Source organism: Pontibacter qinzhouensis (assembly GCF_008017455.1).
GTDB classification, from domain to species: Bacteria; Bacteroidota; Bacteroidia; order Cytophagales; family Hymenobacteraceae; genus Pontibacter; species Pontibacter qinzhouensis.
The window spans coordinates 1-47,083 of record NZ_VRTY01000044.1 but is presented as its reverse complement, the minus strand read 5'-3'; the positions used below and the strand labels follow the sequence as shown (position 1 = coordinate 47,083).

Below are 47,083 nucleotides of genomic sequence, written 5' to 3'. Positions count from 1 at the left end.
TCGTTTTTGCTGTCGAAATGGATATAGCTGGTACGTGCATCTGGGGCAGTGGGAACTTCGTGGTCGCCAAAGGAGAGTAGCATCCAATCGGTATCCTGAAGTGAGTTTTGTTCACCTGCCACGGTTGTGTTTCGGATGGTGCAGGCAGTTAAGAGTAAAATACCGTAGAACAATGCCAGTTTAGGTAAAGATAAAAGTAGTTTCATGGTGTTTGGTAAGTTGAATGAACTGGGTTTGTAACGCTCCCATACGCAAAACAATGTAAATTGTAGCTATAATTTTCTTCTTCAGCAAAAAAGGGCCTGCTTTTTAAAGACAGGCCCTTTCATTTACATGCAGGAAAACTTAGCCTCTTAAATCGCCGGGGCTATAATCGCTGGCTGCTGAATCGGCTGACCAGTCTGGCCCGGATTTGTGTTTGTTACCATGCCGGCTGGTGGAGGGATAATTGTTGCTGGTGTTATCGAACAGGTCCTCGTCTTGGCTTTGCCCCTGCCGCCTGCTGCTTCCGGAGCCGTAACGGTTGTTCTGGTTCGAGAAGTTAGGTCTGTCGGCATTGTAGCCACTAGGGTCATAGCTTCCACGGCGGTTGCTGCCCTGCTCTATACGCGACGGGTCATAGTTGTTGTCGCGCTGGCTGCGCGGTTGCTCTCCACGATCGGTATAGCCATGGTCTAGCTGCTCCCCTTTCGCCTCGTGCTGGCCATAAGTATTGTGCTCATCACGACCATACTCGCTAATTCTTCTGCCTTGGCCACTGCTTCTGTAGCTGTTGTCCTGGCGGTTATACCGATCCTGGTTGTAGTGGCTGTTGCGCTTGTAGTCGTCCGATTCGCTTCGCCAGCCCTGGCCTTGCGACCTGTCGTAGCCGCCGTTGCGCTCGTTGTTCATGTACCTGTTAGGGTCGCCGTAGCGGTAGTCGCTATCGTGGCGGTTGGAGGAGTTGCTTTGGCTGCTTCGGCCTTGCCAGTCGCTGCCATAGTTATGGTCTCTGTTGCGGTCATGCTGCTGATCTCTGGAAGATCTGCTCTGGTCGCTCCACTGGTTGCGGCCCTGCTGGTTACCGCGGTTACCAGATGCGGGATAATTGTTCTCACCATAATTCCCCATTGGCCCGGAGGTATTGTGGCCCGAAGATTGGTTTGTTCCTTTCACATTCCGGTACTCCTGGTTCTCATCGGGCATGCCGTAGTAGTTACCTCTGCTCTGGTAGCGCTGCCTGTATTCAGAAAAATCGTTACGGTCGTGGTCCTGGCCACGCCTATTGTTGTGTTCGTTATCGTAATCTCTTTCGTTATTTTTCATAGGTCTAGTCTTAAAAAAATGTACAGTGTTTTCTCTTTAAACGAGCAATTCGGGCTAGTGTTGGAACATGTAGCAGAAAAGCCATGCTGCACCTCAGTAAAAGAACACCAGTAGCAAGACCCAAGACAAAGGATAATCTTACAAGTGCTTATAACACAATCTGGCCAAATGGCTGCCTTAGCAGATGCTAACAACTTATTTGGGCCGGTAGCTTAAAAGAATATTATTCAACTGAACCTTCTTCAGATAAACTAATTACCATTAGTTCTTTTTCTTATAGATTTTATCTATCTTGAATCAATAATATCTATTATCAAATTTCGCCCTCCACCAGTATAAGGTAAGAGGTAAATAGTCGAAAATTCATAACACAACTTTATCATGATCGAAAACCAAAACGGAAACCAGCCTAAAGGCGGAGCATCTGGGGCATCTAAAACCAGTGGTCAGTCTGTAAACGAGGACAAAACCCTCACCACCAGACAAGGTCACCCGGTTACCGACAACCAGAACATTCGAACTATCGGGAACCGCGGCCCTGCCACTATGGAGAATTATCACTTCATAGAAAAAATCTCTCACTTCGACCGTGAACGCGTTCCGGAGCGCGTGGTGCATGCCAGAGGAGCTGGTGCGCATGGTGTTTTTGTGGCTTATGGTAAAGTAGGCAACGAGCCTATTGCCAACTATACACGCGCCAAGCTGTTTCAGGAAGAAGGCAAGGAAACACCTGTGTTTGTACGTTTCTCTACGGTTGGTCATGGTACACACTCGCCTGAAACCTTGCGCGACCCGCGTGGTTTCGCTGTTAAATTTTATACCGAAGATGGTAACTGGGACCTGGTTGGAAATAATCTAAAAATCTTCTTTATCCGGGATGCGATGAAGTTCCCGGACCTGATACACTCACAGAAGCCCGACCCGGTAACCAACATTCAGAGTGGTGAGCGTATTTTCGACTTTATCTCCAACACGCCGGAGTCGACACATATGGCTACATTTCTGTTTTCGCCGTGGGGCATACCGGCTAATTACCGCCAGATGCAGGGTTCTGGTGTTAACACTTACAAATGGGTAAACAAAGACGGTGAAGCCGTGTTGATTAAATACCACTGGGAGCCACTGAAGCAAGGAATCCGGAACCTAACCCAAAAAGAAGCTGAAGAGATTCAGGGTAAGAACTTTAACCACGCCACGCAAGACCTTTACGAAGCCATCGAGAAAGGCGATTACCCCGAGTGGGAACTGTGTGTGCAGATCATGAGCGACGATGATCATCCGGAACTCGACTTCGACCCGCTGGATGATACCAAGCTATGGCCGCAGGACCAGTTTCCGTTTATGCCGGTTGGCAAAATGACCCTGAACCGCAACCCTGTCGATTATTTTAATGAAGTGGAGCTGGCTGCCTTCGGTACAGGCGTACTCGTTGACGGACTGGATTTCTCTGACGATAAAATGCTGCAGGGCCGCACCTTCTCCTACTCCGACACGCAGCGTTACCGCATTGGCGCCAACTATCTGCAGCTGCCCATAAACGCACCTCGTACCAAAGTAGCCACGAACCAGCGCGGCGGACAAATGGCCTACAAAACAGATTTTGCTGAAGGCCAGAACATTCATATAAACTACGAGCCAAGCACCTTAGGTGGGCTATCAGAAGCACCTAAAGCAGGCAAAGATTATACGCCACGCTACGAAGCCAACCTGGTACGCCAAAAAATAGAGCGCGCCAACGACTTTAAGCAAGCCGGCGAAACCTATCGCAATTTCGAAGATTGGGAACGCGATGAGCTGATCATGAACCTCTCGAACACGCTGGCTGCTGCCGATAAGCGCATTCAGGATAAAATGATTGAAAACTTTACTCAGGCCGATGAAGACTACGGCCGCAGAGTAGCAGAAGGCATAAAAGAGGCTACAGCGAAAATGAAAATGATGAAAGAACCCGAAGGTACCGATGGCCCAATTGGCAACACATCTGCCAAAGAAGGTGTGCAGGATGCCCAGGAAAAATCGCATGAGGCCAAGCCGTATTAAAATTTAACATGGCAACTAAAAAGCGGCCGTTTCTGCTAAGGCAGGAGCGGCCGCTTTATTTTTACTTTAGTATTGAATTATTCTAATGAAATCAGCCTTCCAAAGGTTTTTGAGGAAATAAGTGCCAAGGGTAGTTAGCAAAAATTAAGTCCAAACTGCTTACCTTCGGAACTACTATACAAGCTCCCTTAAACCTGTTTCGAAATAACCTATACATGAAATTGCTTCTCGTAATCTTACTTGCCTTTACCTGCATTTGCCCCTCCTTTGGCCAAACCGACTCAACAGCTGTACAGGAGTTGCTGGCCTACCAGCAGGAACTGAACGAGGCCTACAAAGACCCTGAAAAATCGCCGTTACCACCAGAAAAACTAACACAATTTAGCGGCCACACATTTTTCGAGATTGACCTTGCTTACCGGGTGCAGGCCCGGTTTAAACGCACCGCGCAGGAACCAGTCTTTAAAATGCAAACTTCTACAGACAGGCTGCCGGAATATGTAAAATATGGAGAACTCACTTTTGAGCTACACGGGCAAACCCACATACTTAACATTTACCAGAACCTGGCTCTGCGCAAAACAGAGCAGTACCGCAACCACCTGTTCCTGCCTTTTACCGACCAAACCAACGGCCATACCACCTATGGCGGCGGCCGCTACCTCGACTTAACCATTCCGGAAGGAGAAACCATGCTGCTCGATTTTAATAAGGCCTACAACCCCTACTGCGCTTACGCCGCCGGCTACTCCTGTCCTATTCCGCCAAAAGAAAATAACTTAGCAGTAGCTATACCTGCAGGCATCCGGTTCGATGATAAGAAGTAGTACCCTTGACTAAAATTTACCTCAAATGCTTCGGAAGGCCTGTTTCATTAGAATAATTTATTTCCTAACATTTTAATAAAGGCTTTACTTCTGAATTACTTTTACCTTTGCGGCCAGCGGCACATCTAAAGGCCGGGGAATTTTAGTACAAATTTAATCTTGAAATGAAAAAGTTAGTAAGCATCTTTTTAGTGTTAGTAGTGGCTATTGGTCAGGCAGCTGCCTGGGGACAAAACGGGCACAGAGCGGTTGGGCTGGTGGCAGAACAGCACCTGAGTAAAAAGGCTCTGAAAAAGGTAATGGCTGTTTTGGAAAACAATTCGCTGGCTGAAGTATCGAACTGGATGGATGATATTAAATCGGATGCTGCCTACAACCACACCCACGACTGGCACTGGGTAACCATTCCCGATGGCATGACCTACGAGCAAACCACGAAAAACCCGAATGGCGACATCGTTATGAAAATTGAAGAGATTGTGGCTGCCCTGAAAGCAGGTAACCTGCCGCGGCAAACCGAGCAGGAATACCTGAAGTACCTGGTGCACCTTGTCGGTGACCTGCACCAGCCCATGCACGTTGGCGGAAAAGACGACCAGGGCGGCAATGCCGTTAAAGTAACCTGGTTCGGACAGCCCTCTAACCTGCACCGCGTATGGGACAGCGACATGATAGACGGTAAAAACCTGAGTTACACCGAGCTTACCCATTTTTTAGGCAAACCAGCCAAAGTACAGGTAAAGGAGTGGCAGGCAACCTCGGTGCGCGACTGGGCTTATGGCACAATGCCGCTCCGGCCCGCCGTTTATAACTTACCAGCCGATAACAAACTCAGCTACCGCTATTCTTACGAGCACTTTGGCACCGTGCAACAGTGCCTGCTGCAGGGCGGTGTAAGGCTGGCGGGTCTGCTAAACGAAATTTATGGCTAATAGTGCGCTGTGCGGAATTATGCTAATAAAATAGCCCTTCAAAAGCTTTTCAGGCTTCTGAGTGCCAAGGGTTAAGCCTTAAAATTTGTGTTGGAAATAAACTAAAATTCTATTTTCTGAAGTTTCTCTAAAAAGGAACCCTTAGAATAATTCACAAAAAAGCGGTAACTGCCATAGATGTGGCAGTTACCGCTTTTTTGTGAATTATCGTGTAGAAAAGCTGGTTCGGGCATTTTTTTTACCAGCAGCTCAACCACCTCCAGCCCTTACTCAGCCAATTTTTCTAATATTTGAGTCCTAAAAATAGTTACTTTTTAAAACACAGCCTATCCTTCTGCCGATTCTTGCGTAAAGTCAACTCAGAAACTAAACATCGACTTCCTATCGCTTCTGCTAAACATATCGGAAAAGTATTCTTGAAGATCCTGCTTTGGCTGTTGATCTTTATTGTGGGTCTTTTGGTACTGATCATCGTAGCCTTACAGTTCCCGCAGGTACAGCATTTTGCCGCCCAGAAAGGCGCCTCATACCTGGCCAAAACCTTAGACACCCGTGTAGAAATCGGCGGCTTCACCACCGACTGGCGCAATTCTATTGTGCTGAAAGAGGTATACCTCGAAGACCAGCAGCAAGATACGCTCTGGTACAGCGAGCGCCTGGGGGTAGACCTGAAAATATTCTCGCTTCTGAAAGGCGAAATAAACATCGGCACCATCGACCTGCAGAACGCCACCGCCAAAGTCCATATAAGGCCCGACAGCAGTGCCAATTTCGACTTTATAATGGAAGCTTTCGCCTCCGACACCACCACTGCACCAGTAGATACCACCGCCACGGCCATGAAATTAAACCTGGACGTGATTAACCTGGAAAACATTTACCTCGATTTTAGAGATGAAGCAGGCGGCAACCTGATAAAAGGCCGCATCGGTAAGTTCCTGACAACCATGGACGAACTGGACCTGGAAAATGAAATTTACAGGGTAGATGAAATTGAGCTTCGCAACACCGCCTTCAGCTTTATACAAACCAAGTTACCTGTTGAAACAGAGGAATCTGAGCCTCTTGAAATGCAGTTCGGCCTTAACCGGGTGCAGTTACAGAACATTGACCTAAGTTACCATAGCCAGGTAGCCAACCAACGAATTGAATTAAAGTTAGGTGACTCGGAGCTGGTAACCGACGACATTGATATACCAAATGCCAAAATTGACCTGAAGAGTTTCGACCTGCACAACACCTCGCTGGTATACGTGCAGGAAAAATATAAATCCGCCGATTCGCTGTCGGTGAACCCGGCCAGAACCGCCGAGAAACTGGACGAAACGGTAGAAGAAACGCAGGGGCAACCTGTTAACTGGGTAATAGACCTGAATGAAATGGATATATCGGGGCTGCAGGTGAAGTTCGATAACTTTAACACACCTGCCCAGCCACGCGGCATGGATTACGACCACCTGCTCTTTAAAGATGTTGAGCTGAATGCGAAGAACTTTGTCTTCAGTCAGAATCAGATCGAAATAGACCTAAATCAGCTAAAGTTAGCGGAGAAAAGCGGCTTCAGAGTTAACAACTTTCAGGCAGCCATACGGGTAGACTCTACCAGCGCCAGCCTTACTAATCTCGACCTGCAAACCGACAACAGCAATTTCGGTCCTGAACTGGTGGTGCGTTACCCGTCGTTAGATGCCGTGGCCGAGAACCCGGAGCTCCTAGCCTTTTCGCTCGACTTGCAGGGCAGCCGCATCGGCATGAAAGATGTAGGCTTCTTTGCTCCCGACCTTACCGTAGATCCTGCTTTCCGCAAAATAGCCAATTCTACCATTCGTATTGATGGGCAGGCAAGCGGCGCGCTGAACGATGTGGTAACCATTAACAAACTGCAAATAGCCGGCCTGCAAGGTACACGCGCCGATGTTAGTGGCAGCGTGCGCAACCCCATGAACCCCGACCGCATGTACCTAAACCTGCGCATAAACCAGTTTGCCACCACCCGCACCGATGTACAGGCTCTGAGCCCTCCCGGGGTGTTACCTCCTGATATACGCATACCCAACACCATCAGCATGACGGGCAATTACCGCGGCACTCTCACCAATTTCGATGCGGACGCCAATGTCAGAAGTTCTGTCGGTAACATTACAGCCAACGTAGACATGCAACCTGGCCCTGCCGGTGCAGAACCATTCAGAGCCACCGTAAACGTAAACCAGCTCGACCTGGGGCAGATACTGATCGATACTTTGGGGCTTGGCCGTGTAAGTATGCAACTAACAGCCTCCGGCACCGGCATGGACCCTGAAACCATGCGGGCACAGGTGAAAGCCAACATCCGCGAATTTAACTACAACGATTATACCTACAGCAACATACTGGCAAATGCCACCATTAACCAGAACATCTATACTGTAAATGCCACTTCCGAAGACCAGAACCTGGACTTTGTGCTGAATGCGGATGTAAACATGCGCAATGCAGAACAACCTGCCTACGCCTTTACCCTGGAACTGGACAGCGTGGACCTGAAGGCACTGAACCTGTACCCCGACGACCTGGCTATGAAAGGCTATGTGAAAGGCAATTTCAGAGGGGCAGATGCCAGCACCATTAGCGGTACCATGGAGATGCGCGATTTCCTGATTCGCCAGAACCAGCATACATTCCCGATAGACTCACTCGGCCTGACCCTGGATCAGACAGGGCCGGGGGTGGCCTTGCAGGTGGCTTCTAACCTGCTCGATGCCAACATGCGTTTCCGGAACAGCCTGGCTACCTTGCCTACTGCCCTCGAAAAACATTTCTCGAACTTCTTCGACCTGCACCCGGACCCACCCTACCCTGCTGATTCGAACCTGGAAGATTTTACAGTAGAGATAAATCTGAAACGCACCGATTTGATAACAGCCTTTGTACCTGACCTGGAGGCGCTGAATATAACCAGTCCGATTACGGCCTCCTACAATGGCCAAACGAACGAGTTGAACATGGATGCCGCCATCAGCCTGATAGAGTATACCGATTTTGTGCTGAAGAACCTATCGTTGCAGGTAAGAGGTAACCGGGAGCAACTAGGGTACCAGCTTAACCTGCAGGAGCTGTCTTCACCGGCTTTAATGGTGCAGAACATTGCCCTCGATGGTGCTGCCCGCGACAACGACATCAGCACCAGGCTCTCTATATCGGAGAACAACGGCAACGAGCAATTTGTAATCGGTGGTTTGCTTAATAGCCTCGATACCGGCTACCGTTTCTCTTTTGCCCAGGACCAGTTGGTAATAAACGGCGACAGGTGGACCGTTCCGGAAGAAAATTACCTGCAGTTCGACACCAACCTGCTCTATGCCAACAATATTCGTTTGGAACGCGGCAATAGCTACCTGCTTGTGAACAGTATTGGTGAGGCCACCTCCAACGCGCCACTGCAAGTAGAATTCGCAAACTTTGATATTGCTTACCTGATGGAGTCTTTTCAGCAGGAAGACAGTATGATTGCCGGTATCATTAACGGCGAAGCTACTATCCGAAACCTGATGGAAGGCACCATGGCTTTCACTTCTGATATTACGCTCTCTGATCTGGCATATATGGGTGTGCCTGTAGGCAACATTGGCGTACTTGCCAGTACCGACGATGGCACACGCTATAATTTAGAGGCTGGCCTAACTGGCAATGGTAACCAGTTGAAGATAACCGGATTCTACGAGGCGCAGCCAAATGAGAGCCTGCTTAACCTCGATGCCAACATTGGGAGTATAAACCTGGCGGCCTTAGAGGGCTTTACCATGGGCATGGTAAAAGATATGGGCGGCAACATCAGTGGCAGGCTCCGCATAACCGGCACCGTAGACGACCCTAACATTAGTGGCGACCTGAACTTTAACCAGGCACAGTTTAATGTAGCTATGCTCAACTCGGTATACAGGCTGCAGAACGAGCGGCTGGTGTTTAACGAGCAAGGCATTAACTTCCCGAACTTTACACTCACCGATTCGCTCAACAATACCATGGTCGTGAAAGGGAATATTCTGACCCAGGATTACCTCGACTACCAGTTTGACCTGCGCGTTAATTCAGACCGCTTCCTGGCCATGAACTCCACTGCACAGGATAACGACCTCTTTTATGGAACAGTACTTTTAGGAGCCAATGCCAAAATAACCGGCGACATGGCGCACCCTGTGCTGGACCTGAATGTGTCGGTGCTGGATGGCTCTGACTTTACGGCGGTTATTCCGGCAGATGAAGCAGGAGCAGCCGAGCGAGAAGGCATTGTAGAATTTGTACAACTAAACGATGCGCTGACAGCCATTGTAGGCCGCGAACTGGAAGACTCTACAGCCACTGGTTTTGTTGGTGCCGACATAAATGTATCGCTTAAAGTAACAGATGCTACCCCGATGACCATTATCATAGATCCGGCCACCGGCGATAATCTGGTAGTAAGAGGCAACGCAGACCCGCTGGTAATAGGTATTCAGCCAAGCGGACAGATAAACATGTCGGGGCGTTATGAGATTACAGAAGGCCAGTACAGCATGGACTTTTACGACCTGGTGTCAAGGCAACTCGATATAGCAGAGGGCAGCTACATAGCCTGGACCGGAGACCCGCTCTATGCAGATGTAAACATTACCACCATATACAACGTACGCACTGCCCCTATGGAGCTACTGCAGGACCAGGCCCAAGGGCAAGTACAGCCTGCCTGGCGCAACCAGCTTCCGTTTGAGGTGCAGGTAATTGTAACCGGCGAAATTATGAAGCCAGAAATAGGATTCGACATTGAGCTGCCGGAAGAGGAACGCGGAAGCGGTGTAGGTGCTCTTGTGACAGAACAACTGGCCGTGCTGCGCCAGGATGAAAACGAAATGAGCAAGCAAGTATTCTCGCTACTCGTACTTGGCCGCTTTATGGCACTAGACCCACTTGCCAGCACAGGAGGCAGCCTGGCAGCCTCGGCAAGAGGCAGCTTAAGCTCCGTTATGACTGATCAGCTGAATGCCCTCACCGATCGCTATGCCGGTGGCCTGGGCCTCGAAGTAGGTGTAAACTCGTACGAAGACTACTCATCAGGTTCTGCTGAGGGCCGTACCGACCTGAATGTGGCGGTGCGCCAGCAGTTCCTGAACGACAGGTTAACAGTGCGGGTAGGTACCGACATCGGCATAGAAGGCCAGTCAGAAAACACCAACTCTATGAGCGGCTTCGGTGGCGATGTATCGGTGGAGTATTCCATTACCAAAGATGGCAGGCTGCGTGTGCGTGGTTTCCAGCGCAACCAGTATGAGGGCTACCTCGAAGGCGATGTGCGGGCAACAGGACTTTCGCTCATCTTTGAACGCGAGTACGACGACTTTGCAGATCTTTTCAGAAATGTGGAGAAACGCCAGGAGAAAATGGAGGAAAGAAGAAAAGAAAGCGCCCAGAAACTTAAAACAGAGGCTATAGAATAGTTAATTTATGTCAGCAAAAATACTTCGTTCATCTTTTTCATTTGCAAGTTTGTTGCTGCTCACGCTCCTTTTCTGGAGTTGCAGCAGCACCAAAACCGTTCCGGAAGGCGATGCCCTGTTTGCCGGTTTTAAAATAAAAGTAAACGACGAAAAAGATAGCAGTAAACGCTCTTCGGCGCTAGCCACTGAGTTAAGCGGTACGGTACGCCCTAAGCCAAACGCTTCCATTTTCGGCCTCCGCCCAAAGCTTTGGATCTATAATGCCTTTTACACCGAAAAAGAAAAAGGCCTTGGCAACTGGATACAGAACAAACTAGGCGAGCCGCCCGTGCTTCTCTCCGAAGTAGATACCAACACCGTGAGCGATGTAATGAGCAGCCGCCTGCACAACAGAGGTTACTTTGTAAACCAGGTCAGCAGCAACACCAGCATCAAAAAGAAAAAGGCCACTATTAACTGGACAGCAAACATAGGCGAGCCTTACCGCATCCGTAAAATAGCCTACACCCTGGACGACTCTTTACCGATACATAAAGCTATTCAACAGACGCAGGCGGAATCGCTGCTAAAACCCGATGACCCCTACGACCTGTCGACCATGACGCAGGAGCGTGTGCGCATCGATGCCGTACTGAAGAACAAAGGCTACTTCTACTTCAGTCCGGACCTGCTTATTTTTAGTGTAGACACTACGGCTGGCGACAGAAAGGCTGATGTATTGGTTAGAATAAAAAGTGCGGCACCACCCCGAACACTGCAGGCTTATAAGATAGACGACGTTTTTATTCATGCCGATTATTTCCTGAACGACAGCATCAGTACAAACGACACCCTGAACATTCGCGGATACCGTTACATACCGAGCGAGGACTATGTAAAGGCAAAGCACTTGCTCAGAGGCGTTTTCCTGTACCCGGACAGCCTGTACACCCGGCAGAACCAGCTCCTGACCGTAAGCCGCCTGATGGGCTTACCTGCATACAAGTTCGTGAACCTGGAGTACCAGCCCGATACCACCACCAACGATCGGTTAGATGCCTTTCTCTACCTCACTCCTGCTCTTAAGAAATCGTTGCGGATGGAGGCGCAGATGGTGAATAAAACCAATGGCTTTGCTGGTCCGGGCTTGCTCGCTTCTTTCCGGAACCGGAATGCCTTTAAAGGCTCTGAATTACTGACTGTGGATTTTACCGGTACTTTCGAGAGCCTGGTGGGTGGCAGAGGCTCCGACCGCGAAAATCCTGAAACCGGTGAGGAAAACCTGAATTCAAATTTGACCTCGTATGAGTTGGGGGTGCAGACGAACCTGATCATTCCGCGTATTGTATCGCCGTTCCGAATGCGTAACTTACGTACCGAATTTGTGCCCAAAACCCGTATTAACGTAGGTTTTAACTTTCTGAACCGGGTTAATTTTTTCCAGATGAACTCCTACAATGCCTCTTATGGCTACAACTGGAGACCTAAGCAAACCATTACGCACGAAATCACGCCCATTAACCTGCAGTACGTACAGCTTGTCAGAACGCAGCCAGCTTTCGAGGAAATACTGGCAAATAACCGGCTGCTGCAACGTAGCTTCGAAGAACAGTTCATTATTGGCTCCATGTACCGGTTTACCTATAGCAACCAGGCCATAAAAGAGCGTAAACACCAGTTTTACAACGATGTTTCGTTAGATGTATCTGGTAACATGGTGAATGCTCTGCAAAGCCTTACAGGCGCCGACAGCCCTGAAGAAGAGGCGCCCCGTACTCTGTTCGGGCAGGCATATTCGCAATACAGCCGCATCCAGAACGACTTCCGGTATTATATGAAGGTAGGTGCATCCAGCCAGATTGCTACTCGCCTGCTTACAGGTGTAGGTTTCTCCTACGGCAACTCCAGCACCATGCCTTATGTAAAACAATTTTCGATTGGCGGTCCGAACAGTATCCGGGCATTTAGGCCACGTAGTATTGGTCCGGGCACTTACGATGTACCTGATTCGCTGCTTTTCTCGTTCTTTGACCAAACCGGCGATATTAAACTGGAAGCCAACGTAGAGTACCGTTTCCCTATATTCGGATTTGTAAAAGGAGCCTTGTTTGTGGATGCAGGTAATATCTGGCTTCTGCGCGAAACGGTTAACCCTACAACTGGCGAAGTTGACCGGCCGGGAGGTGTTTTTAACACCAGTACCTTTATGAACCAACTGGCAGTGGGTACAGGTGTTGGCGTTCGTGTCGATATTGAGTTCTTCGTGATCAGGTTAGACTTTGGTATTCCGGTGCGCGTACCTTACCTGCCGCCCGGCGAGCGTAACGTGATTAAAGACTTTAACTTCGGCTTTACCGGCGACACTGGCATGACCTTGAATATTGCCATTGGCTATCCATTCTAAAAGAAGGCTAGGCACTCCTGCAATTATTCAGATGAAAAAGCCCTTCCGAAGCAAAAATGCTTTCGGAAGGGCTTTAGCTTTTCAAGGGTCTGAGTTATGGGGTCGAGCGTCTAAAAGCCGCCTGCAGTTTTATCTAGATTTAGAACAAGAATCAAAAAGGCCTGCCAGATCAATTCTTAGAATTCTGGCAGGCCTTTTTATAAACTGTGGCAAAACTTCTCTGGAATTAACGCTAGATTTTTTCCTCCTGTGCAAAATCTGTTGAAAAAGTAAAACCTATGGTTAGGATTTTCTCTCATGTTGGTCATCATCCCCCCTTTGTCATCCCGCAGGGATCTTGTGGGCAAGAACCATAAACTACAACTAAGCGCTTTCACTACTTTTTGCACAGGAGGGATTTTTTCAATTCCAACAGGAGGAAAAAAATCTCGTGTACCGATTTCCATCGTTTTAAAATTCTAATTCCGGAGAGTCGGGACCTTGTCTTTCCCTTCAATAACCCTTGGCAGAAATCAGCTATAAAACCTTTGGAAGGCTATTTTCATTTGAATAATTTGAGTTTATAACCTATTACGGGGCATCTCTACTCCTATACAAATATCGCTGCCGCGAGCTTGCAGTATACTTTAGGTAATCTAAATAGATACCCCGTATGGTTTATGGTTATGCACTACAATAATTTGATGTACTCTTACCTGCTATTCCAGCTTATCGAGGTCTTTGGTGGCAGGGCCTGTTATAACGCGGCCAAACGGGTCGAAGCGGGAGCCGTGGCAGGGGCAGTCCCAGGAGCTTTCTACGTTGTTCCAGCTTACTATGCAGCCCATGTGTGTACATACGGCAGAACATTGGTGCTGCACCCCTTGCTCATCGCAGTAAACAGCTACCTTAGACATGCCTTTGCGCATAATTTTGCCTGTGCCTGGCATTACGTGTGCCGGGTCTTCTACCTCTCCGCCAGTTACATAATCCTTAAATTGTGCCGCTACATTTATGTTTTCTTTCAGAAACTCTCCGGTTGATTTCAGGTTGGTACGGGCAGGGTCATATAGTTTCTCCCAAGGGTTTGGGCGACCCATAATCAGGTCGGTTATGAGCATGCCTGCAATGGTTGCGTGCGTCATGCCGTGGCCGGAGTCGCCGGTTGCAATGTACACGTTATTCGTATCGCCGGGGTTCCGTCCAATAAAGGCCAGTCCGTCTACAGGCTCCATTACCTGCCCCGACCAGCTATAGCGCAACTCCCCTACCATCGGAAACTTCAGGCGCATCCAACGTTCCAGCTCAGCAAGGTGTTTCTCCGGGTGCTCCTCCTGACCGGTTTTATGGTCTGCTCCTCCTACAATCAGCAGGTCGGTACCTGTTACTGCTGCCTGTTCATCATCTTTCTTTTTTTCGTTCGCTTTATCTGTTCCGTGAAGCAGACGCACGTAGTGGTATGGGTCCTGCATATCCCAGTACAGATTATCGGGCACTTGGCCGCGTGGCACTTCAGCAGCTACCACATAGGTTCTGTAGGGTGCCTGCTTGGTGTGCATCGAGAACATGTTGCTAACCGGTGAGTTTGTAGCCACCACCAATTCGTTTGCCGAAACAGCAAAATCCTGATCAGACACCACCGTTACCACTGGCCCCGATTCGAGCCGGACAATTTTGGTCTCGGTAAATATCTGGCCGCCAGCGTCGATAAAAGCGGCACTAACACCTGCCAGGTACTTGAGCGCATGGAACCTGCCCTGGTTCGGGAAGTGCAGGCAAGGCAGCGCTGTTAAAGTAGGTACGGGGCATTTTTTCCGGAGCACAACATCCAGCCAGCCGATCTGTTGCAGCGCCTCAAGCTCCTGTGTCAGGGCATCTTCTTCCTCACGGTTGTTTGCAAACAGGTAACCATCAATACGTTCAAAATCGCAATCTATTTTCAGGTCTTTCGCGATCTCCTCTATTTTATCTATGGCCTGGCCATGGCTTTGGGCGGCTAGTCGGGCACCATCTACTCCAAAAAGCCTGATAAGCTCCGTAAAACGGTCGTCGAGGGCATTGGAGAGGTGCGCGGTGGTACGGCCGGTTTCGCCTCCGCCAATTTTTTTCGCCTCTACTACCACTACACGTTTACCTTCTTTGGCCAGTAAATACGCTGTGGTAATACCAGCCAGGCCAGCTCCCACTACACATACATCGCAGGTAATGTTATCCTGTAAAGAAGTGGTGGCAGGCATTTGAATGTTCTCGACCCAAACAGGTAAGGTTGCTCCGGATTCTCTTTTCATAGTTTATGTTGTTTTGCGTCTGCAAAGGAGCAGAACGTGTGTTACACGCTGAAATAGCATTAGATGTTTATTGCATTGGATTACGGCTGCTTTGCTGGAATTGTTGATGATCTGTTGTTAATTTGTCTATTCATTTACCTGGTGGCTGCACTTCTGCCTGCTCAAACGAGCTAAAAAACTCACCATTGGCAAGTTGCGGCTAATCTAAAACCAAACCGTTATTCTAAAACTATGCAGACAATAACCTGGCAGCACTTTGAGCAAACCGACATTCGGGTGGGCACTATTATAGAAGCAGCAGATTTTCCGGAAGCCCGTAAGCCTGCGTATAAACTTACTGTAGATCTCGGGCCTTTGGGCATCAAAAAATCGAGTGCTCAAATAACCACCCTATATACAAAAGATGAACTCATTGGCCAGCAGGTTCTTTGTGTCACGAACCTGGGAAATAAACAAATAGGCAAGTATATATCTGAAGTGTTGGTAACAGGCTTCGAAGATGAAAATAAGCACATTGTGCTGGCCCAACCTGCAGCGCCGGTACCGAATGGCAGCAAGCTGATGTAAACGAAATCGGAGAAGCCCATAAAACAGAAAAGGACACTATTCGTGTCCTTTTCCTTAAAGCCGTTCCAAATAAATCTGAATCTGGCTTCTGAATATATGTACGCCAATGCTAAAAGAATGTTGCCAGATGGAAGTAAATTTTACATTAATTTTTCAGGCTTCTACTTCTGGCTTCTTTGTTTCTTGCAGTTCGTTTATCACCTAATGCTTCCCAAAATTAAAAATTAGATTTTGGAAATTATGATGGAGAAAACATCCACGTTCGTGCCGACTATTCCGCGACCTTTGGCTGCCATAAAATTTCTTTGCAGAAGCATGGAACCCTGAAAATTAATCTGGCGAAACAATAGTTTAGTAGCTAATCAAAATTACTTTTCAGAAGTAAGGCAGCAACTGTAATAATGGCTTTATAGCTGAAAGCACTGCTAAGATTACAGCATTTTTGTTAGTTTTTTCCAGCATTCCCTTTACACTTCTCTTATAAAACCTGTACCTTTCCGGCAAGAAAACAATAAGGCGGCTACTCGTAATTTACTGACTTCTAGCGCACCTTTACCTTAACACCCAAACCTATGGACGATCTTTTAGCAGCCCGCCTGCAAATGGCTGTGTCGCTTGGCTGGCACATTGTGTTTGCCTGCATCGGCATGACCATGCCCATATTAATGGCCTACAGCGAATGGAAATGGCTCCGCACGAAAGAGCAGGTGTACATCGATCTTGCCAAAGCCTGGTCGAAAGGCGTGGCTATCTTTTTTGCCGTGGGTGCTGTGTCAGGCACTGTTTTGTCCTTTGAGCTTGGCTTGCTTTTTCCGGGGTTTATGGAACATGCAGGGCCTATTATTGGCATGCCTTTTTCCTGGGAGGGCACTGCTTTTTTTGTGGAGGCGATTGCTCTCGGGGTCTTTCTGTATGGCTGGAACAGGCTCAACAAATGGGTACACTGGCTGTCGGGGGTGGTTGTTGGCATTTCGGGTGTGATGTCGGGAATATTTGTGATTTCGGCTAACGCCTGGATGAACAGCCCCGCCGGCTTTACCTGGGAAGACGGCAAACCTACCAACATAGACCCGGTAGCCGCTATGTTTAATGATGCCTGGTTTACGCAGGCACTGCACATGACCCTGGCTGCCTTTGTAGCCACTGCCTTTGCTGTAGCCGGTGTGCATGCCTATTTGCTTTTAAAAGACCGGAACAATGCCTTCCATAAAACTGCCGTGCGCATTGCACTGGCTTTTGGAGCGGTGGCAGCCTTTCTGCAACCTATTAGCGGCGACATATCGGCTAAAGACATTGCCGAGCGGCAACCGGCAAAACTTGCTGCCCTGGAGGCCCTGTACCACACCAGCCAACCAGCCGATCTGGTCATTGGTGGCATCCCGAACGACCAGGAAGAGCGTGTGGATTATGCCATACACGTACCTGGCTTCCTGAGTTTTCTGGCACACGGCGATTTCGATGCGGAGGTAATCGGGCTAGATCAGTTTCCGAAAGATGAAAGGCCGCCGGTTCTGATAACGCACATCGCATTTCAGATTATGGTGGGCATCGGTTTCTTGCTGGCCTTTGCCGGATTTCTGTACCTGCTGTTTAGTGCCCGTTTCAAGCACCTGCTGGCAAAAAGATGGTGGCTCTGGTTTATTGCACTGCTTACGCCGCTCGGTTTTATCGCCGTAGAAGCAGGCTGGACGGTAACAGAAGTTGGCCGCCAGCCCTGGATCATTCATGGCGTTATGAAAACCAAAGATGCCGTGTCGCCAATGCCGGGCCTGCAGTACTCGTTTTACATGATCACGTTGGTGTACCTGGTGCTAACCCTGATTATTATCGGGCTCATGCGCCGGCAGATCGCCACTATTGAAACCTATTACCCATCTGCCAGAACCAAACCAGAATAGACTATGCTGCTGATCATAATTACGATACTCGGAGTGTCTTTTATTTTGTATACCCTGCTGGGAGGTGCCGATTTTGGAGCAGGCATTGTGGAGACGGTGGCAGGCCGGAAAGGTGAGCGCATCGTATCAAAAGCCATAGCCCCTGTTTGGGAGGCAAACCACGTGTGGCTTATTCTGGCCATCGTTATTCTTTTTACCGGCTTTCCGCTGGTGTATGCCACCATTAGCGTAGCACTGCACATTCCGCTGATGATCGTGCTCCTTGGCATTGTGATGCGCGGAACCTCGTTCACATTTCGCCACTACGATGTTACCCACGACAAAACACATGCTTACTACTCCATATTCTTTAAGGCATCCAGCTTTATAACCCCGGTTTTTCTGGGTATTACGTTAGGTGCCATGATCCTGGGCAACATTAACCTGGAGTATACTGGCAGCTTTTATGAGCAGTACATAGCACCCTGGTTTAACCTGTTTTGCCTGGCAATGGGCCTGTTCTCTGCTTCTCTTTTTGGTTACATAGCAGCCGTGTTCCTGATTGGGGAGGCCACTTACGCCATCGAACAAAAACGCTATGTCAGAATTTCAAAGATATTTTTGTTCCTGACCATTATACTAGGTGTGGTTGTATTTTTGGCAGCCGAGCAGGAGAATCATCAGCTCTTCAACGAGTTTTTTCAATCAAGCTTAAGTATCGGTTCCTTTGCAGCTGTTGCCCTTTTAACTCCTGTTACTTATTACCTTTTTAACCACCCTAACATCGTGCTGCTGAGGATCGCTATCGGGTTGCAGGTTACCTTAATTATGTTGGGTTGGTTTGCCATTCAGTTTCCTATTCTGGTGTATGAGAAAAATGGCAACCACCTCACCTTCTATAACACGCAGGCTCCCTATGCCACCCTCTATCAGCTACTGATTGCCTTAATCGTGGGTCTGCTGTTTGTGCTCCCAGCCTTTTACTTTCTTTTTAAAGTATTCAAGAAAGATAACGGGCAAAATGTAAACTAAGGTCTATAGCATCAAGTACCCTTGGATAGAATTATAAGAAAGAGCTTTGGAAGGGCAAAAACATTAGAATAATTCAGATTGTCTGAATCAGAATTTGCAGGCTTACCGGTTATATACCCAACCTAAAATCGTTAATGCTGCTTTCGGTAAGGGAACAGTCATCGAAGGTGGCGCTGGTTCCATCACCAACGGGCGATTGGGTACTTAAGCCCACAAAAATCTCCTGCGGGTAATCATTCCGGTACAAGCGTACCAATTGCCAGTTTGTTTTGTCTAGGGAATAATAATAGCCTATAGTTTTTGTGTCGGAAGATATTTTCATGTAAACACTCTCCTCTTCCACCACGTCGTGGTTGTTGTCGTCAGACGTATCGAGGGTGCGTACGGTTACCATACGGGTAAGCTGCCGCTCATCCCGCTCAAAAGCAAATTTCACCCAGTTCTTCTCGTTTACATACACATACATAGTGCCGGCATCGTATGTCTCCAGAAAGCCGGGCTTAACTTTGGCCGTAAAAGTAAATGGCTTCGTATTATCCACCTTCGACAAAAGCACCGGGGCCGAATTATTGGAGAGTTTACCATCAGGATCCCGGAAGTTGTCGCTTTTTGCCCCTGCTTTAAGTTCTAACTTAGTACCCTGCACAGTAGCCAGATCTTTTGCCTTGTTAAGCGATTGCGTAAAAATAACAGAAGACACTGTAACAGAAGCGGCCTCTCCTTCTTCCAGGGTGCTGTTTCCACAACTGCTTAAAAATGTTACCAGAATCAGAAGAATTGAGTATAGTTGTTTCATGTTGAAGGTGTTGATCAGGTTGGTATCAATATCAGCAAAATAAACCAGGTTCGGAATATAGAAAGACACCTATTTAATTAAACAAAACGTGAACAGGGCTCAGCAGCAGGAGCAATTGCTCTTCACATGGCAATAGGCAAACAAACAGAGTAATTTTACCTGACCATGCTTTTGAGGAACTCCCGCATTTCTGGCGTATCGTAAGCTGCCATGCCTTCCTGCTTCGCCACGATCTCTCCTTCCGGTGAAATAATGAAGGTAGTCGGAATAGAATTGCTGTAAAGTTCCTGCGGAAACTGGCTCGCAGGCAGGTACACCGGGAATGTATAACCCTTTTTCTGAATAAACTTCTGCACCTTTTCCGGCCCGCCTTTGTCAACAGAGAGCATTACAAAGGCAATTTTATCTGAGCCTACCTTTTCGTAGAGGCGCTGGATATTTGGCATTTCGGCTACGCAGGGCGGGCACCAGGTAGCCCAGATGTTTAGGAAAACCACCTTTCCACGGAGGCTTGCAAAATTTATAGTTGTTCCGTTAAGGTCAGTTAGCTTAAACCCTGCTCCAACCACTGCGGCATGGTTTGTTGCAGTGGTTTCCGTGCCAGCAGCGGAAACTGGTTCCGGCACACCGGCATTCTTCAGCCCGGAGGCCAGCAACAGCCGCTGCACCTGCCCAACAACTTCTGTGTGAAGTCCTGTAAGGTATAATACGCCAAAAAGGGTCAGCACAATAACCCAACCTGGTATAGCACGAACCGAAACTTCAGGCTTCTTCATAGTAAATTTCTGTTTAATATCTTCTCTAAGCACAGGCAAATAAGTTCATCTGGTACATTAAACATAACTTCATGTTAGCTTATAAATTATTTAAATGAAAACGGCCTCCAGAAGGTTTTTTATTCAAATTTCGCCAAGGGTAACCTTTTCATGCTTTAGTTACATGTAGCTAACACCCCAAGATGTCTTAATTCCTCTTACTAAGCTACCTTTGTTTCATCAGAACAGATCCAACACCTGCTTAAAATTCCTTTAATTGCGCGTTTTTTCAGTTTTCCTCTAACAGTCCTTTCATCTGGTTTTCAGAGTTTTCAGCAAAGCAATTTAACATAACCTGGAAAAATCATTTAAATAAATTGTGTACCTTTTGCTGGAACCACTGGTTGCAAGCCTGGGCAAGGCAGCTCTAATGAGTGGTTGAAGATTTCAGGTAAGTAGACAAAATAAACACAGTTGCTGTGTGACAAACATCACTGTAAGCCTTTTTCGTATCTTATACTTTTATAACTATAATCAGAGTTCTTTAGGACTTAAGAGAAAATTAAAATAACAGCGCAAATGAAAATTCACCAGTTTGAAGACAAAGGCCTGGCACATTACGGTTACGCCATTTTAAGTGAAGACACAGGCGAAGTGGTTCTGGTTGACCCGGCCCGCAACCCGCAGACTTACTACGATTTTGCAGAAGCCAACAAGGCCAAAATTGTAGGTGTAATAGAAACACACCCGCATGCCGACTTTGTAAGTTCTCACCTGGAGATATACCAGACCACAGGCGCCACTATTTATACACACAGCATGGTAGGAGCCAACTATCCTCACCAGGCTTTCGATGAAGGAGCTGAGCTGGAGATTGGCGCCATAAAGCTAAAATCGCTGTACACACCAGGTCACTCACCTGATGGCATTAGTATTGTGCTGGAGTACGAAGGTAAAGACAAAGCCGTATTTACTGGCGACACTCTGTTTATCGGTGATGTGGGTCGCCCCGACCTGCGGGAGAGTGCCGGCAATATAACCGCCAGGCGCGAAGAGCTTGCCCGCCAAATGTACCACAGCACACGCGAAAAGCTGATGAAACTGGCCGATGATGTGCTGGTTTACCCGGCGCACGGTGCTGGCACCCTCTGCGGAAAAGCTTTGAGCGATGCCAACAGCAGCACCATAGGCGCAGAAAAACGGAGCAACTACGCGCTGCAGGATATGAGCGAAGAAGCCTTTGTAAAACTACTGACAGAGGACCAGCCTTTTATACCGAAGTATTTTGGCTACGATGTTGCCTTAAACAAACAAGGCGCTCTAGCCTACAAACCGAGCCTGAAACTGGTTGCCCGGCTGGCTGCCGACTATCAGCCGGAAGCAGGTGCTGTGGTGATAGATGCACGTGGCGAAAAGGTATTTAAGAAAAGTCATTTTAAAGGCGCTATCAACATCCAGAACGGCAATAAGTTCGAAACCTGGCTGGGCAGCATCGTAGACCCGAAAGAGAACTTTTACCTGGTGGCTGCTACCGAGGAGGAACTGGAGGAGCTGATCGAAAAAGCTGCCAAAATCGGGTACGAACTGCTGATAAGCGGAGCCTTTGTGCAGAATAGCCCGGCAAACGCCTCTACTCCTGAACTAAATGTGGAGGAGTTCAGCCAAAACCAGGATAACTACACGATTGTGGATATTCGGAATGCATCGGAGGTAAAAGGCGGTAAGTTCTTTAAGAGAGCCATTAATATTCCGCTGCCGGAACTGCGGGAGCGTGCCCACGAAATACCGACCGACAAGCCGGTGGTGGTACACTGTGCCGGTGGCTATCGCTCAGCAGCCGGAAGCAGCATTGTGCAGTCTAAACTACCCGATACACTAGTACTTGACCTGAGCGAGGCTGTAAAGGACTTTAAGGACGGCTCAATTTAATGCTTCGCCAAATTAAAAATTAGAAATTATAAATTATCATGGCGCGAGCGTCCTCGCTCGTGACGGCTATTCTCCGGCCTCTGGCCGCTTTGAAATGCTTTTGCACCTTCAAAAATTTTCTAACAATCAAATTGGCGAGGCGCTAATAGTATAATAATTTTGCGTTTTTGTACCTCAAAAAACTAAATGAGAGTGCCCTGACAGCTATAATTCAAACCTAAATCATTCTCACAATCACTCATTCATAATTCTAAGGTGCCTCTGTCGGTGCCACAACCTGTTTGGCGGCACTGTCGGCACGGGCCTGTGCCAGCGATTCGCGTACACTCAGCGTGTCGATTATTACCTCGTACAGCCGGTCCATTTCAGGAATGTTTTCGAGGTAGTAGCGGTAGGTGGCACGGAACTGCTCCTCTGTTACCTCATGCTTATCAAGTATTTCATTCTGGTAATGGTTAAACGTCATCAGGGCAGTATCGGGGTAGGCCAGGCTGCGTTCTACACGTGCTTCTGCGGTATGCACATCGGCCAGAATACGCACCATTTTCTCATCAGGAATAAAATTAGCTGGCTTTTGAGGCTTTTTTTCGCCGCAGCCAATCAGGCTGATACAAAAAAGTAGGTAGAAAAGTCTTTTCACGGGTGTAAAATACGATAATAAGTCATAATTTTAAAATCTGACGCCATGCTGTAAAGCTATGAAAGAGCTGATACAAAAGCTGAGAAAATATGAAATCCGCATTCGCAAGGCGATCACCACGCAGATGCAGGGCGATTTCCATTCGGTTTTTAAAGGTACCGGCCTCGAGTTCGACGACGTAAGGGCATACCAATACGGCGACGATGTGCGTTCTATTGACTGGAACGTATCGGCAAAGGGCCATGGTACATTTGTAAAGACATACCGCGAAGAAAAAGAGCAATCGGTGTTTCTGATGCTCGATGTAAGCGCTTCGCAAACCATTGGCACCGGCGCGCAGCAGAAAATAGACGTGGGGAAAGAAATTTGTGGCGTGCTGGCCCTGTCGGCGGCCAGGCAGCAGAGCCAGATCGGCATTATCTGCATCAGCGATAAAAAAGAGAAGTACATAAAACCAGCCAAAGGCATTGAGCAGGCCTACACCATTGTAAAGGCGCTGCACGAGCTACAACCCGTCTCTACCAGAACAAGCCTCTCGTCAGGCATTAAACTCACGCTCGACATTATAAAGCGTCGCAGCATTATTCTGCTGATTTCTGATTTTATAGATGTGGAGTACGAAAAGGAACTGGCCATGCTAGCCAAACGCCACGACCTGATCGTGATTCAGTTGCTCGATGTGCGGGAGCAGAAGCTGCCTAACCTGGGCATTGTGCCGGTGCTCGACAAGGAGACAGGCCGCACGATCTGGCTCAATACCGCTGGCGAAGAATTTAAAAAACGGTATTTTACGCAGTATGCCGAGAACCAGAAAAAAGTGTCGCGCATCTGCCAGAAGTACCAGGCCAACTACCTGGCCATTCAGACAAACGAAGACTACGTGCCACAGCTGGTTAACCTGTTCCGGCTCCGAAATAAATCATCTAAAAAGAGTGCGTAAGTATATCCTCTTGTTTTTGCTGTTCCTGGTGCAGCTGTTGCCGGTGCTTGGGCAGCAGGTGGCAGCGCCAATTGGCAGCTTCAACCGCCAGACTGTTAAAATCGGGGAGTTAGTGCAGTACACGCTGGTGCATCGGCACGAGTCGTCGCGCGAGGTCATTCTGCCCGACTCCAGCTATAATTTCAGCCCCTTTGAGCTGGTTCAGAAGAATTATTTCCCGACGTATACCCGCTCCGGCATCAGCATCGACAGCGCCATATACACTCTCCGCACCTTCGAGACGGACAGTCTGCAGCAACTGGCGCTGCCCGTGTATGTACTCGATGGCGAAGATACGCTGCAGGTGCTGGCAAAGCCTGCCAGGGTAACACTGCAGCAGCTCGTTGCACAGGTTCAGGAGCCGCTCACGTTTAAATCTGAAACGGAGCTGTTGTTTGTAGAAGAGCGCTTTAACTGGCCAAACCTGCTGCTCTGGATCGTGGCCGGAGTTGTTTTCCTGAGCCTGATCTGGTTTATTTTTGGCCAGGCCATCCTGACGAAATACAAACTCTACCGCCTACGCAAAGACCATATTTATTTTGCCTCACGCTACAACTCGCACGTAGACCGCTTTGTAAAATCGGGTTACGGGCAGAGCCTGGAGAAAGCCGTGTCGCTTTGGAAGAACTACCTGACCAAGCTCGAGCGCAGTGCCATCAACTCCTTCACCACCAAAGAAATTGTGATGTTCTACAACGATGATGAAGAAGTGAACACCGCCCTCCGCCTCTGCGACCGCGCCATTTATGGCAACATGGCCGAAGCCGACCCTGAGACAGGCAAGGCCCTGCACATGCTGCGCCGCTTTGCCAAAACGCGCTACAAACACCAACGCGAACTAACCCGAAATGCTAAAACTAAGCGATAATTTCTGGGATTGGCTGAGCCCGGAGTGGTTTAGCTACGGCACCCTGCACTCCTTCGACTGGGTGTACCCGATTGTGCTGTATGCGCTGCTGGCCATTCCGTTTATATTTTTGCTCAAGAACCTGCTGCGTGCCGGTTCGCGCAATAAGCTCGATATGGCCATGTTTGAGGGCGATGTGAAATGGCATTGGACCAGCCTGCTCCGGTTTCTGCCCGAACTGGTTTTTATGGTGTTTATGGCGCTGGTGCTGGTGGCACTGGCCCGGCCACAGCAAGTAAACGAGCAGATAGAGCAAACCGCAGAAGGCATAGATATAGTGCTTTTACTTGATGTTTCGGGCTCGATGGAGTTGGCTGATATTGCTCCTAACCGCCTCGAAGCAGCCAAAGAAGTAGCTCTCGATTTTATAAACGGCCGTGTGCAGGACCGCATCGGGCTGGTGATATTTGCCGGCGATGCCTACTCGCTTGCCCCCCTCACCACCGATTACCAGCTCCTGCGCGAGAGCATCAAATCCATCGGCTTTAAAATGATCCCGAACGATGGCACCGCTATAGGGAGTGCCCTGGCTATTGCCATTAACCGCATGCGGGAGTCGGATGCCAAAAGCAAAGTGGCTATTCTAATAAGCGATGGCGAAAACACCGCCGGCAGCCTTGACCCCATTATGGCGGCCCAGCTGGCTTACGCGCACCACATAAAACTTTACACCATCGGTATCGGGAAAGATGGTCAGGTACCTTACGATTTAGGAGACGACGGAAACATGGTATATGTAGAAACCGTGCTCGACGAAACCAGCCTGCGTGAAATTGCCCGCATCGGCGAAGGCCAGTTTTTCAGGGCCGACACCAAAGATGCTCTGCAGGCCATTTTCGCCAATATAGACCGGTATGAAAAAACAGAAGTAACAGAAAAGCGTTTCCGCGACACGCAAGACTATTACCAGGTGTACCTGAAGTGGGCGCTGATTACCCTCCTGTTCTGGATGTTGCTGAAAAACACCTTTATCACCAATGTGCTGGAAGATTGAGCTCCTGGTACCCTTGACTGCCCTAAGCTGGTTTTACCTTTGGAAGGCCATTTTCATTAGAATAATTGTTGGTTGCTGGTGGTTGATAGTTACATGGTTAGGTGGTTAAATGGCGAACTTGTTAAATGGTTGATCGGAAATCCTCGCAGCGTGCGCAGCTCCTGCGAGCGTCTGAGCAAAACAGATCAAAGCTTGAGAACCAGCTACAGAAGAAAAATCTGGCAACAAATAACCTTGGATTAAAATCTGCAGAAAAGCTTTGGAAGGGCGATTTCATTTGAATAATGTAACCTGTTGCTATCCAAAACACTTAAAATTCGTTTAGCAGGGGAAAACTACCAGGCAAAGCAGCCGGCTGAAGTAAAAAAGCAGCTGCTTAAATTGGCTAATTCTTAAAAATAACTTATACTTATTCCATATTATCAAACAACGGACACCACCATGCCTACAATCGCTGATAATATCCTGTTTTTCGACGAGAAACTACGACTTACGCCCTGCCGCCTGGTAGCCGTTTCTAAAACGCACCCAGTGGCCGCCATCGAGGAAGCTTACAATGCCGGGCACCGGTTATTCGGAGAAAACAAGGTACAAGAGTTGGTAGAGAAACACGAGCAGCTACCCCACGACATTGAGTGGCACCTGATCGGGCACCTCCAGACAAATAAGGTGAAGCAGATCGCCAGCTTTATCAACACCATTCAATCGGTTGACAGCCTGAAGCTGCTGCTCGAGATTAACCGCCGTGCCGAAGCCTGGAACCGCACCACACCTATTAACTGCCTGCTCCAGCTTTCTATCGCAGACGAAACCACCAAGTTCGGCATGGACTACGAAGAGGCGGTGGCCCTGCTGCAATCAGAAGAGTACCATGCCATGAAATACATCCGGATAACAGGTGTAATGGGCATCGCCACCAACACCGACAACCAGGATAAACTGCGCCAGGAGTTCCGGTACCTGCGCCAGTGCTTCCTGAACCTGAAAGAAACGTTTTTTCATGCCAACCAGGATTTCACAGAAATATCGATGGGAATGACCTCCGACTGGGAACTGGCACTGCAGGAAGGCAGCACCATGATTCGGGTAGGAAGCGGCATTTTCGGAGCCCGCCACTATAACAAGTAAACCTAGCACACAACAAGCAACTAAATACTTAATTTAAATTAGCATAACACCAGAGCACTATGACAAAAGATGCAGCAAGTAATGAAACCAGGTACAACCAATTTGTAGAAGAGGTTGTGGCCACTGGCACCGTATGGGGGTTATCGAAAGATGAAGCGTGGGCGACATCTTCCTCAGCTGACTACGAAGACGAAGATGTGATCTTGTTCTGGTCTGATGAAGACAGTGCAAAAGCATGTGCCGAAGACGATTGGGCCACTTACCAGACCGAGTCGGTAACGCTCATAGATTTTCTGGAGAACTGGTGTGTAGGCATGTACGGCGACGAACTGATTATGGGAACCAACTGGACTCAGGACTTATCTGGCAAAGAAGTGGACCCGTTAATTGTAGCCCTCGACATTGTAAACTTACTGAAAGAAAAAGGCGAGACTCTCGAGTTTACCCAATACGACAACCAGGAAGAATTTGAGAAGCAGCTCATCGAAGCCCTGGAAGGCGAAGAAGACTAATTATTTAAAACAGAAGCAACTGTACTTAAAACTTATGTAAGTTGCTGTAAATCTGTATAACAGAAAGGCCACTGCTACTCTTGAGTTGCAGTGGCCTTTGTAGTAACTGCTGGTGCTTTTTGCTGTTGCCTTTTTTGCGGAACTTTGTTTTAGTTATCGTAAAAAAAGCAACAGCCTTAAATCTGCCGGAGCCTTATGTTACCTTTTCATGAAGAATAGGAGCAGATATTTTGTAGCAACTCCGAAGCATGCACCTTTGTGGTTCGTTACCTTACTGTTAATTATGAACCATAAGTATCTTTCTCTGTTATTCTCGCTGCTAACGCTTTTGAGCTGTACCCGGTCTATGAACAATTTACCAGCCACCGCACCTGCTGCCTTACCCGCCTTCGACAAAGAAGGTCATCGTGGAGCCAGAGGTCTGCTGCCCGAAAACACCATACCGGCTATGCTGAAAGCCCTGGAACTACAGGTAACCACGCTGGAGATGGACGTGCACATTACAAAAGACAAACAGGTGGTGCTCTCGCACGACCCGTATATGAACCGGGACTACGTGCTGCAACCCAACGGAGAAGAGATTCCGGCAGCAGATGCGAAAAAGCATATACTTTACCAGCTCGACTACAACCAGATCAGGGAGTTTGATGCCGGCTCCAAAAGAAACCCGAAATTTCCGGAGCAGCAGCCGCTAAAAACATATAAACCGCTTCTAACCGATCTGATAGATGCCGTGCAGGCACGTGTGCAGCAGGACCAACTGCCACAGCCCTTCTATAACATCGAAACTAAATCGAAACCTGCTACCGATGGCCTGTACCACCCTGAGCCAGCGGAATTTGTTAAATTACTGATGCAGGTTGTGGAAGAGAAAGGCATTGCGCCCTGGGTTATTATACAATCGTTTGATGTACGCACGCTTCAGGTGCTCCAGCAACAGTACCCCGAAGTTAAAACCGCCTTACTTGTTGAGAACCTGCGGTCGCTGGAATGGAATTTAGAGCAACTTGGCTTTACCCCCACCATCTACAGCCCCTACTACAAACTGGTAAGCCCAAAACTGGTGCAGGATAGCCACGCCAAAGGCATGAAAGTAGTTCCCTGGACCGTAAACGAACTCTCCGACATGCAGCAGCTGCAACAATTAGGCGTAGACGGTTTGATAACAGATTACCCGAACCTGTTCCAGAAGTTGTAAATCGTTATTAACAGACACCTCTCCTAAACCTCCCTCCTGCGTAGCTCAGACACTCGCAGGAGCTGCTCACACTGCCTTGTCTTCCATACCCTACTTTCCACTAACAATTTAACAATCAACAACCAGCCACCTACAAGTAAATTATTCTAATGAAATTGGCCTTCCAAAGAAAATTAAGTGCTTACTTTTGCATGGCCTCTTACGGAGCCTTTGTTTTGAAGTAACCTGACTTTACGATTACCCATGACGCAGAAAATTATTTTACTTATTGCCAGTGCCCTTGGCGCCTTAACTGTTATGATCGGTGCTTTTGGAGCACATGCACTTGCCCCAATGCTACAGGCAAGCGGCCGCACCGATACCTTCGAGACAGCTGTTAAATACCAGATGTACCACACGTTTGCACTGCTGGCGGTTGGTTTACTTCTTTTCAGGGTTGAGTCTCCGGCTTTGCAGGTCGCAGCCTGGTGCTTTGTGCTGGGCATACTGGTTTTCTCCGGCTCCTTGTACACCCTTTGCATTACCGGCATTACCTGGCTGGGCGCTATTACACCCATTGGCGGCACCTTGCTGATTGTAGGTTGGGGAGCACTCTTTTACGCTCTTGCCAAAGCGCTATAAACTCAACATTATAAATTACTTTGAAACAGAGAAGCCACCCGCATGCGGGTGGCTTCTCTGTTTTAGGAGGCACTGCAAAAGCAGTTTATCTGTATTATTAGTTGGCGCTAGCCGTAGATTTTGCTTTGATATTGGTCACGATGTACACATATTTAGCTCCATCGGTATTGTTAGAGTGTACGGTTATCGCTTTTTTCTGCTGGCCCATTTTACCGGCACTGTTAAATTTAGCTGTCACAAAACCAGTTTTGCCAGGCATTACAGGCTCTTTCGTCCACGATGGGGTGGTACAGCCGCAGGTCACATCCACGCGCTCAATAACCAGTGGCTGCGTACCTGTGTTCGTGAATTTAAACACGTGCTCTACTACATCACCTTGCGTAATATCGCCGAAATTAAATTCTGCTTCTTCAAAAGTGAGCGCAAGGCCATCGGTAACTGGTGCTTTTTGAGTCGCAGTTTGTGCTTTAGGAGCTTGCTGAGCCATTACACCACCAGCAGTAAGAGCAGCCAATGCTAATGATAAAAATAATTTTTTCATGAAAAAGAGAGTTTGAGTTTTGGGTAAACTTGCTTGTGCTAATATACTAATTTTAAGCAAAAACGATGCCTTATCTTCTTTTCGTATAATTCAGTTAACCAATAGTTGAGGGTTAAAGTTCAGCAGAAACAGTTCTGCCGATGAGCGGGTAAGGGCAGTGTAGAGCCAGCGGGCAAACTCTTCGTTTATCATGTCGTCTTTCAGGTAACCCTGGTCTACGAACACCGCGTTCCACTGGCCACCTTGCGCTTTGTGGCAGGTAAGGGCGTAGGCAAACTTCACTTGCAAGGCATTCAGGTACGGGTTCTTCTTTAGCTCTTTGCTTCGTTCGCGCTTGTTGGTTATGTCGGCATAGTCTTTCAGCACCTCCTCGTACAGCTTTTTATTTTGGTCGGCAGGTAGGGCTGGTGCATCGGTGTGCAGTGTGTCGAGCATAATTTTCACCTCCAGTTCCTCGGCATCGGGGTAGTCTACAAAACGCAGGCGGATGTCGGCAAACCGGAAGCCGTACATGTCTTCGAAGTTGATGATCTTGGTAATTTCCACAAAATCGCCGTTGGCCATAAACCCGATATCGGAGTCTTTGGGTAGCCAGAAGTAGTTGTTGCGCACAATCATCAGGTAATCGCCTACACCTATTTCATCTTCTGAAGAGAAAATCTGGCGCCGGATGTGCTGGTTGTACAGGTTCGCCATTTTGTTGGAGCGGCAGATGACGATGGTGCTTTCCACGCCAAATTTATCGTAGGCGTAACGCAGGCCATCTTCGAGCTTTTCGCCGGTCATACGGTACATGTCGCGCCAGCCTTTGGTGCTGAGCTGTATCTCCAGCTTCTCTTTGCCTAGTTGGTTGCGCAGGTTGGTGGCGTTCATCAGAATACCAGACTCCTCAGCCTGCCGCATCACCTGCTTCAGCTCCATTTCCTGCACGTGGCACCTGAACTTGTTTTTCAGGTAATCGGCATCTAACGAGGGGCTAATGGCCTGGTTGACCGGTGGCAGCTGTGCCGTGTCCCCAATAAGCAGGAGTTTGTTGTTATTTTTCTCGAAGGCATAGCCCAGCAGGTCCTGCAGCAACCCGTTTTCGCCAAAGCCGCTGTCATCCGAGATCATGGAAGCCTCATCTACAATATAAAAAGTATTTTCAGCCTTGTTCGGCTGCCGCGAAAACGACAGGCCTTCTGAATAGGGGTTAGCTGTTTGCCGGTATATTTTTTTGTGGATAGTAAAGGCTGGTTTGCTGCTGTACGACGACATTACCTTTGCCGCCCTGCCGGTTGGTGCCAGCAACACATATTTGTAACCGAACTTATTCAGGATTTTCACAAGAGAGGTAACCACAGTGGTTTTACCAGTTCCGGCATATCCTTTGAGCAGAAAAACTGGGCGGTCTTCCTCCTTCTGCAGTATAAAGGCATCTAGCTTGGCAAACAGCCTGGCCTGGTCATCGGTTGGCTCAAACGGGAAACTGGTTCTTAATGCTTCTACGGGTCTCATCTAATCTTCTCTTCTTATGGCTTCAGGGGCAATAGTGGCCATGGTGGCACTGGCTTTGGCAATAAGCAAGGGTTCGTTAGTTCCTTTAGTTACATACACTTCGGCCTCACAAAAATTAAGTCTGCTGCCTTGTTTCAGCACCCAGCCTTTAGCCAGCAGCTTCTCTCCCACCCCCGGGTTCAGATACGATACTTTCAGCTCCACGGTCACTACGTGGTGGTTTTTCGGCACCAGCGTTACTGCTGAGAGGCCGGCAACAATATCGGCCAGCGTGGCAATTACGCCGCCATGCGCGAAGCCCATGTGCTGCCGGTGCTCCTGGCCCAGCACCAGCTCACCTTCCAGCCTGCCTTCTTCTATTGTTGTTACCTCAAAACCCAGGTAACGCATAAATTCCTGCTGCTTCAGTTTTTCCTGTATGGAGGTTTTAAAGTCAGGGTTCAAGGTTTTAATCATGTGCAAAGCTACTAAGTATTGTGATAGCAGGCATAAAATTAACTTGTTTGCCAGCTAAGGAACACAATTCCGGCGTATTGTATGGTACAACCAACAGAATACGGTAATATTAGTACTTTAACCATACACCCCTCTATGGAAACAAATAACCCCAACCTATCAATTTATGCCGATAAACTCCGTGTGCGGGTTTGTGGCATCTGTATTCACGAAAACAAGTTGCTGCTGGTACGGCACCAGTCTACTGTTGCCAACAAAGCCTTTTGGGCTCCACCGGGTGGCGGCCTCTCCTACGCCGAAACCGTGGAGCAATGCCTGGTTCGTGAGTTCGAGGAAGAAACCGGACTGCAGGTAGTGGTAAAGCGTTTCCTGTTTGTGAACGAGTTTCTACAGGAACCACTGCACGCGCTGGAGCTCTTTTTTGAGGTAGAGATGGTGGGCGGGCAGCTCACGAAAGGTACAGACCCGGAGTCGGCCATAGACCAGCAGCTGATACAGGAAGTAACGTTTTTGAGCCGCGAAGAAATAAACAAGCTACCGGTACACGACAAGCACCGCATCCTGCAGTACCTCTTCTCGCTAGACGATTTGCTGGGGCTGCCTCACTACTTTTTACCTATAAAAAACTAAATTTATTAGTAATTTTAGGCTATAATGCTATATTAATTAGTATTTTAATTGATTTTGCGCTGCTTTCTTTTTAATTTTAAGGTATGATAAAGGCAGAGGAATTTCTGAAAGGGCGTGGAGCACAATACAATCCGGCAAACCCATACCTGCGGCAGGAGTATGTAGCGGAACATGTGGAGGGCCTGGATGAACCCATGCTCTTTAATACCAAAACCGAGTACCTGGTGGATCATCCTAAAAAGATCATCAATAAGGTCGAAAGCCCTGATATAGGTTTATCTTACTCGCTTAACCCTTACCAGGGTTGTGAGCATGGCTGCATTTACTGCTATGCCCGCAACACGCACCAATACTGGGGCTACGGCGCGGGCCTCGATTTTGAGAGGAAAATTATCGTAAAAGAAAACGCACCCGAGGTACTGGCGGCGCAACTGGAGAGCCCCAACTACCAGGTTATGCCACTCATGCTCGCCGGCAACACCGACTGTTACCAACCCATTGAAGCGAAAAAGCTGCTGACGCGGCGCATACTGGAAGTGCTGCTGCAGTACAGGCACCCGGTTAGCATCATCACCAAAAACGGGCTTATTCTGCGCGACCTCGACCTCCTGCAGTAACTCAATAAGCTCGACCTGCTCCACGTGAACATCAGCATTACGACCCTCGATGAGAAGATGCGCCAGAAACTGGAGCCTAGAACTGCAGCAGGTGCCAAGCGCCTGCTGGTCGTGAAAAAGCTTGCGGAGGCGGGGATACCTGTTAATGTTATGGTTGCGCCCGTTATACCCGGGCTGAACGACCATGAGATTCCGGCCATTATTGAGCGATCGGCAGCAGCCGGAGCCAGCCATGCCGCCTATACTATGGTGCGGCTCAACGGCAGCATCGGACCAATATTCGAAGATTGGATCAGGCAGGCTTTTCCTGACAGAGCCGATAAAGTGTTGAGCCAGATAGCAGACTGCCATGGCGGCAAATTAAACGACAGCCGCTTTGGCGTGCGCATGAGCGGCGAGGGCAAGTTTGCAGAAGCCATTGCCCGGCTGTTCCGCCTGAGCCGCCAGAAGTACATGGCAGGCCGCTCCATGAAACCCTTTAACTACAGCCACTTCTGCAAAAAAGCAGGCAAGCAGTTAGACCTTTTTTAAATGCTGCAGTTAGAATTTGCAGATGTACTTAAGACTGATTTCGATTGAAGCAGCAGATGAATTAGCTTTAAATAAAATTATATATTGCCAAACATCCTACAAGAACGAAAAAAAGCTGGAGCAGAATTTCGCCTGCTCCAGCTTTTGAAACTGTATAAATTTGTTTTTAGCTTTAAATTGAAAGAACATCAGGAGCATCCGTTTTTTCAGAAGGCAGCGTTGTAGCTAATTAACTTAAGCTGTAATTCCTGAAACAAGAACCAGCTGCTTTATTAAAAATGATACTTTCAGTTCCGTTGCTCTCTACAGTGCTCCTTTTACCTTATCGATTAATGAGTCGCCGCCATAAAATTCGATCTGCTCTTTTTGGGCATGGCCGCGTGGGTCCGGAGGCCCTAGTTGTGGCTCCTGGCCTTGTGGTGTAATGCGTACTGCCGAAAATTCGCCTTTACCGTCCATAGATGGACCGGAAGTAAAACGACCCTGCACATCGGCATCGGCTTCGATGTTGGTAGAGAAGAACTTATAGTTAAATTCCTGGTTCTCCATGTCCTGCGGGAAACTGTTTGGGATTGGGTGCACATTTTTAAGGCCTCCAAGTTCTTCTATTACCGCCAGCCACTGGTTCTGGTGCATCGTGTCGCGGGCTATCAGGAACGACAGCATATCTTTCATGCCCGGATCGTCGGTGGCTTCCCAGAGGCGGGTGGCAAGTACACGGCCCGTAGACTCGGCCATCACGTTTGCATACATATCGGCTGCTATATTTCCGCTACCTACAACCCAGGAGCCATTAAAGGGAACTCCGTTACTGTCTACAGCCATGGCGGCCATACCAGAGGAGAGGATGTGCCGGGGGTCCATACCACCCATAACAGCTCCAATCATCTTATCTTTTGCCATTTCATCTTTCAATGAAGCCGGTGCTCCCTCCAAGTTCAGGGCAACGGCTGTTGCCAACATCTCGATGTGCGCAATTTCCTCGGTGCCAGTATCGAGCAACATATCGCGGTACTTAACCGGACCTCTGCTGCCCCAGGCCTGAAACAGATATTGCAAACATACCCGTATCTCACCTTCTATTCCGCCTATAGCCTGCTGAAGCATTCTGGCAAACATGGGGTTTGGCTTATCGACCCGCACACGGTACTGCAACTTTTTATCATGGTAAAACATAGCTTATTTTGTTTGGTTAAACATGCATATTTGTACGGCAGCAGCAGCACACAGTTTTATAATAAGCTAATTCTGTATTTATTTTATCCTATTACGTATTTATTCAAAACTCTCGTAAAATACTGATTTTTAACTGTATTAAATTTACTTACAAGAACACAAACACGCCATACTACCAATCAACCCTTGGCACCTAGCTGCTTAAAAAGCCTTTTGAAGGGCAAAACCATTAGAATAATTTATTCGGGATGCAGCCTGTTGAGTAGTCTGAGTTATCTTTTTTATTGAAGCTGGAATATGCCATTGTTTTCTGAAACATCACCGATAAAATAGAGTAGATTGCATTGGCTGCTTGAGGTAAAAGCCGGCACATAAAACAATGCGCAAGAATGGAAGAAGGAATAGATATTGTGGTGAATAATTGGGCTGAGGTACAGGCTGCTTTATTTGACCATAGTTGGAACGATAAGATTAACCGGTTCCGCTCTAACTACGTTTACAGGGGCTCCTGGAGCAAAAATCATCAGCTATCGACCAGCATTACCCGCCTTGGCGATCAGTATGCCGAACTGGAGCCGCACATTCTGCGGAATTTCAGAAAATATGCCCACAGCAACGCCGCACCCGGCGACTCGATCTGGAACTGGCTGGCAGTGGCCCAGCACCACGGCTTACCCACCCGCCTCCTCGATTGGACCTACTCTCCGCTGGTGGCACTGCATTTTGTGACTCAAGACCTCTCGAAGTACCACGAAGACGGTGTGGTATGGTGCGTGAACTATGTAAAATCGAGAGATTACCTGCCGATGCCCCTTAAAAAAGCACTCGATGGTGAAGGATCTAATGTGTTTACGCCTGAGGTGCTGCAGCCGGTGTGCCCAACACTCCGCGAACTGGCAAATTTTCAGGCCGATGAGTTTGTGTTGTTCCTGGAGCCACCATCGCTGGATGCACGCATTGTGCACCAATACGCCCTTTTCTCGCTTATGTCGGAGGTTACGGCCGCTATGAGTAATTGGCTGCACCAGCACCAGGAACTTTACTTCAAGGTTATAATTCCGGCCAGGCTGAAATGGGAAATCAGGGATAAACTAGACCAGGCCAACATAACAGAAAGAGTGCTGATGCCGGGGCTTTCAGGACTTAGCGAGTGGCTGAAACGGCATTATACCCACAAATACCTGAACAGCGACAGCGAACCCGGGTAGCAGATGTAGCAGCTACTATCTAGCGAACCAGTTACCTCTTTTTCAAGCTACTTTCTGAAATGGAGTATCTTCCGCAAATAAAGTTTTAAACAGCGGGAGGTCGTGAAATGGCTTGTAAGAGCGAAGTTAAGCTCGCCATGATCATTTTTTATTTCTAATTTTAATTTATTAATGTAGTAGCGGGTAAGGCCGTAGCAGTTTGCTTCGTTTTACCAGAAGACCAGGTTTTTACCAGTTGGTACTACCGTTACTATTTACCTGATGCTGCCACAACAGCTAATTGTATTTCATGAAAAAGCGACCACCCTACTTGCCTTATATTACTACCACTTTAAAAGATCAGGCACAAAAGATACTGTGGCCATGGCAATTGCCCGTATGGCTGCTTGTAACTACCTTGCTAAGCGCCTGCAGCACCGACTCAACACCGGAACAAGCAGAAGAGACCTCTCCCACAGAAGCCACTGCTCCCGATACAAATGCGGCAGCTGTTGCTCCGCCCGCCGAAGCGCCTGCTCCCACACCAGATACCCTGTACCACTACCCTGGCCCTAAACCTTTGCCGGGTGCTATTTTGCCGGCACAACGTATTGTGGCGTTTTATGGCAACCCGCTCTCTAAACGGATGGGTATTTTAGGGGAGCTGCCGCCAGAGCAGATGCTGGCGCAGCTAGACCAGGAAGTTGCCAACTGGCAAAAAGCCGACTCCCTGACACCTGTTAAACCAGCCCTGCACCTTATTGTAGTTACCGCCCAGGGGCAACCGGGCCGTGGCAGTAAATACCGCCTCCGCATGACTGATAAACTTATTGAAGATGTGCTCGAAATGGCTAAACTACGCGATGCGCTGGTGTTTCTGGATGTGCAGATAGGCCGAAGCTCTTTACAGGAGGAGTTGCCGCGGCTGGCTCAGTTCCTGCGTTTGCCCCATGTGCACCTGGGCATCGATGCTGAGTTTGCCATGCCAGAAGGCGGCGTACCTGGCAGGCGCATTGGCAGCTACGATGCAGCAGACATAAACTACGCCAGCGGGTTTCTGGCAGACCTGGTAAAGGAGCACCAGCTACCTCCTAAACTGCTCATCGTGCACCGCTTTACACAAGGCATGATCAAAAACTACCAGAACATTTCGCTAAAGGAGCAGGTACAGATCGTGATGCACATGGACGGCTGGGGACCTCCTGCGCTAAAAAAAGATACCTTCAGGCGGTATGTTCAGAAGGAGCCGGTGCAGTTTAGCGGTTTTAAGATCTTTTATAAAAACGACCTCCGCAACGGTTCACGCCTCATGACACCAGCCGAAATTCTGGCCCTGGAGCCTACACCACTCTACATTCAGTACCAGTAGCAGCAGCTACAACCCTTGGCACCTAACAGGCCTATTTAGCTTCGGAAGGCCTTTTTTATTAGAAGAATCTGATTATAGATTTTTAGTTGTTTGGTGTTGAATGACTCAATGGCGATGTAGCTAGCCTCGCAATTTGAAGTCTTAATTCTTTGATAGGGGAAACTTGGGTATAACCGCCTATAGAACTACATCACACGTTTTCAGACAGGCGACCAGGCTTTGAGCAAGGCAGCAGGACAGGGTGCTACCCCAGAGCAACAACAGTACTATGGCAGAGGTTTCGCTAATTTTGTTAGTTGGAGTTTTGGAAAAACTATGGGAACACAAGCAACAGGTACCGGCGCAGTTATGGCTGGTAAAAGGAAATTATTCTAACAAAAAGGGCCTTCAGAAGGTAAAACACCTCTATCGGCCTCAAGGGTAACCATTTTTTGCAGGTAATATTTGCCCAGGCAGATGAAGCAGATATTATTCTTAAACTGGGAAAAAACCATCAAAATAACGGCTGGTAGTTAGCAAAGGTATTTTAGGAAGTAAATATAATTCGCGAACTTACAGGAAGCCAGGGCACTGGAAAAAACATTAAAAATTTTAAAGCCAAAATGAGTAGAAAGGCTCGGAATTTGCGTTACCATTTAAAAGCAGGACACTGTTATAGTTTATTTTTTAAAAAAGGCCCAGTGCGCCCGTAGTACCCTTTAACTTTTTGCCCCATGATGTCAAAGCTAAAGCCGCAGAATCTCGCTCGATTTTTAGTGCGATTTATTCAGATTATCGTCGTGTTCCCGATGGCAGTCCTGATCAGCTTTTACATTCCGCCTGTCAGTTTCATCGATTATGAGATGAACTTTTTGCTATGCGTAGTAATTGCGGCTATCCTGTCTGTTGGCATTACGGCACTTAGCCGTAAACTGATCGTGGTTATGTTTTTTGGCATGGTGGGCTTTATCTTTTTCAGCAGCACGTTTACCAGCTACTCCGTTGATAATCTTTATTCTGATTATAACGCGATGCTGGTGAACATGACCAGCAGCACAAACAAAGTCTCTTATTTTAAACCTATACGAGGCACTTATTTTCAGGAGCGCCGGGTAAAAAGTGCCATGCAGCCTACACACCCGGTGGTGCGCAATTTCGCTGTAGAAAACTCTACCCGTTACTTCCACGACGAATATTACCGCAAGCATGGCAAGCTCGTACGCTATTTCTCTTTGTTTAAGCACATCCGCCTGAATTGGAAATATGTGAACGATCCGGTTGGATTAGACTATTACTCACCGCCCACCGAAAGCATTAGCCTGCTGGCCGGCGACTGCGACGATTACGCTATTTTAATGGCTTCTTCGATTATGGCCATAGGTGGCGAAGCCAGAGTAGTTATCAGCAGCAGCCACATGTACACCGAGGTAAAAGTAGGCAAGGTTGAGGACCTGGATAATATCGGGTATGTGGTGCGGACTTTGTTTCCGGACGAGGTAAATGGCGGCAAAATTCATTTTCACGAAACCAATGGCGACCTCTGGATTAACTTCGATTACACGGCCCACTACCCTGGCGGACCGTTTCTGGAGCCTGAGCTTTACAGCGTAATCTCATTTAACAGATAAGCTGTTTCCCAACATATTTAAACCTACAAGTATAGCAGCCACCTTGATTTGTGGCTGCTAATTGTTTATACTTATCCCAAAATAAAACGTACCTATGCCCAAAATTCTGATTATAGATGATGAACGGGCCATCCGCAGTACACTGAAAGAAATTCTGGAATTCGAAAACTACACGGTAGACGAAGCAGAAGACGGACAGAAGGGCCTGCAGTTCATCAATAAAACAAAATACGATGTGGTGCTTTGCGACATTAAAATGCCCGGCATGGATGGCATTGAGGTGCTGGAAAAAGCCATGGAATTATCGCCCGACACTCCTTTTATTATGATATCGGCACATGGCACCATAGACACGGCCGTAGATGCGACTAAAAAAGGAGCCTATGATTTTCTGCAGAAGCCACCCGACCTGAACCGCCTGCTCATTACCGTACGCAACGCCCTCGACAAGGCCAGCCTGGTAACGGAGACGAAGGTGCTGAAAAAGAAAATCTCGAAGGCTTACGAAATGGTTGGCAGTTCTCCTGCCCTCGACCGTGTAAAGCAGGCCATAGAAAAGGTAGCGCCAACCGATGCCCGCGTACTGATTACCGGCCCCAATGGCTCTGGTAAGGAGCTGGTGGCACGTGCCATACATGAGCAAAGCAACCGCTCTGGTGGCCCGCTTATTGAGGTGAACTGTGCCGCCATACCAAGCGAACTGATAGAAAGTGAATTATTCGGACACGAGAAAGGCTCTTTTACATCGGCCGTGAAGCAGCGTATCGGTAAATTTGAGCAGGCGAACGGTGGCACATTGTTCCTGGATGAAGTTGGTGACATGAGCCTTTCGGCGCAGGCCAAAGTGCTGCGCGCCCTGCAGGAGCACCGCATTACCCGCGTTGGCGGCGATAAAGACATTCAGGTAGATGTGCGGGTATTGGCGGCCACGAACAAAAACCTGCTAGAGGAAATTGAGGCCCGTAATTTCAGGGAGGACTTGTACCATCGTTTAGGCGTAATTCTGATACATGTGCCGCCACTGAACGAACGGCGGGGCGATATTCCGGATCTGGTGCAGAAGTTCCTGAACGATATTGCCAATGATTACGGTACCAAACCTAAAACCATAAGCCCCGATGCGCTGGAGTATCTGCAGCAACTCGACTGGCGCGGTAACGTGCGGGAGCTCCGCAATGTGGTAGAGCGGCTAATTATTATGAGCGGCCCCGAAATTACCGCTGAAGATGCCAAAGCTTATGCACGACCTATAGTGTCGTAAATTGACTTTCAAATTTAAAACGGCTGCCCCAAAACTGGAGCAGCCGTTTTTTTTGGTTTTTGAACCTGGTTACCCTTGAATCAAAATCATTAAAAATCCTTTGGAAGACTGTTTTCATTAGAATAATTACGCCGCAGCCTTTTTACTTAAACAGCAGTTCTTGTACTTTTCTCCGCTGCCACAAGGGCACAACTCGTTGCGACCAAGTCGTTTGCCATAAGGGTTCAGCAACTCTCTGAAATTAATCCGGAACCGGCGCTTTGGGTTCTGATGAAAAACCTTTGTTAGGATTTCGTAAAGCTTCGGGTGCTTCTCAGCCAGCTGATCGGGCTTCTCGAAAAAATATTCTGTTACTACTGCAAAAAATTCTGCTTCGCTAGTGGCACCATAGGGATTAATGTCTGATTCGCCGGCTTTAATACTTTTGATTTTGCGGTACATCAGCTCCTCCCAGGGCTTCAGCAACTCCTCGGGCATATAAGCTTTTGGTACGCCATCTATTTCGCCATCTGCCTGGTCGAGCATGTGTGCAAACTCGTGTATGCCTACGTTTTTACGATCTGCCATATCGTTAAAGCCCTGCTCCAGCGCTGGTTTAGACAGTGTTACGTAGTGGTCGTTCTGGAATGGATTGACACGGCCCAGCACCTCTGAGACCGCTTCACTTTTTTCGTCTTTGAACCGATGAATACTCCCCGGGAATACAATAACCTCTCCCAGATTCTGATACTCCCAATCCCGGAAACCAAAAATTGGGATAATAGCACTAGAGGCCACCAGAACGCGTGTTGTCTCATCTATATCGGTTTGAATGCCAGTAATGCGTTTCTCCGACAGAAAAAGCTGCACCATCTTCTCGAAACGAGGCTTGTTCTCCTCCGTCAGGGTGTGGTAGAAGCCAACTCTGTCCTGCAGAATTTTTCGCCACTCCACCGGAAACTCGGTAGCCAGCACTTTTTTACGGTGCCTGCTCTTGCGTGTGGCAAACCTGTAAAGCAGCAGGCAAAGCCCTACTGTAAAAAGAAAGAAAACGATGTAACCCATGGGCACCTTTAACGGACAATCAGCAGGAAAGATGTTTGAGCTGTGGTAAATTGAAAACTGATGTTACGCAGACAGATTGTTGGTTGCTAATTTTTGACTTGCTAAATGTTTTAATGGTTAAATTGTTGATTGTTGGGAGCAATCACCGAAAAACTGGCAGGATTGAATTTGGAAAGGCAAATAAATAATATTTATAAACATTTCTAATTTACAGAAACAGCACTAACTCACAAGCAAGTTGCACCCTCTTATGTCGGAGTTATCGAAGCGGCCTAATACCTCAAAAGAGCCATCAGGATGAAGCCTGCCAATATCCTTTGTCTCAATAAAGGCACAGGAATCTACGTTTGCCAAATCGATAACGTTTATGCCGCCGGAGCGGTGGCTGGTGCTGATGTGGAAAGGATCATTCAGGTCGCGGAGCAGGATGCGCATGGTATAGCCCGACCAGAAGAGCCCCTGCCCCTTAGAGTAGCCCTGCGACAGGAGTTCTGTCATGCCATATTCTGAATGAATTTCTGGTACGCCCAAGTCTTGCTGCAGTTGCGCGTGCAGCTCCTCCCGAATCATTTCTTTGCGACGGCCTTTCATGCCGCCCGTTTCCATAACCACTACGCCAGACAAGTTTGTTCTGCCTTTTAGCTTATCGGCCAGGTCGAGCAGAGCGTACGACACCCCGATCAGGAGCACTTTTTTTTGCTGTTGCTTTGCCAGTTTGATGGCTTGCAACAGCTGGTCGTGGTTGTGCAGGTAAAAACCTGCTTCGTTTTGGCCCGTCTGTTTTATAAAATAATCGACCATGGCTACCAGCGAGGAGCCGCCCTGCTCCAGGTAAGATGGCAGCAGCGCCAGCACCACAAAATCTTGCAAAGCGCCATAAAAAGTCTCGAAAATCTGCTTTGAAATTTGCTCATACCAGACCAGGTTTGCTACCTCATGCTGGCTTTGGGTACTCTGGGTGGTGCCGCTGCTATAAAAAACCGCTTCAGGCTCGAAACTACCGGTAACGACCCGGTGCGTTTTAAAGAACTCGATCGGCAGATAAGGAATTTCCTCTAATCGCTTAACCTGCTCTGGCTCAGTACGCAAGTACTGCAGATACTCCCGGTACACCTGGTTGTGCTGTGCCTGATAACGGAACAAAGCAAGCGCCACTTCCTCAAAATTAAAACTTTGGGACTGTTGGAGTTGCAGGATGTGTTGGGCTTTAAAATCCATCCAAAAATATATAACAAATGCGGTATCTAATCGTTTGAATTAGTAAATTTAGCTTCATTTTCTGACATCCGCATGAAATACCTGTTTAAGTATAGTGCCACGCTCGTGTTGCTGCTTGTGCTGTTTAGCTCCTGCCGCAAAGAACCTGTTTACGACGTGGTTCCGAACATTGAGTTTAAGCGTGTTGAAAAATCTACGTTCGATGAATTTGGATTGAAGCGGGATAGAATAAGTATTGTAGTTGGCTTTCAGGATGGAGACGGAAACCTGGGACTGACGCGCACCTCTGACACAACACATGCAGACCTGCGCCGTCCTTTTAACTTCGGATCTCCGTACTACAACAACTTCATTACTAAACTGTACATTAAAAGATTGCAGCAAAACGGTGAGTCCAGATTTGAAGAATATATTTTCCCGGTGCAAGGGTTCGACTTTAGCGGCCGTTTTCCGAGACTCTCCTCCGACGACAGAACAGAACCGCTGGAAGGCGACATAAAATACTCCTTTGATATTACGTCGGATCTGTTCCGGATTGGCGATGTAATTAAATTAGATGTGTTTATTTACGACCGCACGTTGCCTGTTCCGAACAGGAGCAATATTGTAACCACCAGCGAAATCACCCTTTTCCAATAAGTCCACCCTTGACCAATAATTGCTGTTTAAGCTTTTGGAGGGCTGTTTTATTTGAATAATTAGATTGCTGAAAGACTAAATTGTTTAATGGGTTTATATAAAGGCAAACTATAATATACTGCCATAGCTGCCACTAGCTTCCAGCTGGTGGTTTTAAATGGAGCGAGTTTTCAACTTGCGTGGACCACTAGTATCGCCTTCAGGTCTGTTTCCGCAAGCTGAAATTTGCCAGAATAAAAAACCAGAAGTTGAAAGCTCGCGGCAGTGATACTCAACTAATTCAAACGTCTCTCTATAAAAAGAGAAGTCCCTGCTGTACGGAAACAGCAGGGACTTCTCTTTTTATGCTAAACTTTAAAATCTATATTAATACATAACCGGGAAATTTTCCGGGTCTGAATCGTGCATCAGGCTGTATACCGCTTCGAAAACATCTTCGGTATTTGGCTTTGAGAAATAGTCGCCATCAGAAGCGTAAGGTGGCCGGTGCGCGTGTGCTGACAGGCATTTTGGTTTAGTGTCTAGGTAGCGCCAGGCATCCTGCTCATCTATAACCTGCTGCATCATGTAGGCAGTTGCTCCACCTGGCACATCTTCATCAGCGAAAAGAACCCGGTTTGTTTTCCGGATGGAGTCGGTGATTACGTGATCTATATCGAACGGTAACAGCGTCTGTACATCTATTACCTCGCAGGAAATACCATGTTCTTCCAGTTGAGTGGCTGCCTCCAGCACAATGCGGCACATAGAGCCATAAGTAACTACCGTTACATCTGTTCCCTGGCGCAGTATTTCAGGTTGGCCAAGCGGTACCGTAAATTCTCCGATATTGCTTGGAATGCGCTCCTTCAGGCGGTAACCGTTCAGACATTCAATTACCAGGGCAGGCTCATCTGCCAGCAGCAAGGTGTTGTAAAAACCTGCAGCTTGGGTCATATTGCGCGGCACCAGCAGGTGCATACCCCTGATGCTATGCAGCACCATGCCTATTGGCGAACCGGAATGCCAGATACCTTCGAGCCGATGACCGCGTGTACGAACAATGAGAGGCGCTTTCTGGCCGCCTTTGGTGCGGTACTGCAAACACGCCAAATCATCTGATAAAATCTGGATGGCATATAGCAGGTAGTCGAGGTACTGAATCTCTGAAATAGGCCGTAACCCCCTGAGAGCCGCGCCTATGCCCTGCCCTACTATGGTGCACTCGCGAATGCCGGTATCAGTTACCCGGTGCTCGCCATACTTTTCCTGCAGCCCTACAAAGGCCTGGTTAACATCGCCTATACGGCCTACATCTTCCCCAATCGCAAACACACGAGGGTCACGGGCCAGCATGGCATCAAAGCAGGCTCTGAGCACTTCGCGGGCATCTACGAGCGGCGCGTTTTCGTCGAATTCAGCTTTTACTTCCTCTATCTGCAAAGCCGCCTCATCAGACTGGCTGTATAAATAAGAATTATAGCGTTCGGTGTTCTCGCCCATTACCTGCTCCAGCCAGCCTGCTAGTTCGCGCTTGGCTGCACTGCGCTCGTGCCGCACATAACGCAAGGCTTTCCGAACCGCTTTCATGGCATCGGTGCGAATAGGATTTATGGTTTTTCGGAGGTCTTCCTTTATTTTGGTTATTTCAGCAGCATGTTCAGAAGCTGCAGCCAGTTCTTCGAGCAATCGGATGGCCTCGTCGTGATCTACTTTTATGTCTTCCGCGAAGGCGTTCCAGGCGGCACTGCGGGCAGCGCGCACATTGTCTTTCGCTTCAGCCTCAATGCGGTCGAGGTGCTCTTCGGTGGCAATGCCGCTTTCCAGAATCCATTCGCGCATCTTTTTCAGGCAGTCATATTCTGCTTCCCAATCGAGGCGCTCCTGTGGCTTGTACCGCTCATGCGAGCCAGATGTAGAATGCCCCTGCGGCTGTGTTACCTCCTCTACGTGCACCAGCACGGGCACATGTTCTTCGCGGCAAACACGCACAGCGGCTTCGTAGGTTTCGCAGAGGGCAGTATAATCCCAGCCTTTGACTCTGAAAATCTCGTAGCCCTGCTCGTCTTTGCTATATCGCTGAAACCCGGACAGCACCTCCGATATACTGCCTTTGGTGGTTTGGTACTCCGATGGTACAGATATGCCATAGCCATCATCCCAGACAGATACGAGCATGGGCACCTGCAGCACACCGGCTGCGTTAATGGCTTCAAAAAACACACCTTCTGAGGTAGAGGCATTGCCAATGGTGCCAAAGGCTACCTCGTTACCACTGTTAGAGAACTCGCTCAGGTACTGCAGCTCCGGGTTCTGCCGATACAGTTTAGAGGCATACGCAAGCCCTAGCAAGCGTGGCATTTGAGCAGCTGTAGGCGATATATCAGCACTGGAGTTCTTCATCTCCATCTGGTTTTTCCACTTACCTTCGTCATCGAGCAGGCGGGTTCCGAAGTGGCCGTTCATAGAGCGGCCCGCTGTTGAGGGATCTGCCTCGAGGTTGGTATGAGCATATAACTGTGCAAAATACTGCTGCAGCGTTAGCTCACCAATGGCAAACATAAAGGTCTGGTCGCGGTAATAGCCCGACCGGAAATCGCCATTCTGAAAGAATTTGGCCATCGCCAATTGCGGCACCTCCTTTCCGTCACCGAAAATCCCGAATTTTGCCTTACCCATAAAAACCTCCTTTCTACCCGTCAGGCTGGCCTGTCGGCTCTCCCAACCAATACGGTAGTCATTCAAAATTTCCTGGGTACTGAGTTTTTGAGTAATAGATGCTTCAGCAGTCTGCATGTTTTCTCACTAATAACTGTAAGTATGTTTTAAATCAAAAGTAAGGAAGATTTCCTCTAAATTCAAATGAAGGGTTTCTTCCGAAACAAAATTGGCATAGTATTGGACACTATTTTTTTGAAAAAGTTTTCATATCTTTGTTTGATTATTTAGGGAAAATCGTACTTTCATTGCAACAATAAATTTCTCACGGGCATGACAAAAAAGCTATACTTCCTGATGGCACTTTGCCTTGTTATGGCAGGCTTTAATGCCAGCGCACAAGGTGAACTTCAATTCGAAAAAGAGACGCACGACTTTGGCAGAGTTGCTGAAGGTGTACAAGCCTCTTACGAGTTTCAGGTAAAAAATGTAGGTAATCAGCCTGTAGTAATTGCAAATGTGCAGCCTTCTTGCGGTTGCACCACCCCAGACTGGACAAAAGACCCGATTCTGCCAGGTAAAACCGGCGTAATTAAGGCTGTTTATAACAGCACCGGCCGCCCAGGGCCTTTTCATAAAGCCATTACAGTTACCTCTAATGCTGCCACTCCTACCAAAACTATTTTCATTAAAGGCGAGGTTGGGCCAAAAGATGTAAAAACCAGTTATACGCCGGAACAAAAAGCAGCATCGCCGCGTTTGGCTGTTGGAACCACAAGTTATAACTTTGGCAAACTTGAAAAAGGCCAAAAAGCAGTAGCCAAATTTACTGTTAAAAACACAGGACGTGAGGACCTTGTTATAACAGGAATTAAGTCGGCCTGCAACTGTGTTAGCTTTAAAGTTTCGGAGGCTGCTATTAAACCAGGACAACAAGGAATTTTGGAACTAACTTATGCTCCAGCTATGTTAAGAGAGCAAAACGAGGTAGTAACAGTTATTTCTAACGATATAATAATGCCAGACCTGAAGCTGACGCTAAAGGCTACAGTAGTAGAAACACTGGCTTCAAAAAATATGTTAAGGGAGGGCGCACAGCCGGTACCTTTCAGATAGTTTTTTTCATAGTTTTATTTTGTACTAATGGCAGTGATTTTGTCGCTGCCTTTTTTCATTTCTAATAGTTTCGTTTCGGTCTATACACCACATTTCCAGTGCAATTACAGTTACAAAAAGCAACAGCCCGGCCACATGGTCTGGCTATTTTTTTTAGGAAGAAATGGTATCTTTGCGCATACATCTGAGAACGGCATTAAGCTGCTAAAACTACACACTCTACACAATCGAATTATTATGGTTATTGGAATTCCAAAGGAAATCAAGAACAACGAAAACCGGGTAGGAGCCACTCCTGCAGGTGTTTCGGAGTTAGTACGCAACGGCCACACAGTTTATGTGCAGGCTACCGCAGGCGAAGGTAGTGGCTTTGCCGATGAAGAGTACCAGCAGGCCGGTGCCAGCATACTGCCTT

Annotated in this window: 37 protein-coding genes and 2 pseudogenes; 25 read left to right on the top strand and 14 right to left on the bottom strand. The window is 48.0% G+C overall.

The window, feature by feature from the left end; genetic code table 11:
• Both FVR03_RS12800 and FVR03_RS12795 read right to left on the bottom strand, forming a co-directional pair.
• Nucleotides 1-206: hypothetical protein (locus FVR03_RS12800; RefSeq protein WP_147922146.1), on the bottom strand; the 206-nt coding region annotated here is incomplete at its 3' end.
• Nucleotides 207-345: 139 nt separating this feature from the next.
• Nucleotides 346-1,305, bottom strand: coding sequence for a hypothetical protein (locus tag FVR03_RS12795; RefSeq protein WP_147922145.1), 960 nt, complete (start codon nucleotides 1,303-1,305; stop codon nucleotides 346-348).
• A 381-nt stretch (nucleotides 1,306-1,686) separates the two neighbouring features.
• On the opposite strand from FVR03_RS12795, the gene FVR03_RS12790 reads away from it, so the two are divergent.
• The 5 genes from FVR03_RS12790 (at nucleotide 1,687) to tamL (ending at nucleotide 12,940) form a co-directional block, all read left to right on the top strand.
• On the top strand, nucleotides 1,687-3,345 hold the full coding sequence (locus FVR03_RS12790) for a catalase (protein WP_147922144.1): 1,659 nt from the start codon (nucleotides 1,687-1,689) through the stop codon (nucleotides 3,343-3,345).
• A 215-nt stretch (nucleotides 3,346-3,560) separates the two neighbouring features.
• A complete protein-coding gene (locus FVR03_RS12785) occupies nucleotides 3,561-4,172 on the top strand; it encodes a DUF1684 domain-containing protein (RefSeq protein ID WP_147922143.1) in 612 nt (203 codons plus the stop codon).
• Nucleotides 4,173-4,336: 164 nt separating this feature from the next.
• Nucleotides 4,337-5,104, top strand: a complete 768-nt coding sequence (locus FVR03_RS12780; protein WP_147922142.1) for a S1/P1 nuclease — start codon at nucleotides 4,337-4,339, stop codon at nucleotides 5,102-5,104.
• A 290-nt stretch (nucleotides 5,105-5,394) separates the two neighbouring features.
• Complete coding sequence (locus tag FVR03_RS12775) at nucleotides 5,395-10,557, top strand: translocation/assembly module TamB domain-containing protein (RefSeq protein WP_147922141.1); 5,163 nt, start codon at nucleotides 5,395-5,397, stop codon at nucleotides 10,555-10,557.
• A gap of 7 nt (nucleotides 10,558-10,564) precedes the next feature.
• A complete protein-coding gene (gene tamL, locus FVR03_RS12770) occupies nucleotides 10,565-12,940 on the top strand; it encodes a translocation and assembly module lipoprotein TamL (RefSeq protein WP_147922140.1) in 2,376 nt (791 codons plus the stop codon).
• Nucleotides 12,941-13,137: 197 nt separating this feature from the next.
• On the opposite strand, the gene FVR03_RS12765 is transcribed toward tamL, so the two are convergent.
• Both FVR03_RS12765 and FVR03_RS12760 read right to left on the bottom strand, forming a co-directional pair.
• Nucleotides 13,138-13,386: a hypothetical protein gene (locus FVR03_RS12765; RefSeq protein WP_147922139.1), complete on the bottom strand. Its 249-nt coding sequence runs from the start codon at nucleotides 13,384-13,386 to the stop codon at nucleotides 13,138-13,140.
• A 252-nt stretch (nucleotides 13,387-13,638) separates the two neighbouring features.
• A complete protein-coding gene (locus FVR03_RS12760) occupies nucleotides 13,639-15,207 on the bottom strand; it encodes an FAD-dependent oxidoreductase (protein WP_147922138.1) in 1,569 nt (522 codons plus the stop codon).
• A 231-nt stretch (nucleotides 15,208-15,438) separates the two neighbouring features.
• On the opposite strand from FVR03_RS12760, the gene FVR03_RS12755 reads away from it, so the two are divergent.
• The 3 genes from FVR03_RS12755 (at nucleotide 15,439) to FVR03_RS12745 (ending at nucleotide 18,683) form a co-directional block, all read left to right on the top strand.
• Nucleotides 15,439-15,774 (top strand): tRNA-binding protein, encoded by a 336-nt coding sequence (locus FVR03_RS12755; protein ID WP_147922137.1) that lies wholly within the window; start codon nucleotides 15,439-15,441, stop codon nucleotides 15,772-15,774.
• 572 nt (nucleotides 15,775-16,346) lie between these two features.
• Complete coding sequence (locus FVR03_RS12750; RefSeq protein ID WP_147922136.1) at nucleotides 16,347-17,672, top strand: cytochrome ubiquinol oxidase subunit I; 1,326 nt, start codon at nucleotides 16,347-16,349, stop codon at nucleotides 17,670-17,672.
• 3 nt (nucleotides 17,673-17,675) lie between these two features.
• The gene (locus tag FVR03_RS12745; protein WP_147922135.1) at nucleotides 17,676-18,683 is read left to right on the top strand and encodes a cytochrome d ubiquinol oxidase subunit II; all 1,008 of its coding nucleotides are present in this window, start codon (nucleotides 17,676-17,678) and stop codon (nucleotides 18,681-18,683) included.
• A 109-nt stretch (nucleotides 18,684-18,792) separates the two neighbouring features.
• Here the strand turns inward: FVR03_RS12745 and FVR03_RS12740 are convergent, their stop codons facing one another.
• Together FVR03_RS12740 and FVR03_RS12735 are read right to left on the bottom strand one after the other, a co-directional pair.
• Nucleotides 18,793-19,548 carry a DUF1349 domain-containing protein gene (locus tag FVR03_RS12740; protein WP_222707230.1) on the bottom strand — a complete coding sequence of 252 codons (756 nt, stop codon included), beginning with the start codon at nucleotides 19,546-19,548 and terminating at the stop codon, nucleotides 18,793-18,795.
• 86 nt (nucleotides 19,549-19,634) lie between these two features.
• Entirely contained in the window at nucleotides 19,635-20,255 is a 621-nt protein-coding gene (locus FVR03_RS12735; protein ID WP_147922134.1) for a TlpA disulfide reductase family protein, read from the bottom strand.
• Between the two features lie 558 nt (nucleotides 20,256-20,813).
• Here FVR03_RS12735 and FVR03_RS12730 point away from each other — a divergent pair.
• On the top strand, nucleotides 20,814-22,163 hold the full coding sequence (locus FVR03_RS12730) for an MBL fold metallo-hydrolase (RefSeq protein WP_147922133.1): 1,350 nt from the start codon (nucleotides 20,814-20,816) through the stop codon (nucleotides 22,161-22,163).
• Nucleotides 22,164-22,413: 250 nt separating this feature from the next.
• Here the strand turns inward: FVR03_RS12730 and FVR03_RS12725 are convergent, their stop codons facing one another.
• On the bottom strand, nucleotides 22,414-22,803 hold the full coding sequence (locus tag FVR03_RS12725) for a DUF4296 domain-containing protein (RefSeq protein WP_255474204.1): 390 nt from the start codon (nucleotides 22,801-22,803) through the stop codon (nucleotides 22,414-22,416).
• A gap of 58 nt (nucleotides 22,804-22,861) precedes the next feature.
• Between FVR03_RS12725 and FVR03_RS12720 the strand changes: the two genes are divergently transcribed.
• From FVR03_RS12720 to FVR03_RS12690, 7 genes are all read left to right on the top strand, one after another.
• Nucleotides 22,862-23,743, top strand: coding sequence for a DUF58 domain-containing protein (locus FVR03_RS12720; protein ID WP_147922132.1), 882 nt, complete (start codon nucleotides 22,862-22,864; stop codon nucleotides 23,741-23,743).
• Entirely contained in the window at nucleotides 23,736-24,650 is a 915-nt protein-coding gene (locus tag FVR03_RS12715; RefSeq protein WP_147922131.1) for a hypothetical protein, read from the top strand. The genes FVR03_RS12720 and FVR03_RS12715 overlap by 8 nt, the downstream gene beginning before the upstream one ends.
• Nucleotides 24,631-25,683 carry a VWA domain-containing protein gene (locus tag FVR03_RS12710; protein WP_147922130.1) on the top strand — a complete coding sequence of 351 codons (1,053 nt, stop codon included), beginning with the start codon at nucleotides 24,631-24,633 and terminating at the stop codon, nucleotides 25,681-25,683. The genes FVR03_RS12715 and FVR03_RS12710 overlap by 20 nt, the downstream gene beginning before the upstream one ends.
• 441 nt (nucleotides 25,684-26,124) lie before the next feature.
• The gene (locus FVR03_RS12705; protein WP_147922129.1) at nucleotides 26,125-26,811 is read left to right on the top strand and encodes a YggS family pyridoxal phosphate-dependent enzyme; all 687 of its coding nucleotides are present in this window, start codon (nucleotides 26,125-26,127) and stop codon (nucleotides 26,809-26,811) included.
• Nucleotides 26,812-26,870: 59 nt separating this feature from the next.
• Nucleotides 26,871-27,323 carry a DUF2750 domain-containing protein gene (locus FVR03_RS12700; protein ID WP_147922128.1) on the top strand — a complete coding sequence of 151 codons (453 nt, stop codon included), beginning with the start codon at nucleotides 26,871-26,873 and terminating at the stop codon, nucleotides 27,321-27,323.
• Nucleotides 27,324-27,669: 346 nt separating this feature from the next.
• Entirely contained in the window at nucleotides 27,670-28,521 is an 852-nt protein-coding gene (locus tag FVR03_RS12695) for a glycerophosphodiester phosphodiesterase family protein (protein WP_222707229.1), read from the top strand.
• 243 nt (nucleotides 28,522-28,764) lie between these two features.
• On the top strand, nucleotides 28,765-29,142 hold the full coding sequence (locus FVR03_RS12690) for a DUF423 domain-containing protein (protein WP_255474203.1): 378 nt from the start codon (nucleotides 28,765-28,767) through the stop codon (nucleotides 29,140-29,142).
• Nucleotides 29,143-29,239: 97 nt separating this feature from the next.
• On the opposite strand, the gene FVR03_RS12685 is transcribed toward FVR03_RS12690, so the two are convergent.
• From FVR03_RS12685 to FVR03_RS12675, 3 genes are all read right to left on the bottom strand, one after another.
• Nucleotides 29,240-29,683, bottom strand: coding sequence for a DUF1573 domain-containing protein (locus FVR03_RS12685; RefSeq protein WP_147922126.1), 444 nt, complete (start codon nucleotides 29,681-29,683; stop codon nucleotides 29,240-29,242).
• Nucleotides 29,684-29,773: 90 nt separating this feature from the next.
• Nucleotides 29,774-31,180 carry an ATP-dependent DNA helicase gene (locus FVR03_RS12680; RefSeq protein WP_147922125.1) on the bottom strand — a complete coding sequence of 469 codons (1,407 nt, stop codon included), beginning with the start codon at nucleotides 31,178-31,180 and terminating at the stop codon, nucleotides 29,774-29,776.
• The gene (locus FVR03_RS12675; protein ID WP_147922124.1) at nucleotides 31,181-31,636 is read right to left on the bottom strand and encodes a PaaI family thioesterase; all 456 of its coding nucleotides are present in this window, start codon (nucleotides 31,634-31,636) and stop codon (nucleotides 31,181-31,183) included.
• A gap of 135 nt (nucleotides 31,637-31,771) precedes the next feature.
• On the opposite strand from FVR03_RS12675, the gene FVR03_RS12670 reads away from it, so the two are divergent.
• Complete coding sequence (locus FVR03_RS12670) at nucleotides 31,772-32,266, top strand: NUDIX domain-containing protein (RefSeq protein ID WP_147922123.1); 495 nt, start codon at nucleotides 31,772-31,774, stop codon at nucleotides 32,264-32,266.
• Nucleotides 32,267-32,349: 83 nt separating this feature from the next.
• Nucleotides 32,350-33,414 (top strand): annotated as a pseudogene (locus FVR03_RS12665) (PA0069 family radical SAM protein).
• 303 nt (nucleotides 33,415-33,717) lie between these two features.
• Here the strand turns inward: FVR03_RS12665 and FVR03_RS12660 are convergent.
• Nucleotides 33,718-34,590 carry a manganese catalase gene (locus FVR03_RS12660; RefSeq protein ID WP_147922122.1) on the bottom strand — a complete coding sequence of 291 codons (873 nt, stop codon included), beginning with the start codon at nucleotides 34,588-34,590 and terminating at the stop codon, nucleotides 33,718-33,720.
• 389 nt (nucleotides 34,591-34,979) lie between these two features.
• On the opposite strand from FVR03_RS12660, the gene FVR03_RS12655 reads away from it, so the two are divergent.
• The 4 genes from FVR03_RS12655 (at nucleotide 34,980) to FVR03_RS12640 (ending at nucleotide 40,014) form a co-directional block, all read left to right on the top strand.
• Nucleotides 34,980-35,798 carry an FRG domain-containing protein gene (locus FVR03_RS12655; protein WP_147922121.1) on the top strand — a complete coding sequence of 273 codons (819 nt, stop codon included), beginning with the start codon at nucleotides 34,980-34,982 and terminating at the stop codon, nucleotides 35,796-35,798.
• 289 nt (nucleotides 35,799-36,087) lie between these two features.
• Nucleotides 36,088-37,146 (top strand): hypothetical protein, encoded by a 1,059-nt coding sequence (locus FVR03_RS12650; RefSeq protein ID WP_255474202.1) that lies wholly within the window; start codon nucleotides 36,088-36,090, stop codon nucleotides 37,144-37,146.
• Nucleotides 37,147-37,859: 713 nt separating this feature from the next.
• Nucleotides 37,860-38,753, top strand: coding sequence for a transglutaminase-like domain-containing protein (locus tag FVR03_RS12645; protein WP_147922120.1), 894 nt, complete (start codon nucleotides 37,860-37,862; stop codon nucleotides 38,751-38,753).
• 94 nt (nucleotides 38,754-38,847) lie between these two features.
• On the top strand, nucleotides 38,848-40,014 hold the full coding sequence (locus tag FVR03_RS12640) for a sigma-54-dependent transcriptional regulator (protein WP_147922119.1): 1,167 nt from the start codon (nucleotides 38,848-38,850) through the stop codon (nucleotides 40,012-40,014).
• A 126-nt stretch (nucleotides 40,015-40,140) separates the two neighbouring features.
• Here the strand turns inward: FVR03_RS12640 and FVR03_RS12635 are convergent, their stop codons facing one another.
• Together FVR03_RS12635 and FVR03_RS12630 are read right to left on the bottom strand one after the other, a co-directional pair.
• Entirely contained in the window at nucleotides 40,141-41,058 is a 918-nt protein-coding gene (locus tag FVR03_RS12635) for a zinc-dependent peptidase (RefSeq protein ID WP_147922118.1), read from the bottom strand.
• 222 nt (nucleotides 41,059-41,280) lie between these two features.
• Entirely contained in the window at nucleotides 41,281-42,276 is a 996-nt protein-coding gene (locus FVR03_RS12630) for a LuxE/PaaK family acyltransferase (protein ID WP_147922117.1), read from the bottom strand.
• 72 nt (nucleotides 42,277-42,348) lie between these two features.
• Between FVR03_RS12630 and FVR03_RS12625 the strand changes: the two genes are divergently transcribed.
• The gene (locus tag FVR03_RS12625; RefSeq protein ID WP_147922116.1) at nucleotides 42,349-42,915 is read left to right on the top strand and encodes a hypothetical protein; all 567 of its coding nucleotides are present in this window, start codon (nucleotides 42,349-42,351) and stop codon (nucleotides 42,913-42,915) included.
• A 366-nt stretch (nucleotides 42,916-43,281) separates the two neighbouring features.
• Here FVR03_RS12625 and FVR03_RS12620 read toward each other — a convergent pair whose 3' ends face one another.
• Complete coding sequence (locus tag FVR03_RS12620; protein WP_147922115.1) at nucleotides 43,282-45,690, bottom strand: alpha-ketoacid dehydrogenase subunit alpha/beta; 2,409 nt, start codon at nucleotides 45,688-45,690, stop codon at nucleotides 43,282-43,284.
• Nucleotides 45,691-45,885: 195 nt separating this feature from the next.
• Here FVR03_RS12620 and FVR03_RS12615 point away from each other — a divergent pair, with 195 nt between their 5' ends.
• Nucleotides 45,886-46,668: a DUF1573 domain-containing protein gene (locus FVR03_RS12615; RefSeq protein WP_147922114.1), complete on the top strand. Its 783-nt coding sequence runs from the start codon at nucleotides 45,886-45,888 to the stop codon at nucleotides 46,666-46,668.
• A gap of 237 nt (nucleotides 46,669-46,905) precedes the next feature.
• Nucleotides 46,906-47,083, top strand: a pseudogene (locus FVR03_RS12610) (alanine dehydrogenase); the annotation flags it as partial.

What these genes read in the sequence shown, in the direction of transcription:
- FVR03_RS12795 (WP_147922145.1), bottom strand. Translation starts at nt 1,305, where the DNA reads ATGAAAAATAACGAAAGAGATTACGATAACGAACACAACAATAGGCGT.
- FVR03_RS12790 (WP_147922144.1), top strand. Translation starts at nt 1,687, where the DNA reads ATGATCGAAAACCAAAACGGAAACCAGCCTAAAGGCGGAGCATCTGGG.
- FVR03_RS12785 (WP_147922143.1), top strand. Translation starts at nt 3,561, where the DNA reads ATGAAATTGCTTCTCGTAATCTTACTTGCCTTTACCTGCATTTGCCCC.
- FVR03_RS12780 (WP_147922142.1), top strand. Translation starts at nt 4,337, where the DNA reads ATGAAAAAGTTAGTAAGCATCTTTTTAGTGTTAGTAGTGGCTATTGGT.
- tamL (WP_147922140.1), top strand. Translation starts at nt 10,565, where the DNA reads ATGTCAGCAAAAATACTTCGTTCATCTTTTTCATTTGCAAGTTTGTTG.
- FVR03_RS12765 (WP_147922139.1), bottom strand. Translation starts at nt 13,386, where the DNA reads ATGGAAATCGGTACACGAGATTTTTTTCCTCCTGTTGGAATTGAAAAA.
- FVR03_RS12760 (WP_147922138.1), bottom strand. Translation starts at nt 15,207, where the DNA reads ATGAAAAGAGAATCCGGAGCAACCTTACCTGTTTGGGTCGAGAACATT.
- FVR03_RS12755 (WP_147922137.1), top strand. Translation starts at nt 15,439, where the DNA reads ATGCAGACAATAACCTGGCAGCACTTTGAGCAAACCGACATTCGGGTG.
- FVR03_RS12750 (WP_147922136.1), top strand. Translation starts at nt 16,347, where the DNA reads ATGGACGATCTTTTAGCAGCCCGCCTGCAAATGGCTGTGTCGCTTGGC.
- FVR03_RS12745 (WP_147922135.1), top strand. Translation starts at nt 17,676, where the DNA reads ATGCTGCTGATCATAATTACGATACTCGGAGTGTCTTTTATTTTGTAT.
- FVR03_RS12735 (WP_147922134.1), bottom strand. Translation starts at nt 20,255, where the DNA reads ATGAAGAAGCCTGAAGTTTCGGTTCGTGCTATACCAGGTTGGGTTATT.
- FVR03_RS12730 (WP_147922133.1), top strand. Translation starts at nt 20,814, where the DNA reads ATGAAAATTCACCAGTTTGAAGACAAAGGCCTGGCACATTACGGTTAC.
- FVR03_RS12720 (WP_147922132.1), top strand. Translation starts at nt 22,862, where the DNA reads ATGAAAGAGCTGATACAAAAGCTGAGAAAATATGAAATCCGCATTCGC.
- FVR03_RS12710 (WP_147922130.1), top strand. Translation starts at nt 24,631, where the DNA reads ATGCTAAAACTAAGCGATAATTTCTGGGATTGGCTGAGCCCGGAGTGG.
- FVR03_RS12705 (WP_147922129.1), top strand. Translation starts at nt 26,125, where the DNA reads ATGCCTACAATCGCTGATAATATCCTGTTTTTCGACGAGAAACTACGA.
- FVR03_RS12700 (WP_147922128.1), top strand. Translation starts at nt 26,871, where the DNA reads ATGACAAAAGATGCAGCAAGTAATGAAACCAGGTACAACCAATTTGTA.
- FVR03_RS12695 (WP_222707229.1), top strand. Translation starts at nt 27,670, where the DNA reads ATGAACAATTTACCAGCCACCGCACCTGCTGCCTTACCCGCCTTCGAC.
- FVR03_RS12690 (WP_255474203.1), top strand. Translation starts at nt 28,765, where the DNA reads ATGACGCAGAAAATTATTTTACTTATTGCCAGTGCCCTTGGCGCCTTA.
- FVR03_RS12685 (WP_147922126.1), bottom strand. Translation starts at nt 29,683, where the DNA reads ATGAAAAAATTATTTTTATCATTAGCATTGGCTGCTCTTACTGCTGGT.
- FVR03_RS12680 (WP_147922125.1), bottom strand. Translation starts at nt 31,180, where the DNA reads ATGAGACCCGTAGAAGCATTAAGAACCAGTTTCCCGTTTGAGCCAACC.
- FVR03_RS12675 (WP_147922124.1), bottom strand. Translation starts at nt 31,636, where the DNA reads ATGATTAAAACCTTGAACCCTGACTTTAAAACCTCCATACAGGAAAAA.
- FVR03_RS12670 (WP_147922123.1), top strand. Translation starts at nt 31,772, where the DNA reads ATGGAAACAAATAACCCCAACCTATCAATTTATGCCGATAAACTCCGT.
- FVR03_RS12660 (WP_147922122.1), bottom strand. Translation starts at nt 34,590, where the DNA reads ATGTTTTACCATGATAAAAAGTTGCAGTACCGTGTGCGGGTCGATAAG.
- FVR03_RS12655 (WP_147922121.1), top strand. Translation starts at nt 34,980, where the DNA reads ATGGAAGAAGGAATAGATATTGTGGTGAATAATTGGGCTGAGGTACAG.
- FVR03_RS12650 (WP_255474202.1), top strand. Translation starts at nt 36,088, where the DNA reads ATGAAAAAGCGACCACCCTACTTGCCTTATATTACTACCACTTTAAAA.
- FVR03_RS12645 (WP_147922120.1), top strand. Translation starts at nt 37,860, where the DNA reads ATGATGTCAAAGCTAAAGCCGCAGAATCTCGCTCGATTTTTAGTGCGA.
- FVR03_RS12640 (WP_147922119.1), top strand. Translation starts at nt 38,848, where the DNA reads ATGCCCAAAATTCTGATTATAGATGATGAACGGGCCATCCGCAGTACA.
- FVR03_RS12635 (WP_147922118.1), bottom strand. Translation starts at nt 41,058, where the DNA reads ATGGGTTACATCGTTTTCTTTCTTTTTACAGTAGGGCTTTGCCTGCTG.
- FVR03_RS12630 (WP_147922117.1), bottom strand. Translation starts at nt 42,276, where the DNA reads ATGGATTTTAAAGCCCAACACATCCTGCAACTCCAACAGTCCCAAAGT.
- FVR03_RS12625 (WP_147922116.1), top strand. Translation starts at nt 42,349, where the DNA reads ATGAAATACCTGTTTAAGTATAGTGCCACGCTCGTGTTGCTGCTTGTG.
- FVR03_RS12620 (WP_147922115.1), bottom strand. Translation starts at nt 45,690, where the DNA reads ATGCAGACTGCTGAAGCATCTATTACTCAAAAACTCAGTACCCAGGAA.
- FVR03_RS12615 (WP_147922114.1), top strand. Translation starts at nt 45,886, where the DNA reads ATGACAAAAAAGCTATACTTCCTGATGGCACTTTGCCTTGTTATGGCA.